Here is a 56,990-nt window from a genome sequence, read left to right on the forward strand (position 1 = left end):
CAGGCCGAGGGCGATCACCGCGCGGGCGCCGAGCCGCGTCACCAGTTGCTCGGTGAACCTCGCGGCGGCCAGCAGGCCGAGCATCATCGGCATCAGCCGCAGCCCGGAGCCGAGGGCGTCGGTGCCGAGCACGCTCTGGAAGTAGAGCGGCAGGACGAAGAAGGCGCCGAACAGGACGAGCGAGATCAGCGTGGCGGCGACCGAGGACCAGCGGAAGGTCGGGTCGGCGAGCAGGGTGAGGTCGAGCATCGGGTCTCGTTGGCGGCGGCTGCGCAGCACGAGTGCGGTGAGCAGGAGGACCGAGCCGATCAGGGTGGTGAGCACCAGCGGGTCGGTCCAGCCGCGGTCGGCGCCCTCGATGATGCCGTAGGTGAGCGCGCCGAGTCCGGTGGCGGCGAGTGCGGTGCCGGGCAGGTCCATCCGGGGCGCGGCGGGGTTGCGGCTCTCGGGCAGCAGCAGGACGCAGGCGACGATGCCGATCGCGGTCAGCGGGACGTTGACCGCGAAGACCGAGCCCCACCAGAAGTGCTGGAGCAGCAGGCCTCCGATCAGCGGTCCGAGCGGGGCGCCGCCGGCGATGGCGGCGGTGAGGATCGCGGTGGCCCGGCGCCGTTCGGCGGCCGGGAAGATCGCCGGGATCACCGCGAGCGACATCGGCATGACGAGCGCTCCGGCCAGGCCCATCGCGGCGCGGGCGGCGATCAGGGTGCCGGGGGAGTCGGTGAGCATCCCGACGGCGGAGGCGAGTCCGAACAGGGCGAGGCCGGCGGTGAGGGTGCGGCGGCGGCCGTAGCCGTCGCCGAGCAGGCCGGCGGGGAGCATCACGGCTGCGAAGACCAGCGTGTAGGCGTCGACGATCCACTGCTGCTGCCCGGTGGTGGCCTGCAGCTGCGCGGCCAGGGTGGGCAGGGCGACGTTGAGGATCGTCATGTCGAAGCTGATCACCAGGACGCTCAGGGCGACAGCGACCAGGGCGAGCCGGCGGCGCGGGTCGGCGGCCGTGTCGGTGGCAGCGGGAGTGGCGGGTGTGGGAGTGGGCGGAGCGGCGGGCATGGCGGCCTCCAGGACCCTTGGTGAAAGTCTCTGTCAAATGACAGTAACTCTCAAAAGATGTTGGCCGTCAATATGAAAGCAACGTGATTGAACGGATACTCTCCGTGATGTGTCCTGGAAGTGCTGCTTCCGCACAAGGAATTGACGCAACGTTGATCTGTCGTTCGCCGCCTCGGGGCGGTCCCGAGTGACTGTCGGTAGATACCATGTGGCAATCGGTCAGTGCTGGCCGGACGCGTGCCGAGAGCGGAGAAGGGGTGGCGCGGCAGGAGCCGACCACGGGCCCGGCGCCGGGAAAGGGGAGCCGAAGTGGCCGACAGTGACGACAGGCGGGCGATTGCCCAGGTGCGGGGCGCGGCCTTGGTGGTGGGTTCCGCGCTGGCCGTGGTCGCGGCCTATCTGATCAACGGCGCTCCGCTGGTCCTGCTGGTCGCCGGGGTCGAGACGCTGCTGCTCATGGTGTACGTCGGCCGTCGTTGGCGCGCGCTGCACCAGCGGGCGTCCCTGGCCGGGCACCGGCGGCGGCGCGGCATTCCGGACGCCGCCCACTGTGAGCGCTGCCGCCGGGCCCGGGAGGCGCTGGACGCCCGGTAGGCGCGCGAGGCCGCCGCATCGGCGGTCCGCGCGGTGCGCCCGGAGGTCGAGTCGGAGCTGCCGGAGCCGCCGGAGTCGGCGGATGCGGTGCACTCCCCGCAGTCGGAGTCCGGCGTCGCCGACCACTCGCCGTACCCGCGCCGCCCGCAGGGCCGGGCCCCGTACGAGCGGCCCTGGACGGCCGAACGGGCGGCCGGCCGGTCCGTGGACCGGTCGACCGCCCGTCGGGGTGCGCCGGGTTCAGCCGGCCGCGCTGTACGCCACCAGTGAGACGCCGACGTACTGGACGATGAAGGCGCCGAGGGTGAAGGCGTGGAACACCTCGTGGAAGCCGAACCAGCGGGGTGAGGGGTTGGGTCGCTTGAGTCCGTACACCACGCCGCCGATGCTGTAGAGCACCCCGCCGACGATCATCAGCACCAGGACGACGACCCCGCCGGTGCGCAGGAAGTCCGGCAGGAAGAACGCGGCGGCCCAGCCCAGCGCGATGTACACCGGGGTGTACAGCCAGCGCGGCGCGCCGACCCAGAACACCCGGAACGCTATCCCGGCCAGCGCCCCGCCCCAGGCCACCCAGAGCAGTGTCTGCTGGGCGGCGCCCTTGAGTAGCAGGATCGTGAACGGCGTGTAGGTGCCCGCGATGATCAGGAAGATGTTCGCGTGGTCCAGCCGCCGCAGCACGGCGTCCCCGCGCGGGCCCCAGTCGAAGCGGTGGTACACCGCGCTGACCCCGAACAGCAGCCAGGCGCTGACCGAATAGATCGCGCAGGCGATCTTGGCCGGCGTGGAGTCGGCCAGGCAGATCAGCACGATCCCGGCGGCGACGGTGGCGGGGAACATCCCGGCGTGCAGCCAGCCGCGCCACTTCGGCTTGCCCTCCCGGCTCTCGGCCGGGCCCTCCCCAATGCTCTCCGCGAGCGCAGCAGCAGTCATGGGCAGCATGCTACCGGCGACCTACGGAACCGTAGGTTACTGACGCGTAAGGAAGTGGCGATCGTCACTCTTGGACGTTTTGGAGTATTTGAAGTGTGGCCCCGCGCACTCCGGCCCGGACGTGAGCGCCCTGTTACTGGCTAGTAATCATACTTTCCGTAGTAAAAGATGCGTCAATTTCGCCTCGGTGCCGCGTTGGGGCCTTGGACCCGGAGCTACGCTGCAAGCACCCTCAGACCCCCGCGACGCCGTCTCCTCGACGAGACGGCGTGAAACGGAGCGATCGTGTCGTACGAGATCTCTGCTCTCAGCGCATCCGCGCCCACCCGCCACAAGCAGCTGCTCGCTTGGGTGAGCGAGATCGCCGAGCTCACCCAGCCGGACCGCATCGAGTGGTGCGACGGTTCCGACGAGGAGTACCAGCGCCTCGCGGACCTGCTGGTGGCTCAGGGCACCTTCAAGAAGCTGAACGAGGAGAAGCGCCCCAACTCCTACTACGCCGCCTCGGACCCTTCGGACGTGGCGCGCGTCGAGGACCGCACGTTCATCTGCTCCGAGCAGGAGAAGGACGCCGGCCCGACCAACAACTGGAAGGCCCCCGCCGAGATGCGGGCCATCTTCACCGGTGAGGGTGGCTTCCAGGGCGATCAGGGCCTGTTCCGCGGCGCGATGAAGGGCCGCACGATGTACGTCGTGCCCTTCTCGATGGGCCCGGTCGGCTCCCCGCTGGCCGCGTACGGCGTCGAGATCACCGACTCCGCCTACGTCGCCGTGTCGATGCGCGTGATGACCCGCATGGGCCAGGCCGTGCTCGACCAGCTCGGCGAGGACGGGGAGTTCGTCAAGGCCGTGCACACCGTCGGCGCCCCGCTGGCCGAGGGCCAGGCGGACGTGCCGTGGCCGTGCAACAGCACCAAGTACATCTCGCACTTCCCGGAGACCAAGGAGATCTGGTCCTTCGGCTCCGGCTACGGCGGCAACGCCCTGCTCGGCAAGAAGTGCTACGCGCTGCGCATCGCCTCGACCATGGCCCGCGACGAGGGCTGGCTGGCCGAGCACATGCTGATCCTGAAGCTCACCCCGCCGTCCGGCGAGGTCAAGTACGTCGCGGCCGCCTTCCCGTCGGCCTGCGGCAAGACCAACCTGGCCATGCTCCAGCCGACCATTCCGGGCTGGAAGGTCGAGACCATCGGCGACGACATCGCCTGGATGCGCTTCGGCAAGGACGGCCGCCTGTACGCCATCAACCCCGAGGCCGGCTTCTTCGGCGTCGCCCCCGGCACCGGCGTGGACACCAACGCCAACGCCATCGACACCCTCTGGGGCAACGCCGTCTTCACCAACGTCGCCCTCACCGACGACGGCGACGTGTGGTGGGAGGGCCTCACCGAGGAGCCCCCGGCGCACCTCACCGACTGGCGCGGCAACGACTGGACCCCCGAGTCCGGTACCCCGGCCGCCCACCCGAACGCCCGCTTCGCCGTTCCGGCCGCGCAGTGCCCGACCATCGCCCCCGAGTGGGAGGACCCGGCGGGCGTGCCGATCTCGGCGATCCTGTTCGGCGGCCGCCGCGCCACCGCCGTCCCGCTGGTGACCGAGTCCTTCGACTGGCAGCACGGCGTCTTCCTGGGCGCCAACATCGCCTCCGAGAAGACCGCCGCCGCCGAGGGCACCGTCGGCGAGCTGCGCCGCGACCCGTTCGCGATGCTGCCGTTCTGCGGCTACAACATGGGCGACTACTTCGCCCACTGGCTGAAGGTCGGCGCCGAAGCGGACGCCGCCAAGCTGCCGAAGATCTACTACGTCAACTGGTTCCGCAAGAACGCCGAGGGCAAGTTCGTCTGGCCCGGCTACGGCGAGAACAGCCGCGTGCTCAAGTGGATCGTCGAGCGCCTGGAGGGCACCGCCGAGGGCGTCGAGACCCCGATCGGCGTGCTGCCGAAGGTCGACGGCTTCGACCTGGGTGACCTGAAGCTGTCCGAGGAGGACCTCGCCCTGCTCTTCACCGTGGACGCCGACATCTGGCGCCAGGAGGCCGCGCTCGTGCCGGCCCACCTGGAGCTGTTCGGCGACCACACCCCGAAGGAGCTGTGGGACGAGTACCGGAGCCTGGTCGCGCGCCTCGGCTGAGCCTGAGCCTCAACCGAGCGAGAGGCGGCCGCGCGGCACGAACCGAGCGCCCCGCCGATGCGACAGGACGGCCGGAGTTCCGCCGGACGATCTTTCCCCGACCAAGGAGATCGTCCGGACCGGGACTCCGGCCGTAGTGCTTTCCCCTCCGGCGAGCGGTCAAGGCTGGGTGTAGCCGCTGAGGAAGTCGCCGATCCGGGTCACCGCTTCGGTGATCTCCTCCGGTCGGGGCAGCGTGACCAGCCGGAAGTGGTCCGGCTCGGGCCAGTTGAAGCCGGTGCCCTGGACCAGCAGGATGCGCTGGGAGCGCAGCAGGTCCAGCACCATCTGGGCGTCGTCCTTGATCTTGTAGACCTTGGGGTCCAGCCGCGGGAAGGCGTACAGCGCGCCCTTCGGCTTGACGCAGCTCACCCCCGGGATCTGGTTCAGCAGCTCGTACGCGGCGTCGCGCGAGGCGAGCAGCCGGCCGCCGGGCAGCACCAGGTCCTTGATCGACTGCCGTCCGCCGAGCGCGGCGGCCACCGCGTGCTGGGCCGGCATGTTGGCGCACAGCCGCATCGAGGCGAGCACGGTCAGGCCCTCGATGTAGCTGTGGGCGCGCTGGCGGTCGCCGGAGAGCACCATCCAGCCGGAGCGGAAGCCCGCGACCCGGTACGACTTGGACAGTCCGTTGAAGGTGACGCAGAAGAGGTCCGGGGCCAGGGTGGCCAGCGGGACGTGCTCGGCGTCGTCGTAGAGGATCTTGTCGTAGATCTCGTCCGCGTAGACCACCAGCTTGTGCCGGCGGGCGATCTCGACGATGCCCTCCAGCACCTCGCGCGGGTAGACCGCGCCGGTCGGGTTGTTCGGGTTGATCACCACGATGGCCCTGGTCCGGTCGGTGACCCTGGCCTCGATGTCGGCGAGGTCCGGGTACCACTCGGCCTGCTCGTCGCAGCGGTAGTGCACCGCGGTGCCGCCGGCCAGCGAGACCGAGGCGGTCCACAGCGGGTAGTCCGGCGCCGGGACGAGCACCTCGTCGCCGTCGTCCAGCAGCGCGGTCATGGCCAGCTGGATCAGCTCGGAGACGCCGTTGCCGAGGAAGACGTCGTCGACGGAGAGCCCGTGCAGCCCGCGGTCCTCGTAGTGCATGACCACCGCGCGGCGGGCGGCGAGCAGGCCCTTGGAGTCGCCGTACCCGTGCGCGTTCGCGAGGTTGCGCAGGATGTCCTGGAGGATCTCCGGGGGCGCCTCGAAGCCGAAGGTGGCCGGATTGCCGGTGTTGAGCTTGAGGATGCGGTGGCCCTGTTCCTCCAGCCGCATCGCCTCGTCGAGAACCGGGCCGCGGATGTCGTAGCAGACATTGGCGAGCTTGCTGGACTGGATGACCTGCATGTCTGCCTACTCTAGGGGCACGCCGGGGCCCCGCGCCGGGCATCCGGGGACACGGCTCGCGGGGCCCGGAAGCGCCTCCTTGGATCGGCAGGCGAGGGCATCGAACGGCCTTCCAAACGGTGGCCCGGTGTCCGGAATGCTCGTGTATGCGAGGACGCTGTCGGTTTCTCGGGCGGAACGAGACGGACAGCACACAAGCCGACCGCCGCGGACGGGAAGATGGGCCCCGGTGCGTCGACGAGGAGGGGGTGGGCCGGTGGTGGCGGTCGTGGCCGGGGCGGTACTGGTCGGTCTCCTGCTGGCTCCGCTCTTGCGCGGACTGATCGCCCGCTTCGCCGTGCCTGAGGGCGAACCCTGGTGCGAGGCCTGCCCGTTGTGCGACCGCGCGGTCGGGCGGCTGCTGCCGCCGACCGGGCGCTGCCCGGGCTGCCGGGGCCGTCTCGGGGCCGGTGCCGGGACGGTGGAGGCGGTCGCGGCGGCGGTCGCGGTCACGGTGGCGTACGCGGCGGACGGGCCGCAGACGGCGGCGCTCGCCTGGGCGGGCGCGCTCGGCGTGGCGCTCGGTTTCACGGACGGGCGGGTGCGCCGGCTGCCGTACCGGCTGACCGTGCCGCTGCTGGCCGGAGTGGCCGCGCTGCTGGCGGTGGCGGCGCTGGCCGAGGGCCGCCCCGGGGTGCTGCTGCGCTGCCTGCTGGTCGCGCTGACGGTTGGGGCGCTGCTCGAAGTCGCCGTCCAGATAGGCGCGTTGGGCCCCGGCGACTCCCCGCTCGGGCTCGCCCTGGGCGGACTGCTCGGCTGGTACGGCTGGTGGGTCGCGATCGGCGGGCTGTTCGCCGCGGTGGTGCTCGCCGGGCTCTGGGGCACCCTGCGGGCCGCCGCCCTGCTGGTCCGCCGGCGCCCGTGGCGCGGACTCGAAGTCCCGGTCGGCCCGTTCCTGTTGCTGGGCGCGCTCACCGCGGTGCTCACCAGGTGAGCGGGTGGCGGAAGGGGCCCGCCGTACCGGAGTCGGTACGGCGGGCCCCGCCGTCGGCGCGCGGGCCCCACCCTCAACGAGCGGCGCGCCGAAGGGAGTCAGGTCCCGGAGTGCCTCACGGCATCTTGTGGACGAACGGGCCGACCGCGTTCGAGAACGCGTTGCCGTTGTTGGCGTCCCAGTTGGTGGACCAGGTCATCGCGCCCCGGATGGTGGGCCACTTCGCCGGCGGCACGAAGCTGCCGCAGTTGTTGCCGGTGGCCAGGCAGTTGAGCGCGTTGTTCACCACCGACGGGTCGACGTAGCCACCGCCGGCCGCCCTGCTGGAGGCGGGGACGCCGATGCCGACCTGATCGGGCCGCAGGCCGCCCTGGATGTGGGTGCAGACCTGCGAGGTGATGAAGTCGATCGTGCCCTGGTTGTAGACCTTGCCGTCGCAGCCGTTCATGCCGCCCGAGTTGTAGAACTGGGTGTTGACGACGGTCAGGATGTCCTTGGTGTTGAGCGCCAGCTGGAAGTAGGCGCCGGAGGTGCTGTACATCCCGATGGTCTCGGGGGCCATGGTCAGCACGAAGCCGGGGCCGACCTTGGCCTGCAGGGCGTGCAGCGCGTCACCGAGCGGGCCGGCCTGGACGCCGTTCTCCAGGTCGACGTCGATGCCGTCGAAGCCGTAGTCCCTGATGATCGAGTAGGCGCTGTTGGCGAAGTTCGCCCCGGCGGTGGCGTCGCCGACGCTGATCGCGCCGTTCTGGCCGCCGATGGAGAGGACGACCTTCTTGCCGGCCGCCTGCTTGGCCTTGATGTCGGCGCGGAACTGGGCGTCGGTGTAGCCGCCGAGCGCCTTGGACAGGCCCGGGTCCAGGGTGAAGCTGATCGCGCCGGTCTGGGTCGGCACGGCGTCGGCGAAGGAGACCGCGATGATGTCGTACGCGTTCTGCACGTCGCTCAGGCGCTGCGGGGTCGAGCCGTTGTCGAAGTTCTGCCAGTAGCCGGTGACCACGTGCGCGGGCAGGCCGGTGGCCGGCGGGGTGGTGGCGGTCGGGGTCGCGGTCGGCGTGGCCGTGGCCGTCGGCGTCGAGGTCTGGGTGGGCGTCGCGGTGGCGGTGGCCGTCGGCGTCGGGGTCGGCGTCGGGGTGGGCGTGGCCGTCGGAGACGGGGTGGAGGTGCCGCCCGGGCCGATCAGCGCCACGTCGTCGGCGAGGTAGGCGCCCTGCCCGTACCAGCCGTGCAGGTAGACGGTGACGCTGGTGGCGTTCGCCCCGGTGGTGAAGCCGGTGGACAGCTGGTTCCAGCTGGTCTGGTTCGACCAGGTGGACGGGTCGGTGCCGCCGGTGCCGCGCGCGCCGAGGTAGACGTACGGGCCCTGCACCCAGGCGCTGAGCGTGTAGCTGGTGTTGGGCAGCACGCTGATCGTCTGGGAGCACTCGGCGGTGTCGCCCGCACCCGGGGCGGCCCGCAGCGCGCCGCTGCCGGAGTGGACCGGAGAGGACACCGCGGTCGCGCCGCCGGTGCAGGACCAGCCGCCCAGTCCGCTCTCGAAGCCGCCGTTGGTGACCAGGTCGCCGACCGCCGCGCCGGCGCCGCCGGCGAAGAGGGCGAGGCCGCCGCCGGCCAGGGCGAGGGCGGTGGCGCCGGCCGCGAGGGCCGGGAGGGGGCCGCGCCGGCGCTTGTGCGCGGGCTCGTTCAGCGTACGGGCCATGGGTGACGCTCCTGGGGAAGGAGCGGCCGCCGCGGTGGGGGGCGCGGCGGCCGCGTGTGGGGGAGGGGTCCGCAGGTGACTCAAGGGGGCGGGCCGTGGTGCTTCCGCCCCGGGACAAAAGCTGGACTAGACCATTGCCGGCCGTCAAGCGTCGGACAACGGGCTTACGGCTCCCTTAAGGATTCGGAGACCGATCCGTGTCCACGACGGGCGCGCCGCCGGCAGACCGCGACACGCCCGCCGCGACAGACTTCGTACAGGACCGTGACCAGACCGCTACCTGGGGCTTTACCGTGCGCCTGCGCGCCGGAGTAGGCTGCGCCGGGGCGGTGACGCACCAGTCTGAACGAGTACGGAGGGGCCGGGAAACCATGGGTCTGCGCGATGTCGCCGAACGGACGCCGGGGCTGCGCACCCTGCTGGGCGGGATGTACGGACTCTACGGCCGCCGGGTCGAGGTCCACCTCGCGCGCACCCCGCACCACATCGGCGTGATCCTGGACGGCAACCGCCGCTGGGCCAAGGCCACCGGCGGCTCCACCGCGTACGGCCACCAGCGCGGCGCCGACAAGATCAGCGAGTTCCTCGGCTGGTGCGACGAGACCCACGTCAAGGTCGTCACCCTGTGGATGCTCTCTACCGACAACCTGGACCGCCCGGCCGACGAGCTGGTCCCGCTGCTCGGCATCATCGAGGACGCCGTCACCGGCCTGGCCGCCGCCCGCCGCTGGAAGGTCAACCCGGTCGGCGCGCTGGACCTGCTCCCGCAGCACACCGCCGACGTGCTCAAGCGCGCTGCCGAGGAGACCGCCGGGATCGACGGCATCACCGTCAACGTCGCGGTGGGCTACGGCGGCCGGCACGAGATCGCCGACGCCGTCCGCTCACTGCTCCAGGAGCACGCCGGGCGCGGCACCCCGATCGAGGAACTGGCCGAGATCCTCACCGTCGAGCACATCTCCGAGCACCTCTACACCGCCAACCAGCCCGACCCGGACCTGATCATCCGCACTTCGGGCGAGCAGCGGCTGTCCGGTTTCCTGCTCTGGCAGAGCGCCCACAGCGAGTTCTACTTCTGCGAGGCGTACTGGCCGGCCTTCCGCAAGGTCGACTTCCTGCGCGCGCTGCGCGCCTTCGAACAGCGGCACCGGCGGATGGGCCTCTGATCCGGAGCCCCTCCCGGGCCGTTCCGGGACGGGCCCGGGGTGCATCCGGGTGGAATGACCGCCGTAGGCCTGGCCTACCCGGGCCGCGCGCGAGGCCAAACGTTCACCGGCAATGATCCGTCAGTTCGCCGGGGACGCGAATGCACCGCTCCCCGCCTGGGAATACTCCAGTCAGTCCGGCCCCGAGGCCACCGGGGCAGCGGGGGCCGGCTTGCCGCGGATGACGCAGGGTCATCCGCTCTGGAGGCCTAGTGGTCAGTTCCAAGAGCCGCCGGACACCAGACCGGCGCACGTACGTTCTCGACACCAGCGTGCTCCTGGCGGACCCGCTCGCCATGACCCGCTTCGAGGAGCACGAGGTCGTCCTTCCGGTGGTGGTCGTCACCGAGTTGGAGGCCAAGCGGCACCATCCGGAGCTGGGCTACTTCGCCCGCCAGGCGCTGCGCCTGCTCGACGACTACCGCATCCGCCACGGCCGGCTCGACGAGCCGATCCCGGTCGGCGAGTTGGGCGGGACCATCCGGGTCGAGCTCAACCACTCGGACGTCTCGATACTGCCGGTCGGCTACCGGGCCGGCGGCGGCGAGGCGGACACCCGGATCCTGGCGGTCGCCCGCAACCTGCAGGCCGAGGGCTACGACGTCACCGTCGTCTCCAAGGACCTCCCGCTGCGGATCAAGGCCAGCTCGGTGGGCCTGCTCGCCGAGGAGTACCGGGCCGAGCTGGCGATCACCTCCGGCTGGACGGGCATGTCCGAACTGCACGTCGCGGCCGATCGGGTGGACGCGCTGTTCGCGGCCGGCCACGACGCGGCGGTGGACGTCGACGGAGCCGACGAGCTGCCGGTGCACACCGGACTGGTGCTCACCTCGGAGCGCGGCCGGGCGCTCGGCCGGGTGACCGGCGACGGGCGGGTCCGGCTGGTGCGCGGCGAGCGCGAGGCGTTCGGGCTGCGCGGGCGCAGCGCCGAACAGCGGGTGGCGCTGGACCTGCTGCTCGACCCGGACATCGGCATCGTGTCGATGGGCGGCCGGGCGGGCACCGGGAAGTCGGCGCTGGCGCTGTGCGCGGGGCTGGAGGCGGTGCTGGAGCGGAGGCAGCACCGCAAGGTGATGGTCTTCCGGCCGCTGTACGCGGTCGGCGGCCAGGAACTCGGCTACCTGCCGGGCTCCGAGGCGGAGAAGATGGGCCCCTGGGCGCAGGCGGTCTTCGACACCCTCTCGGCGGTCACCACCCCGGACGTGATCGAGGAGGTCATCTCCCGCGGGATGCTGGAGGTGCTGCCGCTGACCCACATCCGGGGGCGCTCGCTGCACGACGCCTTCGTGATCGTGGACGAGGCCCAGTCCCTGGAGCGCAACGTCCTGCTGACGGTGCTGTCCCGGATCGGCCAGGGCTCGCGGGTGGTGCTCACCCACGACGTGGCGCAGCGGGACAACCTCCGGGTCGGCCGGTACGACGGCGTGGTGGCGGTGGTGGAGAAGCTGAAGGGGCATCCACTCTTCGCCCACATCACGCTCACGCGCTCGGAGCGTTCGCCGATCGCGGCGCTGGTCACGGAGATGCTGGAGGACATCCACCCGTGAACTGCCCCTGACTGGGGCATAGTCGGACAATAAGGTCAACTTGCGGCGCGGGGCCCGTTCCTGAAGGAACGGGCTCCGCGCCCCTTTCATCACATCGAGTGCTTTCTGTCCGGAGAACTCCCGCGCGGTGAATGTGACATGCGCCACGCAGGCGGGAATTGCGTCGACCGTGCCCGGTGCGGCATGGTGAGGGTTCTGTCAGGCCCCGCGTACGGCGCGGCAGGGCTTCCGGACCCCGGAAGTCAGGCCCCGGATGGTCCGCCAACTCCGGTCGGTGGACGCACAATTGAAGACCGTTGAGCCGTACGCCGCCCGCTTTCAACGCCCGGTCGCCTCACCTCGGCCGGACGCCGGGCCAGCACCTCCCGTGACCAGAGCACCGTGCGGAGGTCCGTGCCAAGGGGCATGTTGCGTCCGCACGGTCACGCGTGGGCGATGCTGGAAGGAATCCATGTGACTCGGATCTCGGTCCGGGGAGTTGCTGTGGCCTCCGCCACCGCCGTCACCGCTGTCGGTGCCGTCGTTGGTATGGCCTCGGGCAGCGAGGGCAAGACCATGCAGACGGTCGACGTCGCCGGCGCGACCCTGCTTGCCGAAGTCCCCTCTGGCGCCCAGGCGCAGACCATCAGTGACAACATCGGCCAGCAGGCATCCGCCCAGCAGGCCTCCGCCGACGCCGCGGCCAAGGCCGCCGCCGAGCAGAAGGCCGCCGAGGAGGCCGCGCGCCAGAAGGCCGCCGCGGACGCCCAGGCGAAGGCCGACGCCCAGGCCAAGGCCGACGCGGACAAGGCCGCCAAGGCCGCCGCCGACCAGCGCGCCGCCGACGCCGCCGCCGCCAACCGCTCCAAGTCGCGTTCGGCGATGGCCGCGGTGGACGACAGCGCTCCGGCGGTCTCGGTCAGCCCCGGCTCCGTCCAGGACATGGCCCGGCAGATCGTCGGCAACGACGCCCAGTTCCAGTGCTTCAGCCAGATCGTGAAGCGTGAGAGCGGCTGGGACTACACCGCGACCAACAGCGGCTCCGGCGCCTACGGTCTGGTCCAGGCCCTGCCCGGCTCCAAGATGGCCTCGGCCGGTGCCGACTGGCGCACCAACCCGGCCACCCAGATCAAGTGGGGCCTCAGCTACATGAACAGCCGCTACGGCAGCCCCTGCGGTGCCTGGTCGTTCTGGCAGGCCCACAGCTGGTACTAGGAGGGCCCGCCGCCCCGCGGGGTGGCGCTCTCCGCACGGCCCCCGGCCGCTCGTCCCGTTCGACGGGCGGCCGGGGGCCGTCGTGCTCTCCGGCCGGCCGGAAGCCGTTGCGCTCTCCTGCCTCTCGGCAAGGGCGGGCCGCGCCGCCCGGGCTGCGCTGACCAGTGCGCCCACGGGCGGTGCGGTCCTGGGCGCGGACGCGGGGCGCGGGAAGGGGTCCTGGTTGCTTCCCGCACCGGCCGGTCCGCCGACGGTTGGCTCGATTGGTCGACTGGGGCGAGTAGGACGACTGGGATGACCCGGCGTCCCGTTCGGACTCCTCCCCAGCAGTGCGTGGGCGAAACCATCTGAAACCTGGCGTTTTGTCCGGGTTCCTTGAGGAAGCGGTGGCGTCGAACCTACCCGGCGGGCGGACCGGTCCGGCCCCCGCCGGGTAGCGTCATCCCTGACGGCCGTGGCGGGACCCACGGCGTACCGCCGGACTCGGCGGGTCCGGCGGGGAAGCGGTGGTAGCGACGATGGCGCGGGGCGGAAAGGCCTTCAAGGCCGTGGCCAAGGGCATGGCCGTGGTGGCGAGCGCGGCCGCCGTGATCGAACGGCGCCGACGCGCCGCGATGGCGGCCGACCCGCACGAGCTCCCCGCCCCGGCCCCCGCCGAGGCGCCCGGGCCGGTCCCGGTGCCGCGCGCCGATCCCGCCCCCGCGCCCGCGCCGGTTGCCGCGTCTGCGGCCGAGGCCGTGGCCGTCGTGGCGGTGGCCGAGCCCCGGACACCCGCGACAGCGGCCCCGACGGCCGCGGCCGTCGCACCGCCCGCCCCCACCGCGCACGCCGGACTCGGCCGGGAGTACCACCCCGGCCGGCCCGCCACCCCCGCCGAGGCGGTGCCGTGGGGCCTGCGGGTAGCCGCCGAGTCGACCTGGCGGCTGCTGCTGCTCGGCGCCGCCCTCTACGTCCTCTTCTACGTCGTCGACATGCTGCGGCTGGTCGCCTTCTCGGTGCTGGCCTCGCTGCTGATCAGCGCGCTGCTGGAGCCCTCGGTCTCCTGGCTGCGCCGGCGCGGGGTGCCGCGCTCGCTCGCCGCGGGCGGGGTGTTCCTCAGCGGTCTGGCCGGGATCGGGCTGGTCGGCTGGTTCGTGGTCTGGCAGGTGTCCACCAACCTGCCGGACGTCACCAACCAGGTGAAGACCGGCGTCAACCAGCTGCGGGACTGGATGATCACCGGACCGCTGCACCTGACCCAGCAGCAGATCACCGACTTCGCCAACCAGATCACCAAGGCCATCACCACCAACACCGACCAGCTCACCTCGGCCTCGATCACCGGCGCGCAGATCGCCGTCGAGATCCTGACCTCGCTGTTGATGACCTTCTTCACCACCTTCTTCTTCCTCTACGACGGCGCGAAGATCTGGAACTGGGCGATGCGCGGCCTGCCCCGGCAGTCCCGCTTCGCGATGGCCGGAGCCGGCCCGAAGGCCTGGACGACGCTCACCGCGTACGTGCGCGGCACCGTCTGCGTGGCCTTCATCGACGCGGTCTGCATCGGCATCGGCATCGACCTGCTGGGCGTGCCGCTGGCCATGCCGCTGGCCGTGATCATCTTCCTGGGCGCCTTCGTCCCGCTGGTCGGCGCCCTGGTCACCGGAACGGTCGCGGTCCTGATCGCCCTGGTCACCCAGGGACCGTGGACGGCCCTGATGGTGCTGGTCGTGCTGATCGCGGTGATGCAGGTGGAGAGCCACATCCTCCAGCCGCTCATCCTCGGCCGGGCCGTCCGCGTCCACCCGCTCGGCGTGGTCCTCGGCGTCGCGGCCGGCGGCATCATCGGCGGCATCGGCGGCGCGGTGGTCGCCGTCCCGCTGATCGCCGTCACCAACACCGTGGTCGCCCACCTGCGCCGCCGCAACGAGGCCGGCCAGGAGGTCTTCACCGCCCTCGAAGCCGCCCGCGAAGCCGCCGAACGCACGGCGGCCGCACAACCGGCGGCGGCGGCACAACCGGGAGCGAACCAGCCGGCACAGGCCGCACAACCGGCGGCGGCCCAGCCGGCTGCGGCGGCGGACTAGCGGAGCGCGGACAACGCGGAGGTGAGGGCTGCCGCGATCGCCGGCCCCACCACCGCCCCGGTCGCGATCAGGGCCTCCTGCTCCGCCCAGTGCGACCGCCGCGGCGACGTCCGCCTCGGAGTCAGTGATGGCGCCCGGCCGCCTGCGTGATCTGTCGGCCGTGCCCGCTGACGATCCTTCCGATGTTGTCGAGCGAGGTGTGGTCGTCGTGGGGGCCGTCATCCCAGTAGGACGAGTGCGCGGTGAAGTCGGGGGACCCGCCGTCCACGGCGAAGCGATGGGCGCCGAAGTCGACGCCGGCCGGATCCCGCTTGTACCAGCCGAGGTGTGAGATGTGGTCCCAGGAGGCGGCGCCGACGTAGGTGTGATCGGCCCCCACCGAGAACTCCGAGGCGTGGAACGCATCGGTACCGGGACTGCCGACGAGGATGACGTCGTCGGCCGCGATTCCGGTCGGTTTCTTCGCGGCGAGGCCGACCAGCAGAGAGCCGAAGCTGTGGCCCTGGGCCGTGACGTGGGCCGGTGTGCCCTGGTGCGTGACGCGTTGTCCTTCGAGGAACCTGCGGTAGGCGTCCACGCCGCCCTGGGCGCGACTCGGGTCGCCGGCTTCCGCGAAGCTGAGCGGTGCGTCGTAGCCCAGCCAGGCGATGGATGCCGTGCTGCGCGTCGGGTCGGCACGTTTGGCCGCGTCGTACACGGCCTTGGCCCGGTCCGCGTCACCGCCGCCGATGCGCTGCAGCTTGGTGTCAAGGCCGCCGACCAGCGAGGTGACGTCCTGCGCGGTGTCGGGGTTCCCGAACGAGATGATGCCGCGCCCCTGTCCCTCCCCTCCGACGCCGAGGAGGAAGACCGCCGGTTCCGTCCCGTCGGTCTCGCGCAGCCGCGCAGCGATCCTGCGGTACCCGTTCAGCTTCAGGTCGCCGTTCGGGTCGGACGACCGGCCACCCTTCTCGTATTCGGCGATGAGTCTCGGCAGGAGGATCCGGTTGGCCTGGTTCCTGGCGACGGCGGGGACTCCGTCGCGGTTGCCGACCAGGTCCGGGTGTTCCTGGATCAGCCACTGCTGCTTGTCGGCGGGCAGCGCGTTCCACCAGGAGTTGACCTCGGTCGGCGAGGCATCGTCCTTCGGGACGCTGCCGAGCAGCAGGTTGTCCGGATCGAGAGCGAGGTCGAGCCGGTCGGTGGTGGCGGAGGCCGGGTCGAGGCCCGTGCGATCCTGGGCCCGCCCGGTGTAGTGCTGGAGTCTGGCGGTCAGGGCCTGATCGACGGTCTCGGCCTCGGCCAGGGCGGTGGAGATGCGGTTGGCGAGCGTCGTGGCCGTGTGTTCGCAGCTCTTCCGGTATTCAGGGTCGTGCTGCTCGGCGTAGCCGCCGGGCGGCCAGGAGACGGTGCCGCGGGCGTCGACGGACATGCCGGCCGTCTGCACGTCGGCCAGCGCCTTGCGCAGCGCGGATTGGGCGAGAGCCAGCGCGTCGGCCCCGGTACGGATGCTCCTGCCGATCTGCCCGATCTCGCTGTGGGCGGCCTTCAGCTCGCTGGTGCTGCGGCGCAGTGCCGGGCGGGCCGCGTCGGCGGAGGGCCCGGACCAACTGATGGCCGCGATGCGGCCGTCGACGCCGTCGCGCCACTTCTCCAGGTGCTGCTCAAGGGCGCGCCGGGTCTTGTCGTAGGCGTCGGCGGCTGCGTAGAGGTTGTCGAGGTCGGTGTCGCGCAGGGCAGCGAGGTCCACGCGGGCGGCCCCTAACCGAAGTGCAGAACGAAGTTCTGCTTCTGTTGCGCGGTCGGGCCGGTGGTGGTCCGGGTGTCCGGGCCGAACGCTGTGCTGATCCGCTGGTCGGCGCTGTCGTACCCGAGGCCCGCGTCGATCAGGCCCTGGCCCTGCCCTCGCATCGTCGCGTGCAGGTCGTTCAGCAGGGTGTTCCAGGCGCCGGTACAGGCGCCGAGCGCGGTGCCGCACTGGAGCTCGGACAGTCCCGTCACAGATCGGTGCGACGCCTCGACTAGAGCTTTGAGGTCACCTGGGATCTGGCCCGCCGTTTCGACGGCCGTGCTCCCGGTCTGCTGGAGTTCGTACGGGGCGACCTGGAAGCCCCCGCAGTTTTCCGGATGGTCGGACACCTCGGGCCCTCCCCCTCGGACCGAATGTCGTGTACGGATCGCCTTGCACTGTAGCGGAGTTGGGCATGCCGAGGGCGCGGAAAACGCCGATGGGCCCCTCCGGCAAGCGGAGGGGCCCATCGGGGCGTGCGGGGTGCGTCAGGCGTTGACGGCGGCGAGGGCGGCCTCGGAGTCGAGGACGCCGGCCACGGCCTGCAGCACGGCGGCGATCTTCATCGAGGCCTGGATGACCTCGCGCTCGACGCCGGCCTTGCGCAGGACGGCCTCGTGCGAGTCGAGGCACTGGCCGCAGCCGTTGATGGCCGAGACCGCGAAGCACCAGAGCTCGAAGTCGACCTTCTCGACGCCCGGGGTGCCGATGATGTTCATCCGCAGACCGGCCCGCATCGTGCTGTACTCCTTGTCGGAGAGCAGGTGCAGCGTCCGGTAGTAGACGTTGTTCATCCCCATGATCGCGGCCGCGCCCTTGGCGGCGGTGTACGCCTCCGGGGAGAGGTTGGCCTTGGCCTCGGGCTCCAGCTCGCGCAGCAGGCCGGGGCTGCGGGTGGCCATCGCGCAGGACAGCACGGTGCCCCAGAGCTGCTGGGCGGGGAGGTCGGAGTTGCCGATGACCGAGCCCAGGTTGAGCTTGAGGTCCTTGGCGTAGTCCGGGAGGGCGGCCTTCAGGTCGTCGAGAGCCATGGGTCAGCCCGCCAGCAGGGCCTGGGCGTCGAGGGTGTCCTCGCCCTTGTTCCAGTTGCAGGGGCACAGCTCGTCGGTCTGCAGGGCGTCCAGCACCCGCAGGACCTCCTTGGGGTTACGGCCGACGGAGCCGGCGGTCACCATGACGAACTGGATCTCGTTGTTCGGGTCGACGATGAACACGGCGCGCTGGGCGGTGCCGTCCTCGCCCTCGACGCCGCAGGCGCGCATCAGGTCGTGCTTGATGTCGGCCAGCATCGGGAAGGGCAGGTCGCGCAGGTCCTTGTGGTCCTTGCGCCAGGCGTGGTGCACGAACTCGGAGTCGCCGGAGACGCCGAGGATCTGGGCGTCACGGTCAGCGAACTCCTCGTTCAGCTTGCCGAACGCGGCGATCTCGGTCGGGCAGACGAAGGTGAAGTCCATCGGCCAGAAGAAGACGATCTTCCACTTGCCCTCGTAGGTCTTGTGGTCGATGTCGGCGAAGGCGCTCGCGGCGTCCAGGTCGACACAGGCCTTGAGGTCGAACTCGGGGAACTTGTCACCGATCGTGAGCACGTTCGCTTCTCCAGAACATGAGACTGAGGGGAGTTTTGTCCGGATTCCGGACACGCTCAACAATTCCACATCGTGGACTGATCAGGGAAATAGCTACACTGGATGTGTCTGATCGGAGATTGCTATCAGTACCGAACCGCCCACGTCCCGGCCCGGCCCCCGCAGGGGCGCCGCCGTCAAACCCGAGCCGGCTGTGGGGAGCGCCACAGTCCGCAGCCCGCGCACCCCGACCGTCGCCCAGCTCAGGGCCTTCGTCGCGGTGGCCGAGCACCGGCACTTCCGGGAAGCCGCCGCCACGACCGGGACCAGCCAGCCGGCGCTGTCCGGGGCGGTCGCGGCGCTGGAGGAGTCGCTGGGCGCGCAGTTGGTCGAGCGTACGACGCGCAAGGTGATGGTCACTCCCCTAGGGGAGCGTGTGCACGAGCACGCGCGCCGGGTGCTCGCCTCACTGCAGGCCCTCACCGAGGAGGTCGAGGCCGCCCGCCGCCCGTTCACCGGGCCGCTGCACCTCGGGGTGATCCCGACCGTCGCGCCGTACCTGCTGCCCATCGTGCTGCGGCTGGTCCGCGACCGCTTCCCCGAGCTGGAGCTGCGCGTCCACGAGGAGCGCACCCCCTCGCTGCTGGAGGGCCTGGCCGCCGGGCGCCTGGACGTCCTGCTGCTGGCGCTCCCGGCCGGCGGGGCCTCGCCGACCCGGGACATTCCGCTGTTCGACGAGGACTTCGTCCTGGTCACCCCGCCCGGGCACCCGCTCGCCGGGCGGATCGACGTCCCGCGAGACGTGCTGCTCGACCTGGAAGTGCTGCTGCTGGAGGAGGGTCACTGCCTGCGCGACCAGGCCCTCGACATCTGCCGCGAGGTCGGCGCCGACCCGGCCGGCTCCACCACCCGGGCGGCCGGCCTGTCCACCCTGGTCCAGCTCGTCGCCGGGGGCCTCGGGGTGACCCTGCTGCCGGCCACCGCGCTGGACGTGGAGGCCGGGCGCACCGACCGGCTGGCCGCCGTCCGCTTCGCCGCCCCCGCGCCCGGCCGCCGGATCGGGCTGGCCACCCGCCCGGGCTCGGCCCGCAGCGCCGAGTACGAGCGCTTCGCCGCGGCGCTGCGCGAGGTGCTGGCCGAGCTGCCGGTCCGGATCGTCGGCGGAGAGGACAAGGAAGAGGGCGGGAAGGGGGACGAGGGGGAGGGCTAGGGGGCCTGCCGGCCCGGCGCCTCGCCGAGGCAGAGCCCGACCGTGGTCGCCACCAGGACGTCCAGCGCCTCCAGGGTCTCCGGCTCGGGCTGTTCGCCCGGGTGGCACCGGATCAGGTGGCGGGCCGTCAGGCCGTCGAAGCCGCTGAGGAAGTGGACCGCGATCCGGTCGACGGGCGCGGCCAGGGTCAGTCCGTGGGCGGCCGCGAGGGTGCTGATCATCTCGGTGGCAGTGCCCTCGATCGCGCACTGCAGCCCGAGCATGATCTCCCGCACGTCCGGGTCGCGCATCGCCAGCGTCTCGAACTCGCTCAGCAGCACGCAGCGCCCTTCCTCGCCGGTGGCGGCGTCCCAGAGCGCGTGCACCAGGGTGCGGACCTGTTCGCCGAACGGGCCGTCGCCGGGGGAGGCGGCGCGGACCTGGCCGATGAACTGGGCGGCGACCTCCTCGACGACGGCCCGGTAGAGGTCCTTCTTGGTGCCGAAGGTGTAGTGCACCGTCGCCTGTGCCACGCCCAGCTCGGCCGCGATGGCGCGGGTGCTGGCGGCGGCGACCCCTTCCCGGGTCATCAGGTCGATCGCGGCCCGGACCAGCTGCGGTCGGCGTTCGGAGGCGGGGACATGAGCCATCCAGCCAGGGTAGCGCCATGGTCGGGCAACTGCGTCGACTGATTTTGTCGCCCAACTTTGTCACCTGACAAAGTTGGGTCTACCGTGGGAGGGGTTCGCTCAGGCAACCGCCTGTCCGCCGACCGCACGCGAGGGGTCAGACCTTGGCCACGTACCTGTACCGACTGGGCCGCCACTGCTTCCGGAGAAGGCGCGCCGTGCTGGCCGTCTGGATCGCGCTGCTGATCGCGATCGGCGGGGCCGCGGGCGCCTTCGCGGGCAAGACCAGCGACGAGTTCAAGGTCCCGGGCACCGAGGCGCAGGCCACCCTGGACCGGATCAAGGGCACCTTCCCGGAGCAGGGCCACGGCTCCGCGCAGGTGGTCTTCGCCGCCCCGGCGTCCGGCGGCATCGCCTCGCCCGAGGCGACCAGGGCGGTCGGCGAGGCCGTCGGCCGGATCGCCCACGTCCCCGGCGTGGCCGCGGTGCCCGACCCGTACGCCACCGGCGCGGTCTCCCCGGACGGGAAGGTCGCGATCGCGCTGGTCTCCTTCGACCACAAGCTCGCCGACGTTACCGACCAGCAGCGCGACGCCGTCAAGGCCGCGGCCGAACCGGCCCGCGCGGCCGGACTGGACGTGGCCTTCGGCGGCGACGCGTACAACAGGTTCGCGCAGATCGAGGGCGGCTCCGAGGCGATCGGCCTGGTGGTGGCCGGGGTGGTGTTGGTGATCACCCTCGGCACCCTGGTGGCCGCCGGGCTGCCGCTGTTGACCGCGCTGGTCGGTGTCGCCGCGGCCATGGCCGGACTGCTGGCGCTGACCGGCTCGTTCGAGATCATCACCACCGCGCCGGTGCTGGCGCTGATGGTCGGCCTCGCGGTCGGCATCGACTACGCGCTGTTCATCCTGTTCCGCTACCGCCGCCACCTGGACGAGGGCCTGGAGCCGGAGGAGTCCGCCGCCCGGGCCACCGCGACCGCCGGCAGTGCCGTCGTCTTCGCCGGCCTGACCGTGGTGGTGGCGCTCGCCGGACTCGCCGTCGCCGGCGTCCCGTTCCTCACCGTGATGGGCCTGGCCGCCTCCGGCGCCGTCGTGGTGGCCGTCCTGGTCGCGATCACGCTGCTGCCCGCGGTGCTCGGCTTCACCGGCCGCGCGATCGACCGGCTGCCGGTCTGGAAGCGGGCGCTGACCACCCACGGCAAGGTCACCACGGGCGAGCGCTGGGCCCGCTTCGTGGTCCGCCGTCCGCTGACCGTCCTGCTGGTCGGCCTGGCCGGGCTCGGCGCCATGGCGGTGCCCGCCGCGAGCCTGAACCTCGGCCTGCCGGGCGGCGGCTCACAGGCCGTCGGCACGGACGGCCGCAAGGCGTACGACCTGGTCAGCGACAGCTTCGGCCCGGGCTTCAACGCGCCGCTGGTGGTGGTCGTGGACGCCCACGGCACCCCGCGGCCGGAGCAGGCGGTGCAGGGCGTGGCGGCCGAGCTACAGGGGCTGAAGGGTGTGCAGACCCTGCTGCCGCCGAAGGTCGACCGGGCCAGCGGAACCGCCCTGGTGCCGGTCATCCCGAAGACCGGCCCGGACGACGAGGACACCAAGGCGCTGGTCAACGAGATCCGCGACCAGCGCGCCGGGCTCGAATCCGCGACCGGCGCGAGCATCGCCGTCACCGGCACCACCGCCGCCAACATCGACGTCTCCACCAAGCTCGGCCAGGCCCTGCCGCCGTTCGTCGCGGTGATCGTCGGCATCGCGCTGGTGCTGCTCGCGCTGGCCTTGCGCTCGGTGCTGGTACCGCTCAAGGCGGTGCTGGGCTTCCTGCTCAGCATCCTGGCCTCGCTCGGCGCGGTGGTCGCGGTCTACCAGTGGGGCTGGCTGGACGGCCTGATCGACGTGCCCAAGGTCGGCCCGGTGGTCAGCTTCGTGCCGATCCTGCTGGTCGGCGTGCTGTTCGGGCTGGCGATGGACTACGAGCTGTTCCTGGTCTCCGGGATGAAGGAGCAGTACGTCCACGGCAAGGCCCCGCGAGAGGCGGTCGTCGGCGGGGTGAAGGGCGGCGCCCGGGTGGTCACGGCGGCCGCGCTGATCATGATCTCGGTGTTCGGCGCCTTCGTGCTCGGCCACGACCCGATCGTCCAGCCGATCGGCTTCGCCCTCGCGGTGGGCGTGCTGGTGGACGCCTTCGTGGTGCGGATGGCGCTGGTGCCGGCCGCGATGGCGCTGTTCGGCAGGGCGGCCTGGTGGTTCCCCAAGCCGCTGGAGAAGGCCGTGCCGAAGGTCGACATGGAGGGCGAGCAGCTGATCGCCCGGCTGGAGGAGGAGCGGCGGGAGGCGAGGCAGCCCGCCGGGGTCTGAGCCTCGGTCACGCACGCGCCCGGCGGGAGCACCTCCTGCCGGGCGCGCGGCTGTTCCACGGGCCGGACAGCGGCTTCACGGACAGCGCGCCTACTTCACCGGCAGGACGGCGGTCTGGGGCAGCCGCTGCTCGAACCAGACCACCTTGCCGGTGCCCAGCCGGGTCGCACCCCAGCGGTCCGCGCACCGGGCCACTATCTGCAGCCCGCGCCCGCGTTCGTCCTCCGGACCGGTACGGCGCGGGCGCGGCAGCAGCGGGCTGTCGTCGCCGACCTCGCAGCGCAGCCGGGTGGTGCGCACCAGGCTGAGGGTGACCGGCCGGGTCGCGTGCTGGACGGCGTTGGTCACCAACTCGCTGACCATCAGTTCGGTCGCCTCGCTCAGCTCGTCCAGCCCCCAGCGACGCAGCGTGTGCGCGGCCAGCCGGCGGGCCCGGCTGGGCGTCTCGTTGCGCGGCTGCAGGTACCAGTGGGCGACGTCCCCGGCCGGGATGCCGTCGAAGCAGGCGCCCAGCAGGGCGATGTCGTCGCCGCGGTCCCCGGGCGGCAGGATCCGCAGCGCCTCCTGGCACAGCTGCTCGGGGGACTGCCAGCGGGCAGCCGCGATCCGTGCGCGGAGCACCTCCAGGCCGTCGCTGAGCGGGCGGGTGCGGGTCTCCACCAGGCCGTCGGTGAACAGCAGCAGGGCCGATCCGGGCGGGGCGGGCAGTTCGACGGAGTTGAAGTCCACCCCGCCGACGCCGATCGGCGCCCCGGAGTCCAGCTCCACCAGCTCGGCCGTGCCGTCCGGGCGGACCAGCACCGGCGGGACGTGCCCGGCGTTGGCCAGCACCACCCGGTTGGCGATCGGGTCGTACACCGCGTACACGCAGGTGGCCAGGTGCTGTTCGCGGCCGAGCCGCTGGGCCTGCTCGTCCAGGTGGTAGAGCACCTCGTGCGGGGGCAGGTCGAGCGCGGCCAGGGTCTGGGCGCTGGTGCGCAGTTGGCCCATGATGGCGGCCGAGGTGAGCGAGTGGCCCATCACGTCGCCGACGATCAGGGCGACCCGGTTGCCGGGCAGCGGCACCGCGTCGTACCAGTCGCCGCCGACCTGCGCGCCGCGTTCGCCGGGCAGGTAGCGCTGGGCGAGCCGGACGCCGTGCGACTGCGGCAGGCGCAGCGGCAGCATGCTGCGCTGGAGTTCGTTGGCTATCTCCCACTCGCGGGCGTACCGCAGCGCGGTGTCCACCGCCAGCCCGGCCTGGGTCGCCAGGTGTGCGGCGGTCGCGGTGTCGGCGGGGTCGAAGGCCGGGCGGCCGGTGCGTTCAGGGGGCCGGCGGATCAGCACCAGCAGACCGAGGACGGCCTTGCGGCCGCGCAGCGGCAGGGCGACGACCGAGGTGCCGGGGGCCAGCCGGGCCAGCCCGCGGGTGCCGTACAGCTCGCGCAGCAGCGCCTCGGTGCGCTCGGCGGCGGGCGTGCCGAGGACGGCCGACTCGGCGGGGCGGCGGCTCAGCAGGATGTGCGCCAGCGCGCCGCCGCGGGTGACCGGGGTGGCCGGGCCGGTGTCGGCGGTCGACCGGGAGCCGTACCGGGAGCGGTGCCGGTCGTCCGCGCCGCTCTTGCGGCCGCGTCGGCCGATCCGGGTGCCGGTGCTGTGGTGGATCCGCAGCTCCTCCGGGAAGCCGGGTTCGCGCTCGACGTTGGGCAGCGGATCGCGCAGGTGGACCACGGCGGCGTCGGCGAGGGTCGGGACCAGCACCCGGCCGATGTTGCGCAGGGTCGCGGCCAGGTCGAGGGCGCTGTTGATCCGCCGGGTCGCCGCGTCGAGGTAGGCGAGGCGGTCCGCCACCCCGTTCGCCGCCCCGGCGCGGTCCGGCCGTGCCGTCGGCGGCTTCGCCGGGGCCGGCACCCGGGCCGGGAGCTGGCGGCGCTGGCCCGGGACGGCGGACGGCGGCTCCGCCTCGGTCTTGAGCTGGTCGCGCACGGCTGCCTGTCCTGGATTCGGTGTGGTCGGGAGGTGTGGTCGGTGAACTGGTCTGGTCCTCTGGTCGATCAGCCGACGCGTCGACAGCACAGGAACAGCTGTTCCTCCGGCGGCAGCGTGGTACTGGCCGGCGCGTACGGATGCCCCGAGCACTCCTCGACGGCGAAACCGGCGGCGACCAGGACCCGCTCCAGATCCTCCCTCAGATACCCACTGATCCGCAGCTCTCTGCCAAGGAACGGAAGCGGAACGTGATCCAGGTCCGCCTCGACCATACCGAGGGCCAGCAGTCCGCCCGGCCGCAGGAGTTCGCGTAGCCGACCGAGCACGGTCGGGATCTCGTCCTGCGGCAGCAGGATCAGGGAGAAGAACGCGGTGACGGCGGCGAAGGTGCCGTGGCCCGCCGGGCCGAGCCCGGGGACGCCCCAGACCCGGTCGGCGCGTTCGGTGGCCAGATCGTACAGGTCGATCCGATAGAAATCGGGCGGGTGCGGGCCGGGGTGGTTCGCCTGACGGGCCAGCGCGAGCATCACGTCCGAGAGGTCCGTCCCGGTCACCCGCAGCCCGCCGGCGGTCAGCTGGCGGACGGTCGGCTCGCCGGTGCCGCAGCCAATGTCCAGCACCCGGGCCCCGGCTTCGAGCGCCGTGAGCAGCTGCTTCCCGCACTCCAGCTGCCCGTCCTTGGCGGGGAAGGCCTCGCCGTACCCGGCGCCGATGGTGTCGAAGGCGACCGCCTGCAGGGCCCGCGCCGCACGGCGCCGCCGCACGTCGGGTTCGTCGTCGTCGGCGTCCTCGCCGACCGGGAACGCATCGGATATCTGTCCGGTCGTCACCCGGTTTCTCCCAGGAAGCCCTGGGCGTCGGCCCGGGGAGGAATGGGTCCTTGGGACGGAGCCGCGCAGCGGCGGAGGCCTCTTCGGCGCATGCTCTGATCTGGTCTCTCATCCGTTGTCAGTGGGGCGTTGTAGGTTGGGCGTTATGACGACAGCTGGCGAGGCTGGGCATGCTCGGTACACCTATCGGCTGCGTGTGTCGTCCACCGCCCTCGCGCAGCTCAACGCCGAGTGGGGACGGTGCCGGTGGGTGTGGAATGAGTGCGTGGGAATGTCCCGCAAGGTCCACCTGCTGAACAAGAACGCCACCGAGAAGACCACCTGTGGGCCCGCGCAGCTCGACAAGATGCTGACCGAGGCCCGCGCCGCGATGGCGTGGCTCCGCAAGGGGGCGTCGGTGCCGCAGCAGCAGGTGATCCGGGACTTTGCCAAGTCTCGCGCCAAGGCGTTGAAAGACATCAAGGCAAACCTGCCGATGCGTCAGCGCTCGGGTATGCCCAGGCGCAAGAAGCTCAAGGACGACCGGCCTTCGCTGAACTACACGCAGCGGGGCTTCCGCCTCAAGGGCGGTCGCCTGCACCTTGCGGGCGGTGTCGTGCTGGCGGTGGTGTGGTCTCGTGATCTTCCGTCCACGCCGTCGAGCGTGCGCGTCTACCAGGACAGTCTGGGGCACTGGTACGCCTCGTTCGTCGTCGCGACCGAGACGGAACCGCTGCCCGCGACCGGCAAGGTGATCGGCATCGACTGGGGCGTAAAGGAGACCGCCACCACCACGTCTGACGCCCACGACCTTCCGCATGCCCAGCACGGGAAGAACGCTTCCGCCGCGCTGGCGAAGTACCAGCGGCGCATGGCCCGACGCCGACCCCCGAAGGGGAAGCCCGCATCGAAGGGCTACCGCCGGGCGCAGCGTCAGGCCGCGAAGCTGCACAAGAAGGTCGCCCGGCAGCGCCAGGACACGGGGCGCAAGTGGGCGAAGAGCGTGGTTCTCGACCATGACCACATAGCGGTGGAGGACTTCCGCCCGAAGTTCCTTGCCAAGACCACCATGGCCCGCAAGGCCGCCGACGCCGCGATCTCCGCGACCAAGGCCGCGCTGATCGAGATGGGCCGCAAGCACGGCCGGATCGTGCACCTGATCCACCCCGCGCACACAACGATGGACTGCGCGCACTGCGGGGCGAGAGCCAAGCACCGCATGCTCCTCTCCGAGAGAACGTACACGTGCACCGCGTGCGGAACCTCGTCCCCCAGGGACAAGAACTCCGCCCGCGTGATGCTCGTCCGGGCTGGTCTCAACCCGGCTAGTGCTGATCTTGTAAGCCCTGCCACCTGCTAGGTGTCAGGCGAAGTGAGCTAGGAATCCCCCTCGCTCGCGAGGGGGAGGATGTCAAGTTGAGAGGCACCCTTCCACCCGTGGCCTCCGGTCGGCTCCTGCGCAGCCTCGCGGGCCGCTGCCGGTGGCGGTACGTCACGCTCCCCGCATCACACCGACGGACCGCACCCCGACGCGTTGCCGGCAGACACTCGTGTGCGTACTGGCATCTGAGAATATGCGCGATCACTGCGCCATGGGGTCCCTTTCCAGCCAACTCGTCGTGCTTGGGCCGATGTGGCCCGGGTTCATGGAAGCACTACGGTGCGGGCGGGGTGGTGCGCCGGGCCCCGCACGCCGGATGACGCGCCTGGGCGGCGGCCCTGACCTGCGGTTTCTCCAGTCCGCAGGCTGACAATCGGACGTTTATCGAACGTCAATCGGCGGAGTGCACAGTTGAGTCCAGCGCCGGGGAAGCGTTGAGGGCGCTCCCGCAGCCGGGGGGCTGCGGGAGCGCCGACGCGCAGATCGGGGGAGGTGCTCCGAGGGGAGCGGAGGCCTTACGGCGCGGGGGGGAGAAGAGAAGGGCTCGGTGTGCTGTCGGGAGATGAGGTCCGCCACGGGGGAGGCCTCCGGCACACCGAGCCGCGTGAAGATCGCGTGCGCCTCCTGGAGACAGGCCAGCCCACGGGCCGGCTGGGCCAGGGCCAGGAGCGCCTCGCCGAGCGCGGCGTTGGCCAGGCCCTGGCAGTAGGCGGAGTCCAGCTCCTGGGCGATCGCCAACGACTCGCCGGCCGCCTCGGCCGCCTCGGTGGGCTGCTCGGCGACGAGCAGGGCGGAGGCGAGACGGGCCAGGGTATAGCCCTCCCAGAGCGGGTTGCGCTGGGACTGGTAGAGCTGATGGGCCTCGCGCAGGTGCGGGACGGCCTCGGCGCTGGAGAGCACCACGCCGAGTTGGTAGAGGGTCTGGGCGAGCAGCGGGCCGTTGTTGGACGTCCGTGCGGCGGCGACGCCCTCGCCGGCGGACCGGATCGCCGTGTCGGTCATGCCGAGCCGGTGCTGCACCCGGGCCATGTTGCTGACGATCCGCGCCTCGCCGATCGACGTACCGACCGCCCGGTTGCTGGCGTGCGCCTGCTCCAGGAACGGCAGTGCCTCGGCCGGACGGTTGTTCATGTTCAGGATCACACCCAGCATGTTGGCTGTGGCCAGGAACAGGACGGTCGGCTCGTCCGGATTCTGGTGATCCAGACTCCGGCGGAAGGAGTGCTCGGCCCCCTGGAAGTCGCTGGTGGCGGACTGCAGCGTGCCGAGGGCGAAGTACACCCGCGCGATCCCGGCGGGGTCGTCACGGAGCTGGGCATCCTCGGCTATGGCCGCGAGCACGGGGAGTGCCCGTGGTCCGCGAGTCGGGTCCGGGTCGATGCTGAACAGGTAGTTGAGCAGATCGACGGCCGCCCGTTGCAGGGTGCTGGGGCCGCTCGCGGCGGCCTCGACGGCACTGAGCAGCAGGGCTCCCTCAGTCCGGAGCCAGTCCTGCGCGGCCTGGTTCGTCGACAGGTGGAGCCCCGGCGATGTGAACGTGGTCAGCAACTCGGGCAGAGGATCATCGGGTTCGATGACCTGGGCCGCGTTGCGGACGGTCGGGATCAGCAGGTCGAGCAGTCGCCGTACCGCACGCTCCTGCTCCCCAGTGTCTCCGATCCGTTCGTTCTGGCGCTGGGCGTAGAGCCGGAGCAGGTCGTGGTATCGGTAGCGGCCCGGGGTGAAGCACTCCAGCATGTTCGCCTCGACGAGTGCCTCGGTGAGGTCCTCGGCCGTGTACTCGTCCACGCCGAGCAGCGCCGCGGCGGCCGCCAGCGGAATGTCGGGGGAGTCGATCAGGGCGAGCAGCCGAAAGGCGCGGGCCTCGTCCACCGACAGCTGTCCGTAGCCGAGCCCGATGGTGGTCTCCACGGCGAGGTTGCCGAGCTGGAGTTCGTCCAGGCGCCGGCGCTGGTCCGCTAACCGACTGGCCAGGTCGGAGACGCTCCAGCGCGGACGGCTGGCGAGCCGGGCGGCGGCGATGCGGACGGCAAGGGGCAGGAAGCCGCAAGCGGTGATGACCTTCATCGCAGCGTCGGGTTCGGCAGTGACCCGGTGTTCGCCGACGATGGCCGAGAAGAGAGCCAGTGCCTCGGCCGGAGTCAGCTCTTCGACATCGAAGAGCTGGGCGCCGGGGATGCCGGCCAGCCGAGAACGGCTGGTGGCGAGGACGGCGCAGCCGGAGACCCCGGGGATCAGCGGTCGGATCTGCTCGGCGTCACGCGCGTTGTCGAGCAGGATCAGCATCCGCCGACTGGCGAGCAGCGAACGGTAGAGCGCGGCGCGCTGTTCCAGAGAGTCGGGACTGTCGGTGACGCCGAGCGCGTGCAGGAAGTCCCCCAGGACGACCACCGGGTCGGCCGGCGAGGCGCCGGCTCCGCGCAGGTCGACGTACAACTGCCCGTCCGGGAACTCGGCACGGACACGGTGGGCCACGTGCACCGCCAGGGTGGTCTTCCCAACCCCGCCGATACCGGCCAGCGAGGTCACCACCACGGCCTGGCCGGTGGCGTTCATCAGGACTGTCGAGAGGTCGCCCACCAGCTCACTGCGACCGCTGAAGTCCGATACGTCGGCGGGAAGTTGGGCTGGCGCCGGAGGTGTGGTCGGACCGTCCTCGCGAGCGACGGGGGTAGGAGCGGGGGCGGCCGGGACGGCGAGTGTCGGATCGGCGGCCAGGATGCGGTTGTGCATCGAGGACAGGCCGACGCCCGGCTCGACCCCGAGCTCCTCGATGAGCAGTTTGCGGGTGTCGGTGTAGACGCCGAGCGCCTCGGCCTGCCGTCCACAGCGGTACAGTGCCAGCATCAGCAGCTCGCGCAGGCGTTCGCGCAGCGGGTGCTCGGCGGTCAGGTTGTTGAGCTCGCCGACGATCTCGGCGTGCAGTCCGACGTCAAGGGCAGCGGCGCACAGTTCCTCGGAGGCGGCGACCTGGCGCTCGGCCAGCCGCAGCCGCTGGGCGTCGGCGTACGGGCCGGGGATGCCGGTGAGCGGACGGCCGGTGAACAGGTCCAGCGCCTGAGTCAGCAGCCGATGTGCCTCGTTCTTGTCACCCGAGGTGCGGGCCGTCGCGGCCTCGGCGGAAAGCCGTTCGAAGACGGAGAGGTCAAGGGCCTCGCCCGGAATGCGCAGGGCGTAGCCGTCGGCGACCGAGACCAGCAGCTCGGCGGGGCGCCGGACCTCCCGCTGAGGCTCGATGACCGAACGCAGGCGGGAGATGTACGTGCGGAGCGCTGCCACGGCCTGGGTCGGAGGCCGCTCGCCCCAGAGTGCGTCGACCAGGTCCTGCGTGGTGACCGGGCGTCCGGAATGCAGCAGAAGGGTGGTCAGAACGGCCTGTTGCTGGGGGGAACCGAGGGCGAGGGGCTTGCCATCGAGCCAGGCCTGGACCGGACCGAGGACTTGGAAGCGCAGCGCAGGGACCTGCGGCGTCTCCCGAAACTCCATGAAGTCCCCCGATGGCCTGTGGTGTCGATTCCGTGAAAGGGCGCTCGGCGGTCCGCCGTGGTGCTTCAGCTTAGGCGGACGCCCGACTCTGCCGGACGGCACCGCAAGCCGCACGATGTTTATCGGACATTTAATCAACCCTACGATACTGTCCGCGCGCCCGCGCCACGGAGGTCGGGCTGAACACATTTGATGACCGAAAGGCGGCCGCCCAATGGCCAACGACCAGAGCGAGACCCCGGTGGCGTCGACGCCCGAGAACGCGGGGCAGACCGGCACCCCGGCCGCCGCTGTGGAGGCGGGCAAGGCTGTCGAGGGCGCGGTCACCGCGTCCTCGAACCCGGCCGGATACACCGCGCCGACCGACGCCGACAAGACCGCGTTCGAGAACGGTCCGTTCGGTGACGAGGGTGAGTACATAGACGAGCCCGCCGGCGAGCCGGGCGGTCCGCGCAAGCCGGAGAGCGTCATCGGCGGCCACCCGTAAGTCGTTCCGGATCAGTGCCCCCGCGCCCCCGTCCGGGCACGGGGGCACTGTCGTGATGTGCGCGCCAATTCGTGTGCGGGTGCATCGGTGGCCGATTCCCGTCCCCGGTGCACGCATGGTGACCGGGGTCGTCCGTAACGTGCCCGGCGGCGCCCCCGAAGCGTTCCGGAATTCCGGATTCACCGGGGGGATTACCGGGCGCCCGAATGCCATGGTTTGCGTGGTTTTCGCCGCAATTAGCGGGGCTGATCGCATTCAGCCGAATCGCGGGGCTCGGGGGCGGGCGAGACGTGGTCGGGTTCGGCGGTCCATTCGCGGCCGCCGTGCTCGGGGCGCAGGTAGTGCTCGCCGCCGATGGTGTCCATGTAGATGCCGGTGCGTCCGGTCCTGCGGTCGAGGACGAGTTCACCCACGTGTGGCCGGTAGGCCGGGGCGTTGCGCTGTCGGATGGTCACCGCACTGCTCCTTCGCTCCGTCAGCGACTGGCAGACATCTCTAGAGAAGCTAATATCTCTAGAGATGTCAACGGTCGTATCTCCTTACCGGCGACCGCGGGCGCGCCTACGATTGTCCGAGGGAGAGGGAGCGGCGATGACCGGCAGCAGTGGCGACAAGCAGCCCAAGTACCAGCGGATCGCCGACTCCCTGAAGGCGGCCATCGACACCGGCCGCTACCGCGCGGGCGACCGGCTGCCCGGCGAGAACGACCTCATGGACGAGTACGGCGTGGCCCGGATGACGGCCCGCCAGGCGCTGGGCGTGCTGCAGAGCGAGGGCATCGCGGAGGCCCGCAAGGGCGCCGGGGTGTTCGTCCGGGACTTCCGGCCCCTGCGCCGGCGCGGCATCCAGCGGCTGGCGCAGGGGCAGTGGGGCTCCGGGCGGTCGATATGGTCGGCGGACATCGACAACCGCAGCCTGGTGGTCGACCAGGTGTCCGTCACCGAGCGGGGCGCGCCCGAGCACGTGGCCAGGGTGCTCGGGGTGGAACCGGGCATCCCGATGTGCGTGCGGCACCGCCGCTTCGTCCTGGACGGCAAGCCGGTGCTGCTCTCCACCTCCTACCTGTCGGCCGTCCTGGTCGCAGGCACCGCGATCACCCGCGAGGACACCGGCCCCGGCGGCACCTACGCCCGCCTGGCCGAGATCGGCGCCAAGCCCGTCCACTTCCGCGAGGAGGTCCGCTCCCGGATGCCCACCGCGGAGGAGGCCGCCCGCCTCGAACTCTCCGCCGGCACCCCGGTCATCCTGATCTGCCGCACCGCCTTCGCCGACGAGGGCCAGGTCGTCGAACTCAACGAGATGATCCTCGACGCCGCCTCCTACGTCCTCGAGTACGACTTCGACGCCTGATCGCCTGATCGCCTGATCGGCTGGTCAGCTGATCGGCGCCGCGAACGCCGCTGCCCCGGTCGCGGGGCGCGACCGGGGCAGCTCACGAAGCCGGGAGGGGTTACTCCTTGGAGCGGATCCGGAGGTTGGTGATCAGGGGGCCCTCGGTGGTCTCGCGGAAGAAGTCGTTGCCCTTGTCGTCGACGACGATGAAGGCCGGGAAGTCCTCGACCTCGATGCGCCAGACGGCCTCCATGCCGAGTTCGGCGTACTCCAGGACCTCGACCTTCTTGATGCAGTCCTGGGCGAGGCGGGCGGCGGGGCCGCCGATGGAGCCGAGGTAGAAGCCGCCGTGCGCGGCGCAGGCGTCGGTGACCTGCTTGCTGCGGTTGCCCTTGGCGAGCATGACCATGGAGCCGCCGGCGGCCTGGAACTGGTCGACGTAGGAGTCCATCCGGCCGGCCGTGGTGGGGCCGAAGGAGCCGGAGGCGTAGCCCTCGGGGGTCTTGGCCGGGCCGGCGTAGTAGACCGGGTGGTCCTGGAGGTACTTGGGCATGCCCTCGCCGGCGTCCAGGCGCTCCTTGATCTTGGCGTGGGCGATGTCGCGGGCGACGACGAGCGTGCCGGTGAGCGAGAGCCGGGTCTTGACCGGGTACTTCGACAGCTCGGCGCGGATCGCGGACATCGGCTGGTCGAGGTCGACGCGCACCACGTCGTCGTCGAGGTGCTCGTCGGTGGTGTCCGGCAGGTACTTCGCCGGGTCGGTCTCCAGCTGCTCCAGGAACACGCCCTCGGCGGTGATCTTGCCCAGCGCCTGGCGGTCGGCGGAGCAGGAGACGGCCATCGCGACCGGCAGCGAGGCGCCGTGGCGGGGCAGCCGGACCACGCGCACGTCGTGGCAGAAGTACTTGCCGCCGAACTGGGCGCCGATGCCGATCTTCTGGGTCAGTTCGGTGACCTTGGCCTCCAGCTCCAGGTCCCGGAAGCCGTGGCCGGTCTTGGCGTTGCCGGAGGTCGGCAGGTTGTCCAGGTAGTGCGCCGAGGCGTACTTGGCGGTCTTGAGCGCGAACTCGGCGCTGGTGCCGCCGATCACGATGGCCAGGTGGTACGGCGGGCAGGCGGCGGTGCCGAGCGAGCGGATCTTCTGCTCCAGGAACGAGAGCATGCTCGCCTCGTTCAGGATGGCCTTGGTCTCCTGGTACAGGTACGACTTGTTGGCGGAGCCGCCGCCCTTGGCCATGAACAGGAACTTGTACGCGTCGCCGTCGGTGGCGTACAGCTCGATCTGGGCCGGCAGGTTGTTGCCGGTGTTCTTCTCGTCCCACGTGGTCACCGGCGCCATCTGGGAGTAGCGCAGGTTGAGCTTGGTGTACGCGTCGTACACGCCGCGCGCGATGGCGGACTCGTCCGCGCCGGAGGTCAGCACGTTCTGGCCGCGCTTGCCCATGACGATCGCGGTGCCGGTGTCCTGGCACATCGGGAGGATGCCGCCGGCCGAGATGTTGACGTTCTTCAGCAGGTCGAGCGCGACGAAGCGGTCGTTCGGGCTGGCCTCCGGGTCGTCCAGGATGCGGCGCAGCTGGGCGAGGTGGGCGGGGCGCAGGTAGTGCGAGATGTCGTGCATCGCCTCGGCCGTGAGCAGGCGCAGCGCCTCGGGCTCGACCTGGAGGAAGGTGCGGCCGCCGGCCTCGAAGGTGGAGACACCCTCGGAGGTGAGCTTGCGGTACGGGGTCGGGTCAGCGCCCAGGGGGAGCAGGTCGCTGTACTCGAAGTCTGGCGTGGGAGCCATCGGGGCGGTCCTTAGGTGTCCAGTGGTCCGGCTGCGTCGGCGAAGCACCATCCAGGGTAGGACCCGGTCGCGGCGGGCACGCGGACAGGTCAGCCTTGCGTGACCGGGCTCACTCGGGCAGGAGTGCGAGCCACTAGGCTTGGGCCGTGGACAACTCGCCGTCGCAGGACGATCCGGGGCAGCCGCCGGTGCCGGCGCCCGTGCCCCTGACCAAGCCCGAACTCAAGCCGCAGTCCGAGCCCGTGGCCGCGCCGCGGCCGTCGACCGCCCCGGTGGCGGACGCGGAGATGCGGGTCTCGGACGCCGACCGCGAGCGGATCGCGGAGCTGCTGCGGGACGCCTACGCCGAGGGGCGCCTGGACGCGGAGGAGCATGCGGAGCGGATCGGGGCCGCGTACGCCGCCAAGACCTTCGGTGACCTGGTCCCGCTGACCCGGGACCTGCCAGCCCACCGCTCGGTGTCCTTCGACAAGCCGCCGCTGGGCGCCCAGGAGCCCGCCTCCGCGCCGACCAGGCCGCTGCCGCCCGCGCGGCACGAGGCGCCGTCCGTGGTGGCGATCTTCGGCGGTGCGGCCCGCAAGGGCCGCTGGCGGGTCGGCTCGCACCTGACGGCCTTCACGGCGTTCGGCGGGGTGGACATCGACCTCACGGACGCCGTGTTCGAGTCCCCCGAGGTGGAGATCTCGGTGACGGCGATCTTCGGCGGGGTGGAGATCCGGGTGCCGGAGAACGTGAGCCTGCTCGGCTCGGGAGTCGGCATCTTCGGCGGCTTCGACGTCCGGGAGCAGACCGCGGCGGACCCGTACGCTCCGGTCGTGCGGGTCAAGGGCGTTGCCCTGTTCGGCGGTTGCAACGCCAAGCCGCGCCGGGGCAAGAAGCTCAAGGAGTGGGTGCGCAAGCAACTCGGTACGGAATAGCCCGAATTGACCTGTCGAGTGCCCGGCTGGGGATCAACTCCCGGTCGGGCATTCGATGTTGTGTCCGGTGCACTCCGTAGTCGATTGCGTGCAGTGTGCATGAATCGCGGCCGGACGGGGTAGTTCCTTCCGCACATCGCTTCTCGTACGGCTGTGCACCGGAGGCGGCCCAGTGGCCGTCCCGGGCGTTGGACAGCGGGGGCTCGCAGCCGGGCGGGGGAGCGGGGTTCCCCGTGTCCGAGAGCCTCGTCAGGAGTACGGCCGTGCTGCATCCGATCGAGTCCCGCACCACCTCGCCAGTCGCCGCCGCCCAGTTGCTGGAGCGTCGTCCGGCCGTCCGCCCCCAGCCGCAGCCCCCGGGCGGCACGGCGGGTACGGCCGCGGGCGAGGACAATCCGTGGCACACCGGTGCGGCCTGTCGGCGGGACGAGGCGGGGCTGTTCTTCGCGCCCTCGAAGGAGCCGACGGCGGCCCGGCTGTCGCGCGAGGAGCAGGCCAAGCAGGTGTGCGCCCGCTGCCCGGTGCTGCTGGAGTGCCGTGAGCACGCGCTGGCCCAGCCCGAGCCGTACGGGGTCTGGGGCGGGCTGACGGCCGCCGAGCGGCGGGTGGTGCTGGCCCGGCGGCGCCGCCGCGACGCGGAGCTGCGCGAGGCGGCCGGGGTGGCCACGGCCGGGCGCCGGATAGCCGGTTGACGGCGGGCCGAAGACCGGGCCGAGGACCGGACCGAGAACCGGGCCGAGGGCCGGACCGAGAACCGGCCGAAGCCGGGCCGGCGGCCGGTACGGCGGTCGGCCGGAAAAGCCTCGCGGCCTCGGCGGAGGGGGATTCCGCCGAGGCCGCGTGGTGAGCCGGTCGGGTCCGGTCAGTTGGCGCGGTCGAAGTCGATCGCGCTGTAGGCCCGCAGCTTCGACAGCTTGTGGACGGAGTTGATCTCCCGGATCGTGCCGCTCTTGGAGCGCATCACCAGCGAGCTGGTGGTGGCGGTCTCCGAGCGGTAGTGCACGCCGCGCAGCAGCTCGCCGTCGGTGATGCCGGTGGCGACGAAGAACACGTTCTCGCCGCTGACCAGGTCGTTGGTGGTGAGCACCCGGTCCAGGTCGTGCCCGGCGTCGAGGGCCTTCTGCCGCTCGGCGTCGTCCTTGGGCCACAGCCGTCCCTGGATCACGCCGCCCATGCACTTCATCGCGCAGGCCGCGATGATGCCCTCCGGGGTGCCGCCGACGCCCATCAGCAGGTCCACGCCGGTGCCCTCGCGGGCGGCCATGATGGCGCCGGCCACGTCGCCGTCGGAGATGAACTTGATCCGGGCGCCCGCTTCGCGGATCTCCCGGACCAGGCCGTCGTGGCGCGGGCGGTCGAGCACGACCACCGTGACGTCCTCGACGGCGCTGCCCTTGGCCTTGGCGACCCGGCGGATGTTGACGGCCGCCGGGGCGGTGATGTCGACGAACTCGGCGGCCTCCGGGCCGGCCACCAGCTTGTCCATGTAGAACACGGCGCTGGGGTCGAACATGGTGCCGCGGTCGGCCACGGCCAGCACGGCCACCGCGTTGTTCATGCCCTTGGCGGTCAGCGTGGTGCCGTCCACCGGGTCGACCGCGACGTCGCACTCGGCGCCGGTGCCGTCGCCGACCCGCTCGCCGTTGTAGAGCATCGGGGCTTCGTCCTTCTCGCCCTCGCCGATGACGACCACGCCGTTCATCGAGACGGTCGAGACGAGGGTGCGCATCGCCTTGACGGCGGCACCGTCCGCGCCGTTCTTGTCGCCTCGGCCGACCCAGCGGCCGGCGGCCATCGCGGCCGCCTCGGTGACCCGGACGAGCTCGAGCGCGAGGTTCCGGTCCGGGGCCTCGGGTGCGACCTCCAGGGCACTGGGAAGGTGGTGCGGGTACTGCGTGGTCATCGTCGTTACCTCTCTGTACGCGACGGCCAGTGAGCGCCCGACTACTGCCAGGTCGAACGCCGTGGTGAGGGTGATGCGATCGTATCTGCCCACGAGATGACTGTCTGTGGCGCGGGTCGCCACCCTGTGGCGGAAACCACCGTTTTGTCCCGCTTCACCCGTACGTGCACACCCCGGGTGGCCGCGCCGGAATGTGGATGAGTCACCATGAGGGGGTGGCTGCAGAGAGCAAGGGCATGAGGGGTCGGCAGACCGTACGGGACATGGTCCTGTCGATGCTGGCGGTCGGTTTCGTCGTCTGGGTCGGTTACCTGTTCCTCCCGCACGACGCGAACAGCGACCCGGTGCACGTGGTCGAGTACAAGGTGGCGGCGGCCTCGGCGAAGCGCGCCGCGCCCTATCCGCTGCTGTCCCCGGACGGGCTGTCCGACAAGTGGCGGGCGACCTCGGTCAGCTACACGCCGGCCGACCTCAACGGCGGCAAGGGCAACGCCTGGCACCTGGGCTTCGTGACGCCCTCCGGCCAGTACGCGGCGGTCGAGCAGGCCGACGTCCCGCGCGACAAGCTGCTCGCCGACAAGGTCGCGGGCGCCCAGCCGGACGGCACCTCGGACGCCGCCGGGCGGACCTGGGATCGGGTGCAGGGCGACAAGGCCCGCGCGCTGACCGCCCAGAGCGGCTCGGCGACCACCCTGATCACCGGCACCGCCTCCTACGACGAGCTGGCCGAGCTGGCCCGGGCGCTCAAGTAGCGGCGGGCCTCCCACGGGCACGCGGAAGGGCCCGCACCGGACGAACCGGTGCGGGCCCTTCGCCGTCGCGGGGTGCGATCAGACCGTGGTGACGACCTGGTCGTACTCCAGGCGCGGGGAGCGCGGGAACCAGGCGTCCTCGCCCGGCTTGCCGATGTTGACCACGGCCAGCACCGAGTGCTCGCCGTCGCCGAAGAACTCCTTGTTGATGCCCTCGGCGTCGTAGCCGGTCATCGGGCCGGCGGCCAGGCCGGCGGCGCGCACGCCGATGATGAAGTAGGCGGCCTGCAGGGCGCCGTTCAGCTTGGCGGACTGCTCGCGGACGGCGCGCTCCGAGAAGAACACGTCCTTGGCCTGCGGGAAGTGCGGGAACTGGGTCGGCAGCTCCTCGTGGAACTCGTTGTCCGCGGCGAGGATGGCGACCAGCGGGGCGGCGGCGGTCTTGGCCTTGTTGCCGTCCATCAGGTGCTGGACGAGGCGCTCGCGACCTTCGGCCGAGCGGACCAGGACGACGCGCAGCGGCTGCTGGTTGAAGGCGGTCGGGCCGTACTTGACCAGGTCGTAGATGGCCTGGACCTGCTCCTCGGTGACCGGCTCGTCGGTGAAGGTGTTCGCGGTGCGGGCCTCGCGGAACAGGAGGTCCTGAGCGGCGGCGTCGAGTACCAGGGCGTCGGTGGTCATGCTTCTGCACCTCATGCGGGAGGAGGGGTTCGTCGGTGTGACCGGCGCGGCCGATCAGTTCCTCCAACATAGGTGAAGATTCAACGATTCCCCAAGGGGATGTGACCCGCGTCACTCCCCGGCCGGGTCCGCACCCTCCTCGGCGGCCAGCGCGGCGTCCAGCCGGGCCCGGGCGCCGTCCAGCCACCGCTGGCAGACCTTCGCCAGCTGCTCGCCACGCTCCCACAGCGCCAGCGACTCCTCAAGGGAGATTCCGCCGTTCTCCAACTGCCGGACCACGTCCAGCAGCGCGTCCCGGGCGTGCTCGTAGCCCAGCGCGTCGTCCGGGGTCGGCGCCGCCGCGTCCTGCTGCTCCTGCTGCTCTGCCATGTGAGCCAGCGTAGGGGCTGGCGCCGACAGGAAAGGCCCGCCGGCAGCGGCGGCGAGGCGCTCCACCGCGGCCTCGGCTTCGGCGAGCACTTGATCGCGCTCTCCCGGCAGCGGTCCCACCAGGGCGTGTCCGACACACCCTGGAGCCCGTCAGTCGCCCGCGACGGCCACGTCGAAGCCGCCGCCCGCCACCCGGGCGTGCAGCCCCTCCCCGGCCGTGACCTGTGCCGGGTCCGTCACCACCGTGCCGTCGGCCCGCTGCAGCACCGCGTAGCCGCGCTCCAGGGTGGCCGCCGGGGAGAGCGCGACCACCCGGGCCAGGGTGTGCCCGAGGTCGCTCTGGGCGTGGTCCAGCCGGTGCCGCAGGGTGCGCCGGGCCCGCTCCAGCAGGCCCTCCACCTCCTGGCCGCGCCCGTCCAGCATCCGGTGCGGGGCGGCCAGCGCCGGGCGGCTGCGCAGCCCGTCCAGCCCGTGCTGCTCGCGCTCGACCCGGGCCTGCACGTGCCGGCGGGCGCGGTCGCGCAGCTGGCGGACCTTGGCGAGCTCCTCGCCGACGTCCGGCACCACCCGTTTGGCGGCATCGGTCGGGGTGGAGGCGCGCAGGTCGGCGACGAAGTCCAGCAGCGGCTGGTCCGGCTCGTGCCCGATCGCGCTGACCACCGGTGTACGGGCGGCCGCGACCAGCCGCACCAGCCCCTCGTCCGAGAACGGCAGCAGGTCCTCCACGCTGCCGCCGCCCCGGGCCACGATGATCACGTCCACCTCGGGGTGCTCGTCCAGCTCCCGGACGGCCGCGCTCACCCGCTCCACCGCGCTGACCCCCTGGACCGGGACGTTGCGCACCTCGAAGCGCACGGCCGGCCAGCGCCGCCGGGCGTTCTCCAGCACGTCCCGCTCGGCCGCCGAGCCCCGCCCGGTGACCAGCCCGACGCACTGCGGCAGAAACGGCAGCCGCCGCTTGCGCTCGGCCGCGAACAGGCCCTCCCCGGCGAGGCGCCGCTTCAGCTGCTCCAGCCGGGCCAGCAGCTCGCCCAGGCCCACCGGCCGGATCTCCGAGGCCCGCATCGACAGCTGCCCGCGGGCCGCGTACCACTCCGGCTTGGCGTGCACGACGACCCGCGCGCCCTCCTGCACCACGTCCGCGACCTGGTCGAACACCGAGCGGAAGCAGGTCACCGTGAGCGACACGTCGGCCTGCGGGTCGCGCAGGGTCAGGAACACCACGCCCGCCCCGGGGCGGCGGCTGAGCTGGGTGATCTGCCCCTCGACCCACACCGCGCCGAGCCGGTCGATCCAGCCGCCGATCAGCGCGGAGACCTTGCCGACCGGGAGCGGGGCTTCGGGGGAGCTGGTGTTGGCCATGCGTACGAGGCTAGCGGCGCCCGCCGACACCGTCCGCCGGACAGGCCTAGCGGCGCCCGCCGACACCGTCCGCCGTACCGCCCTGGACGCCGAGCACCACCAGGCCGACCGCCAGCCAGACCAGCCCGACCAGCTGCGCCGTCGTCGAGGCCTCGTAGACCACCGCGCCGATCACCCCGATGCCCAGCACCGGGACGACCAGGTGGCGCAGCCGGTCCCGGGAGCCGTGCCGGACGGTGTACCAGCCGACCACCGAGGCGTGCAGCAGCGCGAAGGCGGTCAGCGCGCCCATGTTCACCACCGAGGTCAGCTGGTCCAGTCCGTCGTCCCGGTTGGCCGCCCAGACGGCCGCCGCCATGGTGATCACCGCGGCCGTCAGCAGTGCCCGGCGCGGCACCGCGCTGCCCGGGTCGACCGAGCCGAGCAGGCGGGGCAGCCGCCCGTCCCGGCCCATCGCGAAGACCAGCCGCCCGGCCGCCGCCTGCCCGGCCAGCGCCGCGAAGGCCGCGCCGATCGCCTTGCTGGCCGCCACCAGCACGTGCAGCCAGTGGCCGATGCCGCTCTCCACGGTGTCGTAGAAGGCCGAGCCCTGGGCGGCCGGATCGGCGGCCAGCTGCTGCGGGGCGGTCGGCTCCAGCACCGCGGCCAGGTAGGTCTGGGCGACGAACAGCACCCCGGCCAGCGCCAGGCACCACAGCACCGCCCGGGCCACCGCGGCCGAGGCGCCGACCGCCTCCTCGACGAAGGTCGCGATCGCGTCGAAGCCCAGGTAGGAGAGCACCGCGACGGAGACCGCGGAGAGCACCGCGGTGAGCGAGAAGTCCCCGACGGCGGTGAACGGGGTGTCCCAGCCGCGCCGGGCGCCGTCCTGCGCCAGCACCACCACGGCCGCGGCCACGAACACCGACAGCGCCGCGATCTCCAGAGCGAGCACCGCGAAGCCGACGGCGGCCGCCGTCCGCACCCCGATCAGGTTGAGCGCCGTGGTCACCACCACCGCGATCGCCGTCCACAGCCAGCGCGAGACCCCCGGCACCAGCGAGTGCAGCGCGATCCCGGAGAACAGGTAGGCCACCGCGGGGATCAGCAGGTAGTCCAGCATCGCCATCCACCCGGCGATGAATCCGGGCGCCTCGCCCAGCCCGGCCCGGGCGTACGCGAACACCGAGCCGGTCTGCGGCACCGCGCGCACCATCTGGGCGTACGAGAAGGCGGTGAAGCCCATCGCCACCGTCGCCGCCAGGTAGACGGTGGCGACGGCGCCGTGGCTCCTGGCGTCCAGCACGCCGAACACGCCGACCGGGGCCATCGGGGCGATGAACAGCAGTCCGTAGACCATCAGATCGCGGACGCCCAGGGTGCGGCGCAGCCCGCTCGGCGTCGGCTGTTCGATCACAGCGCTCATAGACACCACATTTGAGCAGTTCCGATTCCTTGCGACCGGAAAGTGCCCACCGTCGGCGCGGCTTCCCGCCCGGGGAGGCGGGGCTCCCGGTCGCCCGTACGATGGAGCCATGTCCAACACCGCGCAGCGCCGTGTCCTGCTCGCCGCCCCCCGGGGCTACTGCGCGGGTGTCGACCGCGCCGTGATCGCCGTGGAGAAGGCCCTGGAGCAGTACGGGGCGCCCATCTACGTCCGCAAGCAGATCGTCCACAACAAGTACGTGGTGCAGACCCTGGAGAAGAAGGGCGCGATCTTCGTCGACGAGACGGAGGAGGTGCCCGAGGGCTCGATCGTCGTGTTCTCCGCGCACGGCGTCGCCCCGGCCGTCCACGACGAGGCCCGGGCCGGCAAGCTCGCCACCGTCGACGCCACCTGCCCGCTGGTCACCAAGGTGCACAAGGAGGCCGTGCGCTTCGCCGACGAGGGCTACGACATCCTGCTGGTGGGCCACGAGGGCCACGAGGAGGTCATCGGCACCATGGGCGAGGCCCCGGACCGGATCCACCTGGTGGACGGTGCCGAGGACGTCGCCAACGTGCAGGTGCGGGACGAGTCCAAGATCGTCTGGCTGTCCCAGACCACGCTGTCGGTGGACGAGACCATGGCCACCGTCGGCGAGCTGAAGAAGCGCTTCCCGGCGCTGGTCAGCCCGCCCAGCGACGACATCTGCTACGCGACCCAGAACCGCCAGGTCGCGGTCAAGCAGCTGGCCCCGGAGACCGACCTGCTGATCGTGGTCGGCTCCAAGAACTCCTCCAACTCGGTCCGCCTGGTCGAGGTCGGCCTGGAGTACGGCGCCAAGGCGGCCCACCTGGTCGACTTCGCCGAGGAGATCCAGGAGTCCTGGCTGGAGGGCGTCACCACGGTCGGCCTGACCAGCGGTGCCTCGGTGCCGGAGATCCTGGTCGACGGCGTGCTGGAGTTCCTGGCCACCCGCGGTTACGACACGGTGGAGACGGTCAAGACCGCCGAGGAGCACCTGACCTTCTCGCTGCCCAAGGAACTGCGCCGCGACCTGCGCGCCGAGGCCGCCGGCAAGCTGTAGGCCGAACGCGATGGACCCGGTGCCCGGTGCGGGCGCCGGGTCCTTTGCTGTGCGTCCCCGCCCGGGCTCTCGTAGTTTTGTGCCCAGGCTGGGTTTCCTGCACAGGCTGTGGACGAGCCGGTCCGCGGCCGGACGGCGGAGGGTGGAGCGATGACGGCGGTATTCGGCGTGGACATCGGCGGTTCGGGCATCAAGGGCGCCCCGGTCGACCTCGCCCGGGGCGCGCTCGCCCAGGAGCGGCACAAGGTGCTGACCCCGCAGCCGTCCGAGCCCGAGGCCGTGGTCGCCGCTGTCCGCGAGGTGGTCCGGCACTTCGGCCACCAGGGCCCGGTCGGGCTGACCTTCCCCGGCGTGGTGGTCGGCGGGCACACCAGGACCGCGGCCAACGTGGACAAGGGCTGGATCGGCCTGGACGCCGCGGGCCTGTTCCGCGAGGCGCTGGACCTGCCCGCGACCGTCCTCAACGACGCGGACGCGGCCGGCCTCGCCGAGACCGTGCACGGCGCCGGGCGGGGTGAGCCGGGCGTGGTCCTGGTGCTCACCTTCGGCACCGGCATCGGCAGCGCGCTCTTCGTGGACGGCACGCTGGTGCCCAACACCGAGCTGGGCCACCTGGAGCTGCGCGGAAAGGACGCCGAGCGCCGGGCCTCCTCGGCCGCCAAGGAGCGGCACGACCTGAGCTGGGAGCAGTGGGCCGGGCGGGTCGACGAGTACCTGGACCTGGTGGAGATGCTGTTCTCGCCGCAGCTGGTCGTGATCGGCGGCGGGGTGAGCCGCAAGCACGAGAGGTTCCTGCCGCTGCTGAAGGACCGCGAGGCGAGGGTGGTGCCGGCGGAGCTGCGCAACGACGCGGGGATCGTCGGGGCCGCCATGGCGGCGGCCCGGGCGGCGCGCTGACGGCCCCGCGCCCGGGCGGTCAGCGGGAGCGGTGGATCCGGCGCTGGGCGACGAAGCGGGCGAGCACGATCAGCGCGGCCAGCCCGGTGCCGGAGAACAGCCAACCGGCCCGCAGCGCCAGCCCGGTCGCCAGTGCCACCACCTGGGCGGTGACGCCCGAGGAGCCGACCGGCGCGAGCACCAGCAGGGCCAGTGCGAAGGCGATCGGACCGCTGATCGGGGCGGCCAGCAGGTCGGCGTAGCGGACCCGGACGGCCAGCTGGAAGCAGACCAACAGATAGCCGAGGCCGAACAGCCAGCCGAGGTCGTCGAAGAGCAGCCGGTCCAGGCCCGCCACCGCGAGCGTGGCCAGCACCGCGACCACGCCGGTGCCGATCGCGGTCAGCCGGGTCGGCCGCCCGGTCCGGCGCCGCCCGTACACCCGCAGCCGGCGCTGGGCGGACGGGTGCGCCGGCGCGGGCCGGTCGGCCACCGGGCGCAGCCGGGTGGGGGGCCCGGCGGGGGCCCGGGTGCTCTCGGGAGCCCGGCCGGGACCGGGGACGGCGGCCGGGGCCGTGCGGTTCGGCGGACGGCGTCTTGGTCCTGGCGGCTGGGTACGGATGCTCTGCTCCACCCGCCCAACGTACGGTCCGATCATCGCCACACTGTGTAATGGACCGTTCAGGCCTTGTCCCGTGTCTCCGGATGGCGTACTTCTGTGATCGTCACTCAAGGCGCCGACCCGCTCGGCCGAGTCGACGCACCATGATCATCTGATGACCGCACGGGGGACTGGCATGACCGCCGACTTCACCTTCGAACGCCTCGACCACTTCCAGCTCGACATCCCGGCGGGCGCCGAGGACGAGTGCCGGGCCTTCTGGTCCGGCGTGCTCGGGATGACCGAACTCCAGAAGCCGCCGGTGCTGGCGGCGCGGGGCGGCTGCTGGTTCCGCGGCGGGGGCGTCGAGGTGCACCTCGGCGTCACCCCGGACTTCCGCCCGGCCCGCAAGGGGCACCCCGGCATCCTGGTCCGCTCGCTGGACGCCCTGGCCGAGCGGCTCACCGCGCACGGCCACGAGGTGACCTGGGACGACAACCACCCCGGCCACCGCCGCTTCTACTCCGCCGACAAGCTGGGCAACCGGCTGGAGTTCCTGGAGCCGCTGCCCGCCCCGACCGAGGCGTGAGCCACCGGAGGAGCTGCCCGTAGACTTGGGGGTCGGCCCGTACGGTGCCGACCCAACTCCTCCAAGCCCACGGGACTGCGCTTCATGTCGCTCACGATCGGAATCGTCGGCCTGCCGAACGTCGGCAAGTCGACCCTGTTCAACGCCCTGACCAAGAACGACGTGCTGGCGGCCAACTACCCGTTCGCCACCATCGAGCCGAACGTCGGCGTCGTCGGCGTCCCGGACGAGCGGCTGGCCAAGCTCGCCGAGATCTTCGGCTCGCAGCGCATCCTCCCGGCCACCGTCGACTTCGTCGACATCGCCGGCATCGTGCGCGGCGCCAGCGAGGGCGAGGGCCTGGGCAACAAGTTCCTCGCCAACATCCGCGAGTCGGACGCGATCTGCCAGGTCGTGCGCGCCTTCACCGACCCGGACGTGGTGCACGTGGACGGCAAGGTGTCGCCCAAGGACGACATCGAGACCATCCACACCGAGCTGATCCTGGCCGACCTCCAGACCATCGAGAAGGTCCTGCCGCGGCTCCAGAAGGAGGCGCGCCTGAAGAAGGAGACCGCCTCCGTGCTGGCCGCCGCCGAGGCCGCGCAGGCGATCCTGGAGACCGGCAAGACCCTCTTCGAGGCCGGCTTCGACACCGCCCCGATCCGCGAGCTGCACCTGCTGACCGCCAAGCCCTTCCTCTACGTCTTCAACGTGGACGAGGACGAGCTGGCCGACGAGGAGTTCAAGAACGCCCAGCGCGAGCTGGTCGCCCCGGCCGAGGCGATCTTCCTCAACGCCAAGATCGAGTCCGAGCTGATCGAGCTCGACGACGCCGAGGCCCTCGAACTGCTCCAGTCCATGGGCCAGGACGAGCCCGGCCTCGCGACCCTCGCCCGCGTCGGCTTCGACACCCTCGGCCTGCAGACCTACCTGACGGCCGGCCCCAAGGAAACCCGCGCCTGGACCATCAAGAAGGGCGCCACCGCCCCCGAGGCCGCCGGAGTCATCCACACCGACTTCCAGAAGGGCTTCATCAAGGCCGAGGTGATCGCCTTCGCCGACCTGGTCGAGACCGGCTCCACCGCCGAGGCCCGCGCCAAGGGCAAGGCCCGCATCGAGGGCAAGGAGTACGTCATGCAGGACGGCGACGTCGTGGAGTTCCGCTTCAACGTCTGATCCCGACCGCCAGGCCCGAAGGGGCCGGACTCCTCCCGAGTCCGGCCCCTTCGGCGTCCTCCGGGCCGCCCGACGGCAACCAGGAGTGGTACGTTTTCCGGTACCACTTGCGGAAGGGGTGCCACATCATGTCCATCACCGCGAGCGAGGCCCGCCGGGACCTCTTCCCGTTGATCAAGAAGGTCAACGAGGACCACGACGCCATTGAGATCGTGTCCAAGCACGGGAATGCCGTGCTCGTCTCGGCCGAGGACTACGCCGCCCTGCGTGAGGGCTCGTACCTCCTGCGTTCGCCGGCGAACGCGCGCCGCCTGCTCAAGGCGTACGAAAACGCCCTGAGCGGTGCAGGGCTCTCCGAGCGCACGCTCATCGACCCCGACTCGGCTGATGTCGGGCAGGGTGTGGAGTGAGGCTCGTCTTCGAAGAGCAGGGCTGGGAGGACTACACGTCCTGGCTCAAGAACGACCGCAAGATGCTCGCCAGGATCAACAAGCTCATCGAGGACGTCCTTCGCGATCCGTTCACCGGGCTCGGCAAGCCCGAGCCACTGAAGTACCACCTGCCCGGCGCGTGGTCTCGACGCATCGACGATGAGCATCGCCTCGTCTATCTCGTCACTGACCGGGAGATCATCGTCCTGGCCGCGCGCTACCACTACTGATCGTCGTAGGGCCAGGCCCGAAGGGCCGGACTCCGCCCGGAGTCCGGCCCTTCGGCGTTGCCGGTCAGGCCGTGACGGTGAGGGTCAGGGTGCCGTCGGGGGCGGTGGTGACGGTGACGGCGTCGAGGGTGGGGGCGAGGGCGTCGGGGTGGTGGGCGGCGGCGCGGGGGCCGACACCGATGACGCGCATGCCGGCCGCGCGGGCGGCGGCGATGCCGGCGCCGGAGTCCTCGAAGGCGAGGCAGTCGGCGGGGGCGAAGCCGAGGGCGGCGGCGCCCTTGAGGAAGCCCTCGGGGTCCGGCTTGCTGGCGCCGACGGACTCGGCGGTGACCAGGACGGGCGGCATCGGGAGGCCGGCGGCGTCCATCCGGATCCGGGCGAGCGGCAGGTCGGCGGAGGTGACCAGGGCGTGCGGCAGGCCGGCCAGCGAGGCGAGGAAGACGTCGGCGCCGGGGACCTGGACGACGCCCTCGGTGTCGGCGCGCTCCTCGGCGAGCATCTGCTCGTTCTCGGCGAGGTTGACCTCGACCGGGCGGTCCGGCAGCAGTTCGGCCATGGTCGCGTGGCCCTGACGGCCGTGGACGACGGCGAGCGCCGCGACGGGGTCGAGGCCGTGCCGTTCGGCCCAGCGGCTCCAGCAGCGCTCGACCACGGCGTCGGAGTCGACCAGGGTGCCGTCCATGTCGAGGAGGAGGGCGCGGGCGGTGAACCGGACGGGGGTGGCGGGCATGGGGCGGCTCCGGGGAGGGAGAATGGCGGCAGGCGTCGGTGAAGACGAGTCCTTTGTTTCTAAATGATACAAAAGATCATCCGAGCAGATGGGCGTTGACCGCCCGGGCCTCCTCGGCCAGCTCCGGCAGCTCCACCACCTCGACCCCGGCCGCCTCCAGCAGCGCCGTGCCCTGGCAGTCGGTGACGAACAGGTCCGGCTCCCGCCAGGCGACCACCACCCGCGGCACGCCCGCCGCGATGATCAGCCGGGCGCACGGCACCGGTCGCGAGGCGCGCTGACCACAGGGCTCCAGGCTGCTGTAGACGGTCGCCCCGCGCAGGCGGGGATCCCCCGCCGGGAGCTTGGCCAGGGCCGCCTCCTCGGCGTGGTCGTGCGCGTCCGTCTCCCGGCTGAAGCCCTCCGCCAGCACCTGGCCGTCGGCGCCGACGACCACCGCCCCGACCGAGAAGGCCGTCCCGGAGGGCGGGCAGCGGCGGGACAGCTCGACGGCCCGGCGCAGGTGGTCGAGGTCGGCGGTCGTGGGGTGGTTCGTCGCGGGGCGGTTCACGGCGCGGGCTCCTTCGGGGCGTACCTGAGCAGGACGACGTCGCCCACCGTACGTGCCTCCAGCAGCCGCATCCGCCGGGCCGGCCCGCCCGGGAACGCGGCCGGGCGGACGAACCGCGGCGCCTCGGCCTGGCCGACCAGCAGCGGGGCCACCGCCAGCTGGAGCTCGTCCGCCAGCCCCCGGGCGAGGAACTGGGTGTGCACCCCGCCGCCGCCCTCGACCATCAGTCGGCGCACCCCGCGCGCGCCCAGGTCGTCCAGCACCGCGCCGAGGTCCACCGAGCCGCCGAGCGCGACCACCTCGGCCAGCCCGTCGAGCCGGGGCCGCAGCACGGCCGCCCCGGCCGCCGTGGTGTAGGCGAGCTTCGCGCCGCCGGTGTGCCAGAACCGCAGCTCGGCGTCGAGCGCGCCGCTCGCGCTGAGCGTCACCTTCAGCGGGTACTCCGGCCGACCGGCCGCCAGCCGGGCGGCCCGGCGCGCCGGATCGTTGACCAGCAGTCGCGGGTTGTCGGCGCGCAGGGTGTTGCCGCCGACCAGGATCGCGTCGGCCGCCGCCCGCTCCTCGTCAACCCGGTCGAAGTCGGCGGCGTTGGACAGCAGCAGGCGGTCGGGGGAGGCGTCGTCGAGGTGGCCGTCGAGCGACACGGCGGCGCTCAGCAGGACGAAGGGGCGCTGGCCGGGGCCGGGCATGGGCGGGACCGTTCTGTCGGGGCCGTTCGGTCGGGCGCCTCCACGGTACGGCGGCCGGGTGCGGGCGGGCCGTCCGGTGGTCGCGATGTGAGACGGTTCTTCTCGACATACGGGATTCGGCGTAGCGTCAGGGGGCGTCGCGGAACGGACGACCGATCACGCCCCAGGGGGACCCCATGCCCGGACCACAGCCTGCCGCCGCCTACACCCACGGCCACCAGGAGGCCGTGCTGCGCTCACACCGCTCCCGTACCGCGGCCGACTCGGCCGCCTATCTGCTGACTGAACTGCGGCCCGGGCAGGCGCTGTTGGACGTCGGCTGCGGCCCGGGCACGATCACCGCCGACCTGGCCGAGCTGGTCGGCCCCGGCGGCCGGGTGGTGGCCGTGGACACCTCCGCCGAGGTGCTGGAGCAGGCCGCCGGGTACGTCGCCGAGCGCGGCCTGTCCAACGTGGTGTTCGAACTCGCGGACGTGCACCGACTGCCCTACCGGGACGGCGAGTTCGACGTGGTGCACGCCCACCAGGTGCTGCAGCACCTGGCCGACCCGGTGGCCGCGCTGCGCGAGATGCGCCGGGTGACGGCGTCCGGCGGGGTGGTCGCGGCCCGGGACGTCGACTACGCCTCGATGACCTGGTTCCCGGAGGTGCCGGCACTGGACCGCTGGCTGGAGCTGTACCGGCGGACCGCCCGCGCCAACGGTGGCGAGCCGGACGCCGGGCGGCGGCTGCTGTCCTGGGCCCGCGCGGCCGGCCTCACCGAGGTCACCGTGAGCGCGGGTACCTGGACCTTCGCGACGCCCGAGCGGCGCGATTGGTGGGGCGGCATGTGGGCGGACCGGGTGACCGGCACGGCCTTCGGCCGGACGGCGGTGGAACGGGGCTTCGCGGACCGGGGCGAGCTGGAACGGATCGCGGACGGCTGGCGGCAGTGGAGCGCCGCCGAGGACGGGTGGTTCTCGATGATCCACGGCGAGATCCTGGCCCGGGTCTGAGCCGGCGGGCGGGGGCGCTGATGCCCGGGCGGGCGTTCGGAAAGATCGGGTAAAGTCGCGCGACCGTTCGCATCGGGCTCCGGCCCGGGCGGCGGCGTCGAAGCCGAAACGCCGAGTCGAGGCCCGCCCCGGCGGGCCGGGGGAGTCCACGTGTCCAAGCCTGAGTCCGAGCTGCCCGCCGCTCCGGGGCCGGACCCGCGGGTGGACTTCCGCAAGGACCCGGAGGCCGTCGAGCCGGACGCAGTCGAGCCGGACGCCGTGGACGCGGAGGCCGTGGACCCGAAGGCCGAGGGCGTCGATCCGAAGGACCCTGACGAGCCGGAGCCCTCGGAGGACCCGGAGCCAAAGGAGCCCGTCGACCCCTGGGCCCCGCCGGCCGAGCGGCCCGCGCAGGCTGCCCCCGGCTCCTCGCAGGCCCCGCCCCAGCCGCCGCCCCCGCCGCTGCCGGCCGGCGGCTGGGCCTCGGTACCACCCTCCGCCGAGTCCGGCTTCCGGCCCGGCCACCCGTACCCGAACCCACACTCGAACCGACACCCGTACCCGACGTACCCCCACCACCCCTACAACCCGCAGCCGGAGCCGCGCACCAACGGCTTCGCCGTCGGCTCCCTGGCGACCGGCCTGAGCCTGCTGTCGCCGGTGGCCCTGGTGTTCGGGATCGTCGCGCTGGTCCAGATCAACCGCCGCGGGCAGCGCGGCCGCGGCATGGCGGTGTCCGGTCTGGTGCTCGGCGTCGTGGGCACGCTGCTGCTGTCGCTCGCCCTGGGCGCGGGGGACTTCGGCCCCGCGCGGGACGGGCGCGGCGGCGGGTACGCCCAGAAGCCCCCGGCCGGGTCCGTCCGCTGGTCCGCGCTGAAGGCCGGGGACTGCTACAACTCGCCCGGCCTGAGCGGCAAGACGGACGAGAACGGCGACGAGACGGTCTACTGGGTGCGCCGGGTGGCCTGCTCGGACCCGCACCACGGCGAGGTGGCCGGCACCGCCAAGATCCCCGACAGCGGCGGCCCGTACCCGGGCGCGACCGTCGTCCGCGAGCGCGCCACCACGCTGTGCCGCACGGTGCTCGACGACTACGCGCTGGACCAGTGGGCCGTCCCGGACGGCATGGACGACGTCTACCTCTACCCGAGCGCGGGCAACTGGGCGGCCGGCGAACGGTACGTCACCTGTGCCTTCGAGGACCGCGACGACCAGCACCTGGGGACGGTCCGCACCGACCGCCGCTCCCTGACCTCGGTCCAGCTGGCCTACCTGGACGCCGTCCGGGGCTTCGGCGCGGTCTACGCGGACGAGCCGAAGAAGGACGTGGCCGTCGCCGAGTCCGAGTACCGCTCCTGGGCCCGGCGGATGGCGGCCGCCTCCCGGGCGGAGGCCGCGGCGCTGCGCAAGCCGACCGCCGAGTGGCCGACCGACATCCAGCCGAAGATCGACAAGCTGGCCGCGACCCAGACCCAGGCGGCCGCCGGCTGGGACGCCGCGGCCTCCGGCGACGACGTGTCGGGCGACCTGCGCCGGGTCCGGGCGCTGATCGCCAAGACGGTGCCGATCAGCGTGGAGATCCGGCGCTCGCTCGGCCTGTCCACCGGCGAGCAGGTGCCCGACCTCCGGGCCTGAGCCGGGCCGCCGGTTACGCAGAGTTAACACTGCCCGTACCTGCCGGTAGCGCGCGGCCCGTAGGGTCACCCGCGTGTCCCCGGCCCGACCCCCACGCCGGCCGGGGACACCGGGCGGGCCGGTACCCTCCCCGCATGGGCACCTTTCGGGTGATGCGGCAGGACGACAACGGCAACCGCTTCCTGGTCGCCAAGGGCCTGGCCGAGGCCGAGGCGCGGCGCCTGGCCGCCGAGTTCGAGGCGCGCGGCCACAAGCAGATGTACTGGGTCGAGTCCGAGTCCGCCGACCCCGCCCCGTAGGGTCGCGGCATGGAACGGACCGGCGAGACCCCCGACGTCAGCCCGCTGCGGATCGTCGTCGGCGGCGCGCTGATCCGCGACGGCCGGGTGCTCGCCGCCCGGCGCAGCTCACCCGCCCCGGTGGCGGGGCGCTGGGAGTTCCCCGGCGGCAAGGCCGAGCCCGGGGAGACCGAGGCGCAGACGCTGGAGCGCGAACTGCTGGAGGAGCTGGGCGTACGGGCGCGGGCGCTGCGGCGGCTGCCCGGCGCGTGGACCGTGCGCCCGGGGCTGGAGCTGCGGTTCTGGGCCGCCGAGCTGCTGGCCGGTGAGCCGAGCCCGCTGGCGGACCACGACGAGCTGCGCTGGCTCGGACCGGCGGAGCTGGACTCGGTGGACTGGATCGAGCACGACCGCGAGGTGCTGCCGCACGTCGCCGGGTTGCTCGCGCCGGTGGACGACGCGCAAGCCGCCGGATAGGTCAATCGGACAAGACGACCCGGGACCCGGGATAGCCTGGGTCCTGCTGGGTATGTCACTTTTCGGCACTATTCGTCACCATCGGTGAGCCGCCCCAGCCGGCGCCGCCGATCCCGACCAGAGCCGGAGGCCCCGTCGGTGTCGACTACCGGGAACGGCGGCGGGGGAGCGCGGCGGGCAGGCACCGCGGGAGGCGCCGCCGCCCGCGCCCGACTTCGCCGCGCCGCCCGTCCGGCCGCCCCGCAGCCGCCGTCCGGCCGTCGGCGCGGCGGCCCCGCCGACCCCGGGTCCGCGCAGCCCGTCCAGTCGGCGCCGACCCTGGCCGTCCCCGAGTCCGGTGTCCAGCCCGGCCTGCGCAGCCGCCCCGGCCGGCCGTTCCCGGGCGGGCCGGCCGACGCCGGGCCCGGCCTCGGCGCGCCGCCCGGGGGCAGCCTGCTGGACATGCTCAAGGTCGCCATCGCCATCCTGGACACCTCCGGCCGGGTGGTGCTGTGGAGCCCGGCCGCCGAGGAGCTGCTCGGCTGGCCGAGCGAGCTGCTGGTCGGCCGCCGGATCGACGAGCTGATCCCGGACCAGGAGCAGGTCGCCCGGATCCGGGCCGCGATCCAGGGCGCCCTGCGCAACGGCCGCTGGGCGGGCCACGCCGAGCTGCGCGACCGGGACGCCCGGCCGGTCGCCGTGGACGCCCGGATCTCCCTGCTGGTGGACGGCGACGGAACCCCGTTCCTGCAGGTCAGCCTGGCCGAGGCGGCCGCCGTCCGGGCCGTCGAGCGGGACCTCGCGGTGCGCGACGCGCTGTTCGAGCAGTCCCCGCTGGGCATCGCCATCCTGGACGGCGACCTGCGCTACACCGCCGTCAACCAGACCCTGGCCCAGATGAACGGCGTCGCCCTGGAGGACCACGTCGGCCGCACCACCGGCGAGACCCTGCCCGAGCGGGCCGCCGACGAGATCACCGCGATCCAGCGCCAGGTGCTGGCCACCGGCGAGCCGGTCATCGACGTCACGCTCGCCTCCCCGGTCACCACCCGGCCCGGCTACCGCTCGATCTCCTACAGCCGGATGACCGACCGCTCCGGCCGGGTGCTCGGCATCTCCGGAACCGTGATGGACGTGACGGAGCGTTACCGGGCGGTGGCCAAGGTCGAGCACGCCCGCCGCCGGCTCTCGCTGCTCAACGAGTTCGGCTCCCGAGTCGGCGACCTGCTGGACGCCGCCCGGATCGCCCAGGAACTCGCCAGTTCCGTCGTCCCCCGGCTCACCGACCACTCCGCGGTGATCCTGCTCCAGGCCGTCGCCCACGGCGACGACCTGCCCCGGCACGGCCACGACCGGCGCACCTCGCTGCTCCAGCTCGGCACCGCCTCCGTCCAGGACGGCCCCGAGGTCGAGGTGATGCTCCGGCGCGGCGCCCGGATCACCTTCGCCGAGGACTCCACCTGCGGCCGGGTGCTGCGCACCGGCGTGCCCGAGCTGCTCTCCGGCGCCGACCAGCTGGACGACGTCACCTATCCCGGCGACCCCAAGATGCAGGCCGCCCGCGACCTGGGCGTGCACTCGATGCTGGTCGTCCCGCTGCGCGCCCGCGGCATCGTGATCGGCCTGCTGCTGGTCAGCCGGGCCGGCTACCGCGAGGGCTTCGACCGCGACGACCTCGCCTTCACCGTCGAACTCGCCGACCGGGCCGGCAGCTCGCTGGACAACGCCCGGCTGTACGCCCGCGAGCGCACCGCCGCGCTCACCCTCCAGCGCACCCTGCTCCCGCAGCAGGTCCCGCAGCCCACCGGCGTCGAGGTCGCCTACCGGTACGTGCCCGGCAGCAGCGGCACCGAGGTCGGCGGCGACTGGTTCGACGTCATCCCGCTGCCCGGCGACCGCACCGCGCTGGTGGTCGGCGACGTGATGGGCCACGGCCTGCGGGCCGCCGCCACCATGGGCCGGCTGCGCACCGCCGTCCGGGTGCTGGCCGCCCTCGACCTGCCGCCGGACGTCCTGCTGCGGCACGTCCACGAGCTGGCCGACGACCTCGCCCAGGGCCCGGACGAGGCGCTGCTCGCCACCTGCGTCTACGCCGTCTTCGACCCGGGCACGGCGAAGCTGACGGTGGCCAAGGCCGGGCACATCCCGCCGGTGCTGGTGGTGCCGGGCGAGGAGGCCGTGGAGCCGACCCGCACCGGCGGCCCGCTGCCCGGCGGCGCCGGCCGGATCCTCGACCTGCCCTCCGGCGCCCCGCTCGGCGTGGGCGGAGTTCCGTTCGAATCCGTCGAACTGAAGATCCCCGAGGGCAGCCTGCTCGCGCTGTGCACCGACGGCCTGGTGGAGTCCCGGGACAAGGACCTCGACGTCGGCCTCGGCCGGCTGATCACCGTGCTCCAGGAGCCGTACGCCTCGATCCAGGCCGCCTGCGAGGCGGTGCTCGACACCATGGAGCAGGGCCGCGAGCCGGACGACGTCGCCCTGCTGCTGGCCCGGCTCGGGCACGGCCAGGCCGGCACCCCGACGGCCGGCTGGACGCTGCCCGCCGAGCCCACCGCCGTCTCCCGGGCCCGCCGGCTGGTCCGCTCCACGCTCACCGAGTGGGGCGTCGAGGACCTCACCGACACCGCCGAGCTGCTGGTCAGCGAGCTGGTCACGAACGCCGTCCGGTACGCCAGTGCCCCGATCGGGGTCCGGCTGACGCTAGGTGAGACGCTGCTGGCCGAGATCTCCGACCCGCTGCCGGACCCGCCCCGGGAGCGCCACGCGGCCGAGGCAGACGAGGGCGGCCGGGGCCTGGAGCTGGTCCACCGGCTGGCGCTGCACTGGGGCGCCCGGGCCGAGGGGATCGGCAAGGTGGTCTGGTTCGAGCTGGCGCTGCCGGGTACTGAGCGAGCGTAGCGACTAGTGACGCGAGTAGAGCCGCAGGAGAACCGTGCCGCATATGCCATCGGGCGCCCAGGGGGAGCGCGCGCTCCGGAAGGGGGCGCGCGCGTGGCATTGTGGTTGCGCGGGCGGTAGGACAAAAACCTTCGCCCGATCTGATGTTGTGATGTTGAGGACGTGTGAACCCACCCCTCGATGATGAATACTCGGTCTTCTCGACATCCGGACGGTCGCGGGTTGGAGGGGTCGGTCCGTTGAACAGCACACCGGCGCGGAACGCGCCGAGCAGCAGCGGTCATGCCGCTGTACCCGGGCAGGCCGGTTCCTTGCACCTGCCCGTACCGGCGGCCGCGCCGGGCACCGGGCCCGCGGGGCCGGCCTCCGGCGCCCACCCCGAGGCCAGGCCGTGGGGCGCCGGGGACCCGGGCTCGATCTACGACTACATCCGGGTCGCCACCTTCGCGATCGGCCCCGACGGGCGGATCAGCCAGTGGAGCGAGCGGGCCGCCGAGTTCTTCGGCGTCCCCGCCGTCGAGGCCGTCGGCGCCGACCCGATCACCACCTTCGTCCCCCGCGAGCTGTGGCAGCGCGGCCGCGTCCGGCTGGAGCGCACCCTGGCCGGCGAGGAGTGGGTCGGCACCACCCCCTACCGGGACGCCGGCGGCGGCGAGGGCCTCGCCGAGCTCTACCTGATGCCCGACAGCGCCCTGCCCACCGCGGGCGCCACCTGCCTGGCCGTCGACCTCGGCCGACTGCGCCGGATCGAGACCGACCTCGCCGCCTCCGAGGCCGTCTTCGGCCAGACGCCCACCGGCTTCGTGCTCTTCGACGACCGGCTGCGACTCCAGCGCGTCAACGACGCCTTCGCCTCCGGCATGGGCCTCGTCCCCACCGATCTGGAGGGCCTCACCCCGCACGACCTCTTCCCGCCCTCCGAGGCCGACCGGCTCGCCGCCGCCCTGCGCAAGGTCCTCACCACCGGCGAACCCGTCTTCGACCTGCGCTTCCACGGCGTCGTGCCGACCCGCGAGGGCAACCGGCTGTGGGCCGTCTCGCTGTACCGGCTCAACGGCGCGGCCGGGCAGCCGATGGGCGTGGCCGGGCAGGTCTCCGACGTCACCAGCCGGCACGTCGCCGAGCGCGAGGCCGACGGCGTGCGCCGCAACCTCGCCCTGCTCAACGAGGCCAGCGCCCACATCGGCTCCACCCTCGACCTGGAGACCACCGCCAAGGAACTCCTCGACGTCGTCGTCCCGCCGTTCTGCGACCTCGCCACCGTCGACCTGTACACCGCGCTGCTCTCCGGCGAGACCGTCCCCAGCGCCGGCCGGCTCGGCGACACCGTGCTCACCGACGGCAGCGGCGAACTGCGCCGGGTCGCCGTCTCCAGTGTGATCGGCGGCGCCTCCTCGGTGCTCGGCTCGGTCACCGGCCTGCCGATCGCCGAGGCCGGCGGCACGCTCTGTTACCCGCGCCGCTCCCCGCACGCCCGGGCACTGCGCACCGGCCGCAGCGTCGTCCCCGAGCCCGGCCGCGACCCGCTGCTGCGCTCCACCCTGATCGTCCCGCTGGTCGCCCGCGACCAGGTGCTCGGCCTGGTCCAGCTCTCCCGGGCGATCGGCAGCGAGCCCTTCGACGCCCGCGACGTGGCGATCGCCGAGGAACTCGTCGCCCGCGCCGCCGTCTGCATCGACAACGCCCGGCTCTACCGCCGCGAGCACGAGCGGGCGCTGATCCTCCAGCGCAGCCTGCTGCCCCCGGGCAACCCGGCCGCCAGCGGCCTGGAGATCGCCTGCCGCTACCTGCCCAGCAACAACAACACCGAGGTCGGCGGCGACTGGTTCGACGTCATCCCGCTGCCCGGCAACCGCACCGCCCTGGTCATCGGCGACGTGATGGGCCGCGGCCTGCGCGCCGCCGTCGCCATGGGCCAGCTGCGCACCGCGGTACGGACCCTGGCGATGCTCGACCTCGACCCGGCCGAGGTGCTCGGCGCGCTGGACGAGATCGCCCGCGGCCTCGGCGACGACTCCGTCCCGGTCGGCCCGCCCACCCCGTACGGCCGGCTCACCTCGACGGCCGACGAGGAGGCCCGCGAGGTCTACCTGGCCACCTGCGTCTACGCCGTCTACGACGCCGTCACCCGCCGCTGCGTGTTCGCCAACGCCGGCCACCTGCCGCCCGTCCTGCTCAGCCCGGGCGAGCCCGCCCGGATGCTCGACGTGCCGCCCGGGCTGCCGCTCGGCGTCGGCGGCGAGCCCTTCGAGGAGGTCGAGCTGACCCTCCCGGACGGCGCCGTGCTCGGCCTCTACACCGACGGCCTGGTGGAGAGCCGCAAGCACCAGCTGGACGAGGGACTGCGCGCCTTCCGGGCCGCGCTCGCCGACCGAGGCAAGGGCCTGGAGGACCTCTGCGACCACGTCCTCGGCGAACTCGACCCGCACCACGGCGAGGACGACATCGCGCTGCTGATGGCCAAGGTGCACGCCTTCCCCGAGGACGCCGTCGGCAACTGGTTCCTGCCGCCCGAGCCCACCTCCGTCGCCAAGGCCCGCGAGCTGGCCTGCAGCTGGCTGCTCTCCCGTGGCCTGGATGAGCTGGTCGACACCACCGAGCTGCTGGTCAGTGAGCTGGTCACGAACGCGCTCAAGCACGGGCGGGGCGAGATCCGGCTGCGGCTGCTGCGCGAGCGCAGCATGGTCTGCGAGGTCTGGGACGACGGTTACGCCCAGCCCCGGCAGCGGCGCGCCCAGGAGACCGACGAGGGCGGGCGCGGCCTGCAGCTGGTCAGCCTGCTGGCGGAGCGCTGGGGCAGCCGGCGCACTCCCAAGGGCAAGATCGTCTGGTTCGAGCTGGCGCTGTAGCCGGGGGGACCCCTGGGCCGTCCGGGTGCAGTAGCCCGGCGGCCCGCCGTG

Annotated in this window: 48 protein-coding genes and 1 pseudogene (1 of these 49 only partly in view); 27 read left to right on the forward strand and 22 right to left on the reverse strand. The window is 72.4% G+C overall.

Features of this window, described 5'->3' with window-relative positions; genetic code table 11:
* On the reverse strand, nt 1–1,053 hold the 5' portion of the coding sequence (locus ACIG5E_RS08110; protein ID WP_396532347.1) for an MFS transporter. It extends 552 nt beyond the left edge of the window; 1,053 of the gene's 1,605 nt are visible here — the first part of the coding sequence; its start codon is at nt 1,051–1,053; its stop codon lies beyond the left edge, outside the window.
* 309 nt (nt 1,054–1,362) lie between these two features.
* Between ACIG5E_RS08110 and ACIG5E_RS08115 the strand changes: the two genes are divergently transcribed.
* Entirely contained in the window at nt 1,363–1,647 is a 285-nt protein-coding gene (locus tag ACIG5E_RS08115) for a hypothetical protein (RefSeq protein WP_396532348.1), read from the forward strand.
* A 240-nt stretch (nt 1,648–1,887) separates the two neighbouring features.
* Here the strand turns inward: ACIG5E_RS08115 and ACIG5E_RS08120 are convergent, their stop codons facing one another.
* Nucleotides 1,888–2,580, reverse strand: a complete 693-nt coding sequence (locus tag ACIG5E_RS08120; RefSeq protein ID WP_396532350.1) for a hemolysin III family protein — start codon at nt 2,578–2,580, stop codon at nt 1,888–1,890.
* Between the two features lie 285 nt (nt 2,581–2,865).
* Between ACIG5E_RS08120 and ACIG5E_RS08125 the strand changes: the two genes are divergently transcribed.
* A complete protein-coding gene (locus ACIG5E_RS08125; RefSeq protein WP_396532352.1) occupies nt 2,866–4,710 on the forward strand; it encodes a phosphoenolpyruvate carboxykinase (GTP) in 1,845 nt (614 codons plus the stop codon).
* A gap of 159 nt (nt 4,711–4,869) precedes the next feature.
* On the opposite strand, the gene ACIG5E_RS08130 is transcribed toward ACIG5E_RS08125, so the two are convergent.
* Nucleotides 4,870–6,084: a pyridoxal phosphate-dependent aminotransferase gene (locus ACIG5E_RS08130; RefSeq protein ID WP_396532354.1), complete on the reverse strand. Its 1,215-nt coding sequence runs from the start codon at nt 6,082–6,084 to the stop codon at nt 4,870–4,872.
* 256 nt (nt 6,085–6,340) lie between these two features.
* Here ACIG5E_RS08130 and ACIG5E_RS08135 point away from each other — a divergent pair, with 256 nt between their 5' ends.
* Nucleotides 6,341–7,057 (forward strand): prepilin peptidase, encoded by a 717-nt coding sequence (locus ACIG5E_RS08135; RefSeq protein ID WP_396532355.1) that lies wholly within the window; start codon nt 6,341–6,343, stop codon nt 7,055–7,057.
* A gap of 115 nt (nt 7,058–7,172) precedes the next feature.
* Here the strand turns inward: ACIG5E_RS08135 and ACIG5E_RS08140 are convergent, their stop codons facing one another.
* A complete protein-coding gene (locus ACIG5E_RS08140; RefSeq protein WP_396532356.1) occupies nt 7,173–8,756 on the reverse strand; it encodes a chitinase in 1,584 nt (527 codons plus the stop codon).
* 371 nt (nt 8,757–9,127) lie between these two features.
* Between ACIG5E_RS08140 and ACIG5E_RS08145 the strand changes: the two genes are divergently transcribed.
* The 4 genes from ACIG5E_RS08145 (at nt 9,128) to ACIG5E_RS08160 (ending at nt 14,768) form a co-directional block, all read left to right on the forward strand.
* Complete coding sequence (locus ACIG5E_RS08145) at nt 9,128–9,922, forward strand: isoprenyl transferase (RefSeq protein ID WP_191898844.1); 795 nt, start codon at nt 9,128–9,130, stop codon at nt 9,920–9,922.
* A 251-nt stretch (nt 9,923–10,173) separates the two neighbouring features.
* Nucleotides 10,174–11,508, forward strand: a complete 1,335-nt coding sequence (locus tag ACIG5E_RS08150; protein WP_396532357.1) for a PhoH family protein — start codon at nt 10,174–10,176, stop codon at nt 11,506–11,508.
* A 453-nt stretch (nt 11,509–11,961) separates the two neighbouring features.
* The gene (locus ACIG5E_RS08155) at nt 11,962–12,702 is read left to right on the forward strand and encodes a transglycosylase SLT domain-containing protein (RefSeq protein WP_396532358.1); all 741 of its coding nucleotides are present in this window, start codon (nt 11,962–11,964) and stop codon (nt 12,700–12,702) included.
* Nucleotides 12,703–13,220: 518 nt separating this feature from the next.
* On the forward strand, nt 13,221–14,768 hold the full coding sequence (locus ACIG5E_RS08160) for an AI-2E family transporter (RefSeq protein ID WP_396532360.1): 1,548 nt from the start codon (nt 13,221–13,223) through the stop codon (nt 14,766–14,768).
* A 121-nt stretch (nt 14,769–14,889) separates the two neighbouring features.
* Here the strand turns inward: ACIG5E_RS08160 and ACIG5E_RS08165 are convergent, their stop codons facing one another.
* From ACIG5E_RS08165 to ACIG5E_RS08180, 4 genes are all read right to left on the reverse strand, one after another.
* Nucleotides 14,890–16,497: an alpha/beta hydrolase gene (locus ACIG5E_RS08165; RefSeq protein ID WP_396532361.1), complete on the reverse strand. Its 1,608-nt coding sequence runs from the start codon at nt 16,495–16,497 to the stop codon at nt 14,890–14,892.
* 11 nt (nt 16,498–16,508) lie between these two features.
* Nucleotides 16,509–16,748 carry a hypothetical protein gene (locus ACIG5E_RS08170; RefSeq protein ID WP_396532363.1) on the reverse strand — a complete coding sequence of 80 codons (240 nt, stop codon included), beginning with the start codon at nt 16,746–16,748 and terminating at the stop codon, nt 16,509–16,511.
* A 276-nt stretch (nt 16,749–17,024) separates the two neighbouring features.
* The gene (locus ACIG5E_RS08175; RefSeq protein ID WP_270144495.1) at nt 17,025–17,567 is read right to left on the reverse strand and encodes an alkyl hydroperoxide reductase; all 543 of its coding nucleotides are present in this window, start codon (nt 17,565–17,567) and stop codon (nt 17,025–17,027) included.
* A 3-nt stretch (nt 17,568–17,570) separates the two neighbouring features.
* The gene (locus ACIG5E_RS08180) at nt 17,571–18,122 is read right to left on the reverse strand and encodes a peroxiredoxin (protein WP_396532364.1); all 552 of its coding nucleotides are present in this window, start codon (nt 18,120–18,122) and stop codon (nt 17,571–17,573) included.
* Between the two features lie 193 nt (nt 18,123–18,315).
* Here ACIG5E_RS08180 and ACIG5E_RS08185 point away from each other — a divergent pair, with 193 nt between their 5' ends.
* Entirely contained in the window at nt 18,316–19,311 is a 996-nt protein-coding gene (locus ACIG5E_RS08185) for a LysR substrate-binding domain-containing protein (protein WP_396532366.1), read from the forward strand.
* Here the strand turns inward: ACIG5E_RS08185 and ACIG5E_RS08190 are convergent.
* Nucleotides 19,308–19,940, reverse strand: a complete 633-nt coding sequence (locus tag ACIG5E_RS08190; RefSeq protein WP_396532367.1) for a TetR/AcrR family transcriptional regulator — start codon at nt 19,938–19,940, stop codon at nt 19,308–19,310. The genes ACIG5E_RS08185 and ACIG5E_RS08190 overlap by 4 nt on opposite strands.
* Nucleotides 19,941–20,083: 143 nt before the next feature.
* On the opposite strand from ACIG5E_RS08190, the gene ACIG5E_RS08195 reads away from it, so the two are divergent.
* A complete protein-coding gene (locus tag ACIG5E_RS08195; RefSeq protein WP_396532368.1) occupies nt 20,084–22,273 on the forward strand; it encodes an MMPL family transporter in 2,190 nt (729 codons plus the stop codon).
* A gap of 90 nt (nt 22,274–22,363) precedes the next feature.
* On the opposite strand, the gene ACIG5E_RS08200 is transcribed toward ACIG5E_RS08195, so the two are convergent.
* A complete protein-coding gene (locus ACIG5E_RS08200) occupies nt 22,364–24,238 on the reverse strand; it encodes a SpoIIE family protein phosphatase (RefSeq protein ID WP_396532369.1) in 1,875 nt (624 codons plus the stop codon).
* 68 nt (nt 24,239–24,306) lie between these two features.
* Nucleotides 24,307–25,071 carry a class I SAM-dependent methyltransferase gene (locus tag ACIG5E_RS08205; RefSeq protein ID WP_396532370.1) on the reverse strand — a complete coding sequence of 255 codons (765 nt, stop codon included), beginning with the start codon at nt 25,069–25,071 and terminating at the stop codon, nt 24,307–24,309.
* 145 nt (nt 25,072–25,216) lie between these two features.
* Between ACIG5E_RS08205 and ACIG5E_RS08210 the strand changes: the two genes are divergently transcribed.
* A complete protein-coding gene (locus ACIG5E_RS08210; RefSeq protein WP_396532371.1) occupies nt 25,217–26,410 on the forward strand; it encodes an RNA-guided endonuclease InsQ/TnpB family protein in 1,194 nt (397 codons plus the stop codon).
* A gap of 402 nt (nt 26,411–26,812) precedes the next feature.
* On the opposite strand, the gene ACIG5E_RS08215 is transcribed toward ACIG5E_RS08210, so the two are convergent.
* Nucleotides 26,813–29,917 (reverse strand): AfsR/SARP family transcriptional regulator, encoded by a 3,105-nt coding sequence (locus ACIG5E_RS08215; RefSeq protein WP_396532372.1) that lies wholly within the window; start codon nt 29,915–29,917, stop codon nt 26,813–26,815.
* Between the two features lie 214 nt (nt 29,918–30,131).
* Between ACIG5E_RS08215 and ACIG5E_RS08220 the strand changes: the two genes are divergently transcribed.
* Nucleotides 30,132–30,404 (forward strand): hypothetical protein, encoded by a 273-nt coding sequence (locus tag ACIG5E_RS08220; protein ID WP_396532373.1) that lies wholly within the window; start codon nt 30,132–30,134, stop codon nt 30,402–30,404.
* A gap of 236 nt (nt 30,405–30,640) precedes the next feature.
* Here ACIG5E_RS08220 and ACIG5E_RS08225 read toward each other — a convergent pair whose 3' ends face one another.
* Nucleotides 30,641–30,859 (reverse strand): hypothetical protein, encoded by a 219-nt coding sequence (locus ACIG5E_RS08225; RefSeq protein WP_396532374.1) that lies wholly within the window; start codon nt 30,857–30,859, stop codon nt 30,641–30,643.
* Between the two features lie 136 nt (nt 30,860–30,995).
* Here ACIG5E_RS08225 and ACIG5E_RS08230 point away from each other — a divergent pair, with 136 nt between their 5' ends.
* A complete protein-coding gene (locus ACIG5E_RS08230; protein WP_396532375.1) occupies nt 30,996–31,754 on the forward strand; it encodes a GntR family transcriptional regulator in 759 nt (252 codons plus the stop codon).
* A gap of 100 nt (nt 31,755–31,854) precedes the next feature.
* Here ACIG5E_RS08230 and ACIG5E_RS08235 read toward each other — a convergent pair whose 3' ends face one another.
* Nucleotides 31,855–33,522 (reverse strand): fumarate hydratase, encoded by a 1,668-nt coding sequence (locus tag ACIG5E_RS08235; protein WP_396532376.1) that lies wholly within the window; start codon nt 33,520–33,522, stop codon nt 31,855–31,857.
* 146 nt (nt 33,523–33,668) lie between these two features.
* Here ACIG5E_RS08235 and ACIG5E_RS08240 point away from each other — a divergent pair, with 146 nt between their 5' ends.
* Both ACIG5E_RS08240 and ACIG5E_RS08245 read left to right on the forward strand, forming a co-directional pair.
* Nucleotides 33,669–34,439: a DUF1707 domain-containing protein gene (locus ACIG5E_RS08240; protein WP_396532377.1), complete on the forward strand. Its 771-nt coding sequence runs from the start codon at nt 33,669–33,671 to the stop codon at nt 34,437–34,439.
* A gap of 314 nt (nt 34,440–34,753) precedes the next feature.
* Nucleotides 34,754–35,131, forward strand: coding sequence for a WhiB family transcriptional regulator (locus ACIG5E_RS08245; RefSeq protein ID WP_396532523.1), 378 nt, complete (start codon nt 34,754–34,756; stop codon nt 35,129–35,131).
* 170 nt (nt 35,132–35,301) lie between these two features.
* On the opposite strand, the gene glpX is transcribed toward ACIG5E_RS08245, so the two are convergent.
* Nucleotides 35,302–36,342, reverse strand: coding sequence for a class II fructose-bisphosphatase (gene glpX / locus ACIG5E_RS08250; protein ID WP_033347645.1), 1,041 nt, complete (start codon nt 36,340–36,342; stop codon nt 35,302–35,304).
* Nucleotides 36,343–36,557: 215 nt separating this feature from the next.
* Between glpX and ACIG5E_RS08255 the strand changes: the two genes are divergently transcribed.
* A complete protein-coding gene (locus ACIG5E_RS08255) occupies nt 36,558–37,094 on the forward strand; it encodes a DUF4245 domain-containing protein (protein WP_396532379.1) in 537 nt (178 codons plus the stop codon).
* Nucleotides 37,095–37,172: 78 nt separating this feature from the next.
* Here the strand turns inward: ACIG5E_RS08255 and ACIG5E_RS08260 are convergent, their stop codons facing one another.
* The 4 genes from ACIG5E_RS08260 to ACIG5E_RS08275 form a co-directional block, all read right to left on the reverse strand.
* Nucleotides 37,173–37,775 (reverse strand): malonic semialdehyde reductase, encoded by a 603-nt coding sequence (locus ACIG5E_RS08260; RefSeq protein WP_396532380.1) that lies wholly within the window; start codon nt 37,773–37,775, stop codon nt 37,173–37,175.
* 111 nt (nt 37,776–37,886) lie between these two features.
* On the reverse strand, nt 37,887–38,144 hold the full coding sequence (locus ACIG5E_RS08265; protein WP_396532381.1) for an exodeoxyribonuclease VII small subunit: 258 nt from the start codon (nt 38,142–38,144) through the stop codon (nt 37,887–37,889).
* Between the two features lie 150 nt (nt 38,145–38,294).
* Nucleotides 38,295–39,506 (reverse strand): exodeoxyribonuclease VII large subunit, encoded by a 1,212-nt coding sequence (xseA, locus tag ACIG5E_RS08270; protein ID WP_396532382.1) that lies wholly within the window; start codon nt 39,504–39,506, stop codon nt 38,295–38,297.
* 46 nt (nt 39,507–39,552) lie between these two features.
* Nucleotides 39,553–40,911, reverse strand: coding sequence for an APC family permease (locus tag ACIG5E_RS08275; RefSeq protein ID WP_396532383.1), 1,359 nt, complete (start codon nt 40,909–40,911; stop codon nt 39,553–39,555).
* Between the two features lie 109 nt (nt 40,912–41,020).
* Between ACIG5E_RS08275 and ACIG5E_RS08280 the strand changes: the two genes are divergently transcribed.
* Nucleotides 41,021–41,995: a 4-hydroxy-3-methylbut-2-enyl diphosphate reductase gene (locus tag ACIG5E_RS08280; RefSeq protein ID WP_396532385.1), complete on the forward strand. Its 975-nt coding sequence runs from the start codon at nt 41,021–41,023 to the stop codon at nt 41,993–41,995.
* Nucleotides 41,996–42,145: 150 nt separating this feature from the next.
* Nucleotides 42,146–42,892 (forward strand): polyphosphate--glucose phosphotransferase, encoded by a 747-nt coding sequence (gene ppgK, locus ACIG5E_RS08285; RefSeq protein WP_396532386.1) that lies wholly within the window; start codon nt 42,146–42,148, stop codon nt 42,890–42,892.
* 19 nt (nt 42,893–42,911) lie between these two features.
* On the opposite strand, the gene ACIG5E_RS08290 is transcribed toward ppgK, so the two are convergent.
* Nucleotides 42,912–43,505, reverse strand: a complete 594-nt coding sequence (locus ACIG5E_RS08290; protein ID WP_396532388.1) for a DUF6542 domain-containing protein — start codon at nt 43,503–43,505, stop codon at nt 42,912–42,914.
* 142 nt (nt 43,506–43,647) lie between these two features.
* On the opposite strand from ACIG5E_RS08290, the gene ACIG5E_RS08295 reads away from it, so the two are divergent.
* The 4 genes from ACIG5E_RS08295 to ACIG5E_RS08310 all read left to right on the forward strand — a co-directional run bounded on the left by ACIG5E_RS08295 (nt 43,648) and on the right by ACIG5E_RS08310 (nt 45,880).
* Nucleotides 43,648–44,061, forward strand: a complete 414-nt coding sequence (locus ACIG5E_RS08295) for a VOC family protein (RefSeq protein ID WP_396532389.1) — start codon at nt 43,648–43,650, stop codon at nt 44,059–44,061.
* Between the two features lie 84 nt (nt 44,062–44,145).
* Nucleotides 44,146–45,219, forward strand: coding sequence for a redox-regulated ATPase YchF (gene ychF, locus ACIG5E_RS08300; RefSeq protein ID WP_396532391.1), 1,074 nt, complete (start codon nt 44,146–44,148; stop codon nt 45,217–45,219).
* Nucleotides 45,220–45,347: 128 nt separating this feature from the next.
* Nucleotides 45,348–45,629 (forward strand): type II toxin-antitoxin system Phd/YefM family antitoxin, encoded by a 282-nt coding sequence (locus ACIG5E_RS08305; RefSeq protein ID WP_396532392.1) that lies wholly within the window; start codon nt 45,348–45,350, stop codon nt 45,627–45,629.
* Nucleotides 45,626–45,880 carry a Txe/YoeB family addiction module toxin gene (locus ACIG5E_RS08310; protein ID WP_396532393.1) on the forward strand — a complete coding sequence of 85 codons (255 nt, stop codon included), beginning with the start codon at nt 45,626–45,628 and terminating at the stop codon, nt 45,878–45,880. The genes ACIG5E_RS08305 and ACIG5E_RS08310 overlap by 4 nt, the downstream gene beginning before the upstream one ends.
* 64 nt (nt 45,881–45,944) lie before the next feature.
* On the opposite strand, the gene ACIG5E_RS08315 is transcribed toward ACIG5E_RS08310, so the two are convergent.
* Together ACIG5E_RS08315 and ACIG5E_RS08320 are read right to left on the reverse strand one after the other, a co-directional pair.
* On the reverse strand, nt 45,945–46,610 hold the full coding sequence (locus ACIG5E_RS08315; protein WP_396532394.1) for an HAD-IA family hydrolase: 666 nt from the start codon (nt 46,608–46,610) through the stop codon (nt 45,945–45,947).
* A 76-nt stretch (nt 46,611–46,686) separates the two neighbouring features.
* A pseudogene (locus ACIG5E_RS08320) lies at nt 46,687–47,849 on the reverse strand (dihydrofolate reductase family protein).
* Between the two features lie 176 nt (nt 47,850–48,025).
* Here ACIG5E_RS08320 and ACIG5E_RS08325 point away from each other — a divergent pair.
* The 6 genes from ACIG5E_RS08325 to ACIG5E_RS08350 all read left to right on the forward strand — a co-directional run bounded on the left by ACIG5E_RS08325 (nt 48,026) and on the right by ACIG5E_RS08350 (nt 56,939).
* Nucleotides 48,026–48,844 (forward strand): methyltransferase domain-containing protein, encoded by an 819-nt coding sequence (locus tag ACIG5E_RS08325; RefSeq protein WP_396532396.1) that lies wholly within the window; start codon nt 48,026–48,028, stop codon nt 48,842–48,844.
* A gap of 150 nt (nt 48,845–48,994) precedes the next feature.
* Nucleotides 48,995–50,458 (forward strand): DUF4190 domain-containing protein, encoded by a 1,464-nt coding sequence (locus ACIG5E_RS08330; RefSeq protein WP_396532397.1) that lies wholly within the window; start codon nt 48,995–48,997, stop codon nt 50,456–50,458.
* Between the two features lie 134 nt (nt 50,459–50,592).
* Nucleotides 50,593–50,757, forward strand: coding sequence for an SPOR domain-containing protein (locus tag ACIG5E_RS08335; RefSeq protein WP_396532398.1), 165 nt, complete (start codon nt 50,593–50,595; stop codon nt 50,755–50,757).
* Between the two features lie 9 nt (nt 50,758–50,766).
* Nucleotides 50,767–51,213: an NUDIX domain-containing protein gene (locus ACIG5E_RS08340; RefSeq protein WP_396532400.1), complete on the forward strand. Its 447-nt coding sequence runs from the start codon at nt 50,767–50,769 to the stop codon at nt 51,211–51,213.
* 138 nt (nt 51,214–51,351) lie between these two features.
* Nucleotides 51,352–54,090, forward strand: coding sequence for a SpoIIE family protein phosphatase (locus ACIG5E_RS08345; RefSeq protein WP_396532401.1), 2,739 nt, complete (start codon nt 51,352–51,354; stop codon nt 54,088–54,090).
* Between the two features lie 311 nt (nt 54,091–54,401).
* On the forward strand, nt 54,402–56,939 hold the full coding sequence (locus tag ACIG5E_RS08350) for a SpoIIE family protein phosphatase (RefSeq protein ID WP_396532402.1): 2,538 nt from the start codon (nt 54,402–54,404) through the stop codon (nt 56,937–56,939).
* Nucleotides 56,940–56,990: the final 51 nt, after the last annotated feature.

Source organism: Kitasatospora sp. NPDC053057 (assembly GCF_044546945.1).
GTDB lineage: Bacteria > Actinomycetota > Actinomycetes > Streptomycetales > Streptomycetaceae > Kitasatospora.

Bases quoted from the DNA above. Each gene is read 5' to 3' on its own strand.
- ACIG5E_RS08120 (WP_396532350.1), bottom strand. From the start codon at position 2,580: ATGACTGCTGCTGCGCTCGCGGAGAGCATTGGGGAGGGCCCGGCCGAG.
- ACIG5E_RS08130 (WP_396532354.1), bottom strand. From the start codon at position 6,084: ATGCAGGTCATCCAGTCCAGCAAGCTCGCCAATGTCTGCTACGACATC.
- ACIG5E_RS08140 (WP_396532356.1), bottom strand. From the start codon at position 8,756: ATGGCCCGTACGCTGAACGAGCCCGCGCACAAGCGCCGGCGCGGCCCC.
- ACIG5E_RS08145 (WP_191898844.1), top strand. From the start codon at position 9,128: ATGGGTCTGCGCGATGTCGCCGAACGGACGCCGGGGCTGCGCACCCTG.
- ACIG5E_RS08160 (WP_396532360.1), top strand. From the start codon at position 13,221: ATGGCGCGGGGCGGAAAGGCCTTCAAGGCCGTGGCCAAGGGCATGGCC.
- ACIG5E_RS08175 (WP_270144495.1), bottom strand. From the start codon at position 17,567: ATGGCTCTCGACGACCTGAAGGCCGCCCTCCCGGACTACGCCAAGGAC.
- ACIG5E_RS08190 (WP_396532367.1), bottom strand. From the start codon at position 19,940: ATGGCTCATGTCCCCGCCTCCGAACGCCGACCGCAGCTGGTCCGGGCC.
- ACIG5E_RS08210 (WP_396532371.1), top strand. From the start codon at position 25,217: ATGACGACAGCTGGCGAGGCTGGGCATGCTCGGTACACCTATCGGCTG.
- ACIG5E_RS08215 (WP_396532372.1), bottom strand. From the start codon at position 29,917: ATGGAGTTTCGGGAGACGCCGCAGGTCCCTGCGCTGCGCTTCCAAGTC.
- ACIG5E_RS08220 (WP_396532373.1), top strand. From the start codon at position 30,132: ATGGCCAACGACCAGAGCGAGACCCCGGTGGCGTCGACGCCCGAGAAC.
- ACIG5E_RS08230 (WP_396532375.1), top strand. From the start codon at position 30,996: ATGACCGGCAGCAGTGGCGACAAGCAGCCCAAGTACCAGCGGATCGCC.
- ACIG5E_RS08235 (WP_396532376.1), bottom strand. From the start codon at position 33,522: ATGGCTCCCACGCCAGACTTCGAGTACAGCGACCTGCTCCCCCTGGGC.
- glpX (WP_033347645.1), bottom strand. From the start codon at position 36,342: ATGACCACGCAGTACCCGCACCACCTTCCCAGTGCCCTGGAGGTCGCA.
- ACIG5E_RS08260 (WP_396532380.1), bottom strand. From the start codon at position 37,775: ATGACCACCGACGCCCTGGTACTCGACGCCGCCGCTCAGGACCTCCTG.
- ACIG5E_RS08265 (WP_396532381.1), bottom strand. From the start codon at position 38,144: ATGGCAGAGCAGCAGGAGCAGCAGGACGCGGCGGCGCCGACCCCGGAC.
- xseA (WP_396532382.1), bottom strand. From the start codon at position 39,506: ATGGCCAACACCAGCTCCCCCGAAGCCCCGCTCCCGGTCGGCAAGGTC.
- ACIG5E_RS08275 (WP_396532383.1), bottom strand. From the start codon at position 40,911: ATGAGCGCTGTGATCGAACAGCCGACGCCGAGCGGGCTGCGCCGCACC.
- ACIG5E_RS08280 (WP_396532385.1), top strand. From the start codon at position 41,021: ATGTCCAACACCGCGCAGCGCCGTGTCCTGCTCGCCGCCCCCCGGGGC.
- ppgK (WP_396532386.1), top strand. From the start codon at position 42,146: ATGACGGCGGTATTCGGCGTGGACATCGGCGGTTCGGGCATCAAGGGC.
- ACIG5E_RS08295 (WP_396532389.1), top strand. From the start codon at position 43,648: ATGACCGCACGGGGGACTGGCATGACCGCCGACTTCACCTTCGAACGC.
- ychF (WP_396532391.1), top strand. From the start codon at position 44,146: ATGTCGCTCACGATCGGAATCGTCGGCCTGCCGAACGTCGGCAAGTCG.
- ACIG5E_RS08305 (WP_396532392.1), top strand. From the start codon at position 45,348: ATGTCCATCACCGCGAGCGAGGCCCGCCGGGACCTCTTCCCGTTGATC.
- ACIG5E_RS08315 (WP_396532394.1), bottom strand. From the start codon at position 46,610: ATGCCCGCCACCCCCGTCCGGTTCACCGCCCGCGCCCTCCTCCTCGAC.
- ACIG5E_RS08325 (WP_396532396.1), top strand. From the start codon at position 48,026: ATGCCCGGACCACAGCCTGCCGCCGCCTACACCCACGGCCACCAGGAG.
- ACIG5E_RS08335 (WP_396532398.1), top strand. From the start codon at position 50,593: ATGGGCACCTTTCGGGTGATGCGGCAGGACGACAACGGCAACCGCTTC.
- ACIG5E_RS08340 (WP_396532400.1), top strand. From the start codon at position 50,767: ATGGAACGGACCGGCGAGACCCCCGACGTCAGCCCGCTGCGGATCGTC.